The organism is Butyricicoccus faecihominis (assembly GCF_024462775.1).
GTDB classification, from domain to species: Bacteria; Bacillota; Clostridia; order Oscillospirales; family Butyricicoccaceae; genus Agathobaculum; species Agathobaculum faecihominis_A.
Window position 1 is genome coordinate 1 of the sequence record NZ_JANGCE010000029.1, and the last position, 47562, is coordinate 47562.

At 57.2% G+C, this 47562-nt stretch carries 35 protein-coding genes, 1 tRNA gene and 1 riboswitch; of the genes, 19 read left to right on the forward strand and 17 right to left on the reverse strand.

Annotated elements, in window-relative coordinates; genetic code table 11:
• The first annotated feature begins 259 nt into the window (after nucleotides 1-259).
• The 6 genes from NE562_RS13610 to NE562_RS13635 all read left to right on the forward strand — a co-directional run bounded on the left by NE562_RS13610 (nucleotide 260) and on the right by NE562_RS13635 (nucleotide 9649).
• Complete coding sequence (locus tag NE562_RS13610) at nucleotides 260-1015, forward strand: SDR family NAD(P)-dependent oxidoreductase (protein WP_280962982.1); 756 nt, start codon at nucleotides 260-262, stop codon at nucleotides 1013-1015.
• Nucleotides 1012-1812: a tRNA lysidine(34) synthetase gene (locus tag NE562_RS13615; RefSeq protein WP_280962983.1), complete on the forward strand. Its 801-nt coding sequence runs from the start codon at nucleotides 1012-1014 to the stop codon at nucleotides 1810-1812. The genes NE562_RS13610 and NE562_RS13615 overlap by 4 nt, the downstream gene beginning before the upstream one ends.
• Nucleotides 1813-1837: 25 nt before the next feature.
• Nucleotides 1838-2458, forward strand: coding sequence for a hypothetical protein (locus NE562_RS13620; RefSeq protein ID WP_280962984.1), 621 nt, complete (start codon nucleotides 1838-1840; stop codon nucleotides 2456-2458).
• 173 nt (nucleotides 2459-2631) lie between these two features.
• The gene (locus tag NE562_RS13625) at nucleotides 2632-4386 is read left to right on the forward strand and encodes an ABC transporter ATP-binding protein (RefSeq protein WP_280962985.1); all 1755 of its coding nucleotides are present in this window, start codon (nucleotides 2632-2634) and stop codon (nucleotides 4384-4386) included.
• Nucleotides 4387-4773: 387 nt separating this feature from the next.
• Entirely contained in the window at nucleotides 4774-7215 is a 2442-nt protein-coding gene (locus NE562_RS13630; RefSeq protein ID WP_280962986.1) for a heavy metal translocating P-type ATPase, read from the forward strand.
• 190 nt (nucleotides 7216-7405) lie between these two features.
• Nucleotides 7406-9649 (forward strand): EAL domain-containing protein, encoded by a 2244-nt coding sequence (locus NE562_RS13635; RefSeq protein ID WP_280962987.1) that lies wholly within the window; start codon nucleotides 7406-7408, stop codon nucleotides 9647-9649.
• 42 nt (nucleotides 9650-9691) lie between these two features.
• Here NE562_RS13635 and pflA read toward each other — a convergent pair whose 3' ends face one another.
• Together pflA and pflB are read right to left on the reverse strand one after the other, a co-directional pair.
• A complete protein-coding gene (pflA, locus tag NE562_RS13640) occupies nucleotides 9692-10390 on the reverse strand; it encodes a pyruvate formate-lyase-activating protein (RefSeq protein ID WP_280962988.1) in 699 nt (232 codons plus the stop codon).
• Between the two features lie 157 nt (nucleotides 10391-10547).
• Entirely contained in the window at nucleotides 10548-12779 is a 2232-nt protein-coding gene (pflB, locus tag NE562_RS13645; protein ID WP_419196012.1) for a formate C-acetyltransferase, read from the reverse strand.
• A gap of 77 nt (nucleotides 12780-12856) precedes the next feature.
• Nucleotides 12857-12948, reverse strand: a riboswitch (ZMP/ZTP riboswitch).
• A 3-nt stretch (nucleotides 12949-12951) separates the two neighbouring features.
• On the opposite strand from pflB, the gene NE562_RS13650 reads away from it, so the two are divergent.
• Together NE562_RS13650 and NE562_RS13655 are read left to right on the forward strand one after the other, a co-directional pair.
• Nucleotides 12952-13113, forward strand: coding sequence for a hypothetical protein (locus tag NE562_RS13650; RefSeq protein ID WP_280962990.1), 162 nt, complete (start codon nucleotides 12952-12954; stop codon nucleotides 13111-13113).
• 42 nt (nucleotides 13114-13155) lie between these two features.
• Nucleotides 13156-14229, forward strand: coding sequence for a 6-phosphofructokinase (locus NE562_RS13655; protein WP_280962991.1), 1074 nt, complete (start codon nucleotides 13156-13158; stop codon nucleotides 14227-14229).
• 237 nt (nucleotides 14230-14466) lie between these two features.
• Here NE562_RS13655 and NE562_RS13660 read toward each other — a convergent pair whose 3' ends face one another.
• Nucleotides 14467-15351, reverse strand: a complete 885-nt coding sequence (locus tag NE562_RS13660; RefSeq protein ID WP_280962992.1) for a helix-turn-helix domain-containing protein — start codon at nucleotides 15349-15351, stop codon at nucleotides 14467-14469.
• A gap of 52 nt (nucleotides 15352-15403) precedes the next feature.
• Here NE562_RS13660 and NE562_RS13665 point away from each other — a divergent pair, with 52 nt between their 5' ends.
• Nucleotides 15404-16585, forward strand: coding sequence for an MFS transporter (locus tag NE562_RS13665; RefSeq protein ID WP_280962993.1), 1182 nt, complete (start codon nucleotides 15404-15406; stop codon nucleotides 16583-16585).
• 182 nt (nucleotides 16586-16767) lie between these two features.
• Nucleotides 16768-17757 carry a sugar ABC transporter substrate-binding protein gene (locus NE562_RS13670; protein WP_280962994.1) on the forward strand — a complete coding sequence of 330 codons (990 nt, stop codon included), beginning with the start codon at nucleotides 16768-16770 and terminating at the stop codon, nucleotides 17755-17757.
• Between the two features lie 141 nt (nucleotides 17758-17898).
• On the opposite strand, the gene NE562_RS13675 is transcribed toward NE562_RS13670, so the two are convergent.
• The 4 genes from NE562_RS13675 to NE562_RS13690 are packed head-to-tail and all read right to left on the reverse strand — an operon-like array spanning nucleotide 17899 to nucleotide 21287.
• The gene (locus tag NE562_RS13675) at nucleotides 17899-18396 is read right to left on the reverse strand and encodes a cupin domain-containing protein (protein WP_280962995.1); all 498 of its coding nucleotides are present in this window, start codon (nucleotides 18394-18396) and stop codon (nucleotides 17899-17901) included.
• Nucleotides 18397-18440: 44 nt separating this feature from the next.
• Complete coding sequence (locus NE562_RS13680; RefSeq protein ID WP_280962996.1) at nucleotides 18441-19721, reverse strand: TRAP transporter large permease; 1281 nt, start codon at nucleotides 19719-19721, stop codon at nucleotides 18441-18443.
• Nucleotides 19718-20209, reverse strand: coding sequence for a TRAP transporter small permease (locus NE562_RS13685; protein ID WP_280962997.1), 492 nt, complete (start codon nucleotides 20207-20209; stop codon nucleotides 19718-19720). Before NE562_RS13685 ends, NE562_RS13680 begins: the two co-directional genes overlap by 4 nt.
• Nucleotides 20210-20267: 58 nt before the next feature.
• Nucleotides 20268-21287, reverse strand: coding sequence for a TRAP transporter substrate-binding protein (locus tag NE562_RS13690; RefSeq protein ID WP_280962998.1), 1020 nt, complete (start codon nucleotides 21285-21287; stop codon nucleotides 20268-20270).
• A 374-nt stretch (nucleotides 21288-21661) separates the two neighbouring features.
• Between NE562_RS13690 and NE562_RS13695 the strand changes: the two genes are divergently transcribed.
• The 8 genes from NE562_RS13695 (at nucleotide 21662) to NE562_RS13730 (ending at nucleotide 35776) form a co-directional block, all read left to right on the forward strand.
• Entirely contained in the window at nucleotides 21662-22372 is a 711-nt protein-coding gene (locus NE562_RS13695; protein ID WP_280962999.1) for a GntR family transcriptional regulator, read from the forward strand.
• A gap of 272 nt (nucleotides 22373-22644) precedes the next feature.
• Nucleotides 22645-23373 (forward strand): class B sortase, encoded by a 729-nt coding sequence (locus NE562_RS13700; protein WP_280963000.1) that lies wholly within the window; start codon nucleotides 22645-22647, stop codon nucleotides 23371-23373.
• A gap of 21 nt (nucleotides 23374-23394) precedes the next feature.
• Complete coding sequence (locus NE562_RS13705) at nucleotides 23395-29277, forward strand: MSCRAMM family protein (protein WP_280963001.1); 5883 nt, start codon at nucleotides 23395-23397, stop codon at nucleotides 29275-29277.
• A gap of 203 nt (nucleotides 29278-29480) precedes the next feature.
• On the forward strand, nucleotides 29481-30359 hold the full coding sequence (locus tag NE562_RS13710; protein WP_280963002.1) for a sugar phosphate isomerase/epimerase family protein: 879 nt from the start codon (nucleotides 29481-29483) through the stop codon (nucleotides 30357-30359).
• Nucleotides 30360-30386: 27 nt separating this feature from the next.
• A complete protein-coding gene (locus NE562_RS13715; RefSeq protein ID WP_280963003.1) occupies nucleotides 30387-31691 on the forward strand; it encodes an MFS transporter in 1305 nt (434 codons plus the stop codon).
• 79 nt (nucleotides 31692-31770) lie between these two features.
• Nucleotides 31771-33420, forward strand: coding sequence for a sensor histidine kinase (locus NE562_RS13720; RefSeq protein WP_280963004.1), 1650 nt, complete (start codon nucleotides 31771-31773; stop codon nucleotides 33418-33420).
• Complete coding sequence (locus tag NE562_RS13725; RefSeq protein WP_280963005.1) at nucleotides 33413-34954, forward strand: response regulator; 1542 nt, start codon at nucleotides 33413-33415, stop codon at nucleotides 34952-34954. The genes NE562_RS13720 and NE562_RS13725 overlap by 8 nt, the downstream gene beginning before the upstream one ends.
• A gap of 165 nt (nucleotides 34955-35119) precedes the next feature.
• Nucleotides 35120-35776, forward strand: coding sequence for a YitT family protein (locus NE562_RS13730; protein WP_280963006.1), 657 nt, complete (start codon nucleotides 35120-35122; stop codon nucleotides 35774-35776).
• Nucleotides 35777-35837: 61 nt separating this feature from the next.
• On the opposite strand, the gene NE562_RS13735 is transcribed toward NE562_RS13730, so the two are convergent.
• The 9 genes from NE562_RS13735 to pfkB all read right to left on the reverse strand — a co-directional run bounded on the left by NE562_RS13735 (nucleotide 35838) and on the right by pfkB (nucleotide 44512).
• Nucleotides 35838-38288 (reverse strand): M28 family peptidase, encoded by a 2451-nt coding sequence (locus NE562_RS13735; RefSeq protein ID WP_280963007.1) that lies wholly within the window; start codon nucleotides 38286-38288, stop codon nucleotides 35838-35840.
• Nucleotides 38289-38455: 167 nt separating this feature from the next.
• On the reverse strand, nucleotides 38456-38896 hold the full coding sequence (locus NE562_RS13740; protein ID WP_280963008.1) for a DUF1893 domain-containing protein: 441 nt from the start codon (nucleotides 38894-38896) through the stop codon (nucleotides 38456-38458).
• Complete coding sequence (locus NE562_RS13745) at nucleotides 38883-39452, reverse strand: ECF transporter S component (protein ID WP_280963009.1); 570 nt, start codon at nucleotides 39450-39452, stop codon at nucleotides 38883-38885. Before NE562_RS13745 ends, NE562_RS13740 begins: the two co-directional genes overlap by 14 nt.
• Nucleotides 39449-40561, reverse strand: a complete 1113-nt coding sequence (locus tag NE562_RS13750) for an aldo/keto reductase (RefSeq protein WP_280963010.1) — start codon at nucleotides 40559-40561, stop codon at nucleotides 39449-39451. Before NE562_RS13750 ends, NE562_RS13745 begins: the two co-directional genes overlap by 4 nt.
• Nucleotides 40562-40578: 17 nt before the next feature.
• Nucleotides 40579-41121, reverse strand: a complete 543-nt coding sequence (locus NE562_RS13755; RefSeq protein WP_280963011.1) for a flavodoxin family protein — start codon at nucleotides 41119-41121, stop codon at nucleotides 40579-40581.
• A gap of 135 nt (nucleotides 41122-41256) precedes the next feature.
• A tRNA-Leu gene (locus NE562_RS13760) sits at nucleotides 41257-41343 on the reverse strand.
• A 72-nt stretch (nucleotides 41344-41415) separates the two neighbouring features.
• Nucleotides 41416-42687 (reverse strand): dicarboxylate/amino acid:cation symporter, encoded by a 1272-nt coding sequence (locus NE562_RS13765; RefSeq protein ID WP_280963012.1) that lies wholly within the window; start codon nucleotides 42685-42687, stop codon nucleotides 41416-41418.
• Nucleotides 42684-43544, reverse strand: a complete 861-nt coding sequence (gene rfbD / locus NE562_RS13770) for a dTDP-4-dehydrorhamnose reductase (protein ID WP_280963013.1) — start codon at nucleotides 43542-43544, stop codon at nucleotides 42684-42686. The genes NE562_RS13765 and rfbD overlap by 4 nt, the downstream gene beginning before the upstream one ends.
• 41 nt (nucleotides 43545-43585) lie before the next feature.
• Nucleotides 43586-44512 carry a 1-phosphofructokinase gene (pfkB, locus tag NE562_RS13775; RefSeq protein WP_280963014.1) on the reverse strand — a complete coding sequence of 309 codons (927 nt, stop codon included), beginning with the start codon at nucleotides 44510-44512 and terminating at the stop codon, nucleotides 43586-43588.
• A gap of 127 nt (nucleotides 44513-44639) precedes the next feature.
• Between pfkB and NE562_RS13780 the strand changes: the two genes are divergently transcribed.
• Nucleotides 44640-45398, forward strand: coding sequence for a MerR family transcriptional regulator (locus NE562_RS13780; RefSeq protein WP_280963015.1), 759 nt, complete (start codon nucleotides 44640-44642; stop codon nucleotides 45396-45398).
• A gap of 205 nt (nucleotides 45399-45603) precedes the next feature.
• On the opposite strand, the gene recQ is transcribed toward NE562_RS13780, so the two are convergent.
• Nucleotides 45604-47460: a DNA helicase RecQ gene (gene recQ, locus NE562_RS13785; protein ID WP_280963016.1), complete on the reverse strand. Its 1857-nt coding sequence runs from the start codon at nucleotides 47458-47460 to the stop codon at nucleotides 45604-45606.
• Between the last annotated feature and the right edge of the window lie 102 nt (nucleotides 47461-47562).

A 47562-nucleotide genomic window follows, 5' to 3' on the forward strand; every position in this document is an offset into this window, starting at 1 on the left:
CACACTTGAAGTCGGTTTGTATAAAAACCGAGATACATGCTCCCGGTTTTTATGGCTTTTGCCACTTGTGGCAAAAGCCTATTTTATGCACGCTGCTGCGTGAGGACTTTTTCGACAGACTAAAAAGCCGCCCTTCGGGGCGGCTTTTGCCGAAGTGGGGCGAACGGTTCCACGAGTGCGCGGGTTGCGGTTTCAGCCGGTTTGTGGTATACTAAAAATGGAAAGTTATTCGATTTTGCGGAAAAGGAAGGTGTAGAAAATGCGGGCATTGATTACCGGCGCTTCGTCCGGCATTGGGCGCGAGATCGCGAAGCTGCTGGCGGAAAGGGGCTATGAGCTGACGCTTGCCGCCCGCCGTGAGGATAAGCTGCGCGTCCTCGCGGCCGAGCTGCCTACCGTTTGCCACGTCATCGCGGCCGACGTATCGGATGAACACGAGTGCCGCCTGCTGTATCAGGCCGCTGCGGGGGATGATCTGGAGATCGTCGTCAACAACGCGGGATTCGGCCTGTTCGGCGCGTTTCAGGATACCGACCTTGAGGAAGAGCTGCGCATGATCGATACCAACATCCGCGCCGTGCATATCCTGACCAAGCTGGCGCTTAAGGATTTTACCGCGCGAAACCGGGGGTATATCCTGAATGTCGCCTCCTCGGCCGGTTTCTTGCCCGGCCCGCTGATGGCGACTTATTACGCGAGCAAAAACTATGTGCTGCGGCTGACGCAGGCCATCCGAGAGGAGCTGCGGCGCGAGCGCAGCGCGGTGCATATCACGGCGCTTTGCCCCGGCCCGGTCGCCACGGAGTTCAACAAGGTCGCGGGCGTATCGTTCGCGCTGGGCGGGCTGACCGCCGCGCGCGTCGCCCGCGAAGCGGTGGAAGGCATGTTTGCGGGCAAGGCCGCCGTCGTGCCGGGCGCCGCTATGAAGGCCATGACCGCCGCGCGCCATTTCGCGTCCGATTCCATGCTCGCCCGCATCACCTATCATTTCCAACGGAAAAAGGGGACTAAATGACAAAAGAAGAAATTTCCCGCGCACTACAAACCGATTTTGCCCGTACGCTGCGCAAGCCGTTCGTTTACGCGATGCGGAAATACCGGCTGGTACAGCCGGGCGACCGCGTCGCCGTGTGTATCTCGGGCGGCAAGGATTCCATGCTGCTCGCCCTGCTGCTGCGAGAAGCGCAGCGCACGGTCGATTTCGAGCTTTGCTACCTCGCCATGGACCCCGGATACAGCCCGGACGGCCGTGGCAAGCTGGAAGCGAATGCCGCGCAGCTCGGCATCCCGCTACATATTTTTGAAACCAATGTGCTGCGCGTGGCGCAGAACCACGCGGCCGAGCATCCGTGCTTTTTATGCGCCAAAATGCGGCGCGGCTATCTATATGCGGAGGCGCAGCGCCTTGGCTGCAATAAAATCGCGCTCGGCCACCACTTTGACGACGCGATCGAATCCGTCCTCATGGGTATTTTATACGGCGGGCAGGTGCAGGCCATGCTGCCGCGCGTGCGCTCCAAGCACTTTGAGGGGATGGAGCTGATTCGCCCGCTGTACTTTGTGCGCGAGCGGGAGGTCACCATCTTTGCAAAGGCCTGCGATATGACCTTTTTAACCTGCGATTGTCCGGCAAAAACACGCTTAAGCGATACCAAGCGCGCCGAGATCAAGGCCATGATCGCCTCGCTCGCGCGGGACAATCCGCAGGTGGAGCAAAACATCCTCAACGCCGTCAAAAACGTCGACACCGCCAAGATTCTCGGCTGGCGCGATGAAAACGGCCGCCACAGCTTTTTGGATCAGTTCGACTGAGCAGATGAACTCTGGGAGGCGTGCTATGAAAAATACAGTGGTAAGATTGCTGGCAGCACTGATGATGATATGCCTGACCGCCTGTTCCAGCACGCCGCGGCCCACGCAGGAGTCGCGGCAGGGCAGCCTTGTGCCTTATGAGCTGACAGAACGGGAGTCAGCGCTGCTTGAGGTGCTGGGCGTGAAAGACCGCGCGCAGATCATCGAGTTTCAAGCGCAGGAAGGGGTAAAATCGGTCGCCGTGCAGGTGCACCGGCTGAGGCAGGATGGCGCATGGGATACAGAGACCGCGTTTGCGTTCGGTTTTGAGACTTCGGAAACCAATACGATAAGCGACGGCTTTTTTGCTATGATACTTGGCGAAAATAATTCGATTGAGTTCCATGTCAGCCATAACGGCAGCCACATGTCCTCTAAAACAGACGAAATAATTTTAGAGGCCGAGGCCATTGCCTCTACCACCAGCTTTTTGGGAAACGCGGTCGATCTTGTGCTGGATCAGGAGATTCCTGTCGCCTTTTTAGTTTATGACAGCGACGGACATATGCCGGGCGCTTCGGTCGAGGACTATTTTGAGCCGTCTGCGTTCCATGGCATGGACCTTGTGCAGGCCGTCACGCTGACCTTTTCTGATGAACCGCTGTAATAAATGAATACCATGTTGCAAAATAGGTCGCCACATCCGAAGCAGGGGTGCGGCGGCCTTATCATGCCTTACACAACCTATGGAGGGAATCCTTCTAAAAGGACTTGTTCATAGCGCTTAAACACGATACAATAAATAAGTTCGGTATCTATATAATAATGATGGTGATAAAGATGAAACACAAAACCGGCGTCCTGATGGGGCGCTTTGCCCCTTATTTTAAGCCGTACGGCGGCGTGCTGGCGCTCGACCTTTTTTGCGCGGCGCTGACCACGCTGTGCGAGATCGTGCTGCCGATGATGGTGCGCTATCTGGCGCAGCGCGGAATGGAGGATATGGCGCTTTTATCGGTCGGCCTTGTGATGCGCGTTGCCGCACTGTATCTGGTGCTGCGGCTGATCGATGTGGCGGCCTCGTATTTTATGGCCAATGTCGGCCATGTGATGGGCGCGAAGATCGAGACCGATATGCGCTCGGCGTTGTTCCGGCACTTACAAAAGCTGTCCTTCAGCTATTATGCGAATACCAAGGTCGGCCAGCTGATGGCGCGCATTACCTCCGACCTGTTCGATGTGACCGAGTTCGCACACCACTGCCCGGAGGAGTTTTTCATCGCGGGCCTGAAGATCGTGGTATCGTTTATCATTCTGTGCACCGTGAACGTGCCGCTGACGCTGATCGTTTTTGCGGTGGTACCGCTGATGATCGTTATTTCAAGCAAGTTCAACCATAAAATGCGCATCACCTTCGGCAAGAACCGCCAGCAGGTGGGCGAAGTAAACGCACAGGTAGAGGATAGCTTGCTCGGCGTGCGCGTGGTCAAATCCTTTACCGGCGAAGAGCGCGAAATAGAAAAGTTTGAGCAAGGCAACCTCGCGTGGCTCGGTATCAAGCGGGAGAATTACCACTGGATGGGCGCGTTTACCGCCGCCACGCGCGCGTTTGACGGCCTGATGTACCTGACCGTGATCATCGCGGGCGGCCTGTTCATGGTCTATGGGCACATCGATCCGGCGGATTTTATGGCCTATCTGCTCTATGTCACCACGCTGCTGGCCACTATACGCCGCATCGTGGAATTTACCGAGCAGTTCCAGCGCGGCATGACCGGCATCGAACGCTTTTTCGAGGTCATGGACGTGGCGCCCGAAATCAAAACGCCGGAGGGAGCGGAAAAGCTGCCGCGGCTGCGCGGCGATATCCGCTTTGAGGACGTGTGCTTTGCTTATGCGGACGACCCGGACACCACCGTGCTCGACCATTTGACGCTTGATATCAACGCCGGACAGTCGGTCGCGCTGGTCGGCCCGTCGGGCGGCGGTAAAACGACGATTTGCAATCTGATCCCGCGCTTTTACGATGTGACACAGGGCCGCGTGACCGTGGACGGCCATGACGTGCGCACAGCCGATCTGGATTCGCTGCGCGGGCAAATCGGTGTGGTGCAGCAGGATGTGTACCTGTTTTCCGGCACGATCTTTGATAATATCTCCTATGGCAAGCCGGACGCGACGAGGGAGCAGGTAATCGAGGCCGCAAAACAGGCGGGCGCGCATGATTTCATCATGGCTACGCCGAACGGTTACGATACCTATGTTGGCGAGCGGGGCGTCCGCCTTTCCGGCGGGCAAAAGCAGCGCATCTCGATCGCGCGCGTATTTTTGAAAAACCCGCCCATTTTGATATTGGACGAGGCGACCTCGGCGCTCGATAACGAATCCGAGCGGCTGGTGCAGCAGAGTCTGGAACGCTTGGCAAAGGGCCGCACCGTGCTCACCATCGCGCACCGCCTGTCCACCATCCGCTCGGCGGATAAGATCGTTGTTTTGACCGAGGACGGCGTGGCCGAACAAGGCACGCACGAAGAACTGCTGAGTAAAAACGGCGTGTACGCCACTCTGTACCGGCTTGCGGCGGATCAGACATAAAAAGTCGAAAAACCCAAAAGTGGATGTAAAATAGGTTCCCACAAATGAATAGAAAACTGTTGCAAAGCGAAGAATGCAACCAATTTTGTCATTCTGAGGAGCGAAGCGACGAGACCGTAGTCTGCTATCCTTAATCTGCCGCTTAGCGGCATTTTAATGAGCGCGAATCTCGCGCGAATGCGCGGAATTTACGCTGGGAACGCGCGTTCGCGCGAGATTCTTCACTTCGTTCAGAATGACATTTAGGTACTCTTCTAATTTGCAACAGTTTTTTTACGGCCTTTTTTTCAATTTTTTATGGAATGCTATTGACAAACAGCGCCTTCGGATATAATATGAATACATGAACATATGAGCAATCATTCATATATTAGGAGGCGAGCTGACATGGCGGAAGCAATGCGAAAAGAAGCGCATGAACACGGCGCGGCATGCACGTGCGGCCACGAGCATCACCATGAACATGCGCATTCCCACGAAGAGGGATGCGGCCACGAGCACGAGCATACCCACGAAAGCGCTTGTGACTGCGGCCACGAACATCATCACCCCCACGAGGAGCCTTGTGCTTGCGGTCACGAGCATCACCATCCCCACGAGGAGCATTGTGCTTGCGGTAACGAGCACCATCATCCCCACGAAGAGCCTTGCGCTTGCGGACATGACCACGCGCACGAGCACCACCATGAGCATGACGAGCCCTGCGCCTGCGGCCACGAACACGGTCATGAGCAGTTGGCGGCGCCAAGCAAAACGGGCCGCGGCAAGGGGAAGCAGCGCGTTTACACCATGCAGAATCTAGGCTGCGCGCACTGCGCGGCGCAGATGCAGCAGCGCATCGGCGCGCTCGACGGCGTAAACGATTGCGTGCTGGTGTACGAAACAAAGCAGCTGCGCGTGACCGGCGCGGACCCCGACCGTCTGCTGCCGCAAATGCGCGAAATTTGCAGCTCGATCGAAAGCGGAGCCAAGGTGCTCGCGCCCGAGGAAGAGCACGAGGAAGGCTCCTCGCCCCTCGGCGAGTTGGTCGGCGGCGCGGCGCTGTTCGCCGCGGGGCTGCTGGTACCGCAGGGCGCGGCGAAGTTTACGCTGCTGATCGCGGCGTATCTGGTGCTCGGCTGGCGCGTATTGTGGACGGCGCTGCGCAACTTGACCAGAGGCCGCGTGTTTGATGAAAACTTCCTGATGTCCATTGCAACGATCGGCGCGGTCGCCATCGGTGATTACGCGGAGGCGGTCGGCGTGATGCTGTTTTACCGCATTGGGGAATTCTGCGAGGACCGCGCGGTTGAACGCAGCCGCCGCCAGATCATGGACGCGGTCGACCTGCGGCCCGAGGTCGTGCAATTAGCGGTGGGCGGCGAAACGCGTACCATTCCGGCAGGCGACGCGAAGGAGGGCGATATCGTCCTCGTCCGGCCCGGCGACCGCGTGCCGCTGGACGGCGTGGTCGTGGAGGGCGAAAGCAGACTGGATACCTCGGCGGTCACCGGCGAACCCGTGCCCGTGCGCGTGACGCCCGGCGACAGCGCGCTGTCCGGCTGCGTCAACACGGACGGCCTGATCAAAATGCGGGTCACGCACGTGCTGGCGGAAAGCATGGTTACGCGCATTTTGAACAGCGTGGAAAACGCGGCGGCCAATAAACCCAAGCTGGACCGCTTCATTACGCGCTTTTCCCGCCTATACACCCCGGCGGTCGTCGTCGTGGCGCTGCTGACCGCGCTGATCCCCGGCTTTGTCACCGGCGATTGGAGCAAGTGGGTCTATACGGCGCTCACCTTCCTTGTAATCTCATGCCCGTGCGCGCTGGTGCTTTCCGTGCCGCTTACCTATTTTGCCGGGATCGGCGCGGGCAGCAAACGCGGTATCCTATTCAAGGGCGGCGTTTCGATCGAAGCGCTGCAAGATATTAAAACGGTCGTTATGGATAAGACCGGCACGATCACCGAGGGCAACTTTGTGGTGCAGCGCGCGGCCCCCGCCGAAGGGCAGGACGCGGATGAGCTGCTCGCCCTAGCGGCGGCCTGCGAGGCCGCGTCCACGCACCCGATCGCGCGGTCTATTCTGGCCGCCGCCGGAGAAAAGGGCGTTTCGCCCCTAACGGTGGAAGCGGTGAAGGAACAGGCTGGCGAGGGCGTGACGGCGCGGTGGAACGGCAAGCCCGTGCTTTGCGGCAATCAAAAGCTGCTGACGCGGTACGGTATCGACCTTTCGGCCTACCGCGGCGCGAAAGGCAGCACCGAGGTGCTGCTTGCCTGCGAAGGCCGTTTCATCGGCCATTTGGAGATTGCGGATACGGTGAAATCGGACGCGGCCGGCGCCGTTTCCCGCATGAAAAAGCAGGGCCTGAAAACCGCAATGCTGACCGGCGACGGACAGGACAGCGCGGAGGCCGTTGCGCAGACCGTCGGGATTGACGAGGTTCGCGCCCGCCTGCTGCCGGGCGATAAGCTGGACGCGCTGGGCGAGATCCGCGCGAAAAACGGCGCGGTGCTGTTCGTGGGCGACGGTATCAACGACGCGCCTGTGCTGGCGGGCGCCGATGTGGGCGCGGCTATGGGCTCGGGCGCGGACGCCGCGATCGAAGCGGCGGATGTGGTGTTCATGCACGCCGAGCTTTCCGCCGTGCCGGACGCGGTATCCATCGCGCGCCAGACCGGGCGCATCGCGAAGCAGAACATCGCGTTCGCCCTGCTGATCAAGGCGTTGGTGCTGGTGCTTGGTCTCGCGGGAATCGCTTCGATGTGGCTCGCCGTGTTCGCGGATTCGGGCGTAGCGCTTTTGTGCGTGCTCAACTCCGTGCGGCTGCTGTACCGCAAAGCATAACGATGATAAAGGACGTGTTGCAGACCTTTCGATCTGCGGCGCGTCCTTTTGCTTTGATACAGGCATATTTGCTAAACCGCGCCCCTATTTGTTTGTCAGGTTATAAGTTGCAATTCTTAAAATAATCATGTACTATGGAAATATCGGTAACCTGTGAAAAAAGGGGGGACGAGCGGTGGAAGAGGAGAACGTGAAGAGACAAATTACCATATCCAGCGTGCTGGTCGCTGTGATCAGCGTGGTCTTGGTGCTCATAAGCGGGGTGATCTATTCCAGTATCAAGGGCGCGCAGGAAAAGGACGCGCAAAAGTATATGAATGAGATCGTTTCGCAGTATAAAACTATCATCACCACGCAGATCGACGGGGATCTGCAAACGCTGGAAGCGCTCGCCACCTTTTTGGGGCAGGATGAGACCATGGATCTCGGCGCGATCCTTGTCCGGCTGGAATTGGAAAGCGGCAGCAACGCGTTTAACCGGATGGGCTTTGTTTCGCCGGATAAGAAAGGATATTTTATCGATACGGACGGGGAAAAGAACTACGGGATCGATATTAGCGACGAAGCCTTTCTGCAAAAGACCCTGAATGGGGCGTCCGTCGTGTCGGATATTATGGAGGATAAGCTTACCGGACAGCCGATTGTTTGCTACGGCGTACCGGTCGTGCATAACGGAACGATCACCGGAGCGATCACCGCCACCCGTCTGACTTCCAATTTCTCTAAGATCATCAGTCAGGAAATATTCGACGGCGCCGCGTTCGTCCATATCGTTGACCAAGAAGGCAATTTCATCATTCGCTCTGACCACGCGGTGATCCCAAAACCGCTGAACAATATCTTTGACGACGGAGACATTTCGAGCGAAATACGCACGTCCATCCTTGCCGATATGGAGAAAGGCGGAAATGCCTTCGCCACTTTCCGGTATCAGGGCAACGCCTACTGGGTGACCTTTATCCCGATCGGCATCAATGATTGGCAAATCTTCTGTTTGGTGCCGCAAAGCTTTTTAAACCACAACTTCAACACGCTGCTGTTCGTGTTTGTGGGCGTCATGATTTGCATTTTCGTGCTATTCAGCATTCTTTTCCTGTACATTTACAGTATTTTAAGAAAAGAGCAGAGAACGCTGCAAAGATTCGCCTACAAGGATATCCTGACCGGCGCGGATAACCGCAACCGTTTCGTGACCGACCTGCCCGCCCTATTGCAGGAACCTTGGGATCATGCCATGATCCTGATGAATATCAGCGGTTTTAAATTTGTGAACGAGTTTTTCGGCTTTCAAAAGGGCAACCTTTTGCTGCGGCACATATCCGCCGTACTGGCGGCGAATATGGATCAGGGCGAACGCTATTACCGGGACAATGCCGATCATTTCGGCCTGCTGCTGCATTATACGGATAAGGACACGCTCATGGCCCGGATCCGTAAAATATATCAAGAGATAAACGACTATACCGTGAGCCCCAATCAGGATTATCGCATCAACTGCAATTTCGGTATCAGTATTATCCAATCGAACAGCCCGAAGGAAAAGGCGGTGCTCGCGCCCGACGCGGTGCTCAACGGCGCGCTGCTGGCGCTGAACAGCGTGAGTGGTAATACCTCGTACCCGATCGCCTTTTACGATGAGGCCATCCATGAAAAGGCGCGCAAAAAGACCGAGATAGAAAGCCTGATGCACGCGGCGCTGGCAAATGGGGAATTCCACATGTACCTGCAGCCCAAGTACTATCTAAAGGGCCAGACGCTGCACAGCGCCGAAGCGCTGGTGCGCTGGGTATCGGAGGACGGAACGATCCATTATCCGGATGAATTCATCCCCGTGTTTGAAGAAAACGGATTTATCACAGAGCTCGATATGTTTATGCTGGAGCAGGCCTGCAAGCGGGTATCCTACTGGATCGAGCAGGGGTATCCGGCCGTGCCGATCTCGGTCAACCAGTCCAGAGTCTTTTTCTATGATGAGAATTATCTGGAAAAGTTCCGTCAAACAGTGGACCGGTATCATATTGATCCCTCGCTCATCATACTGGAAGTGACGGAAAGTGTGGCGATGAGCGACCTGACACAGGTGAAAATGGTGATCAATAAGCTGCATCATATGGGATTCACCATTTCGATGGACGACTTCGGAAGCGGGTATTCCTCGCTCAATACTCTAAAGGATCTGGATATTGCCGAGCTAAAGCTGGATAAAGAGTTTTTATCCGAGCAGTCCACCTCGCCGCGCGGCAAAATGGTGATAGAAAGCATGATCCACCTTGCCCGAGCGCTCTCCATTACAACGGTGGCCGAGGGGATCGAAAACGAGGGACAGCTTGCGTTTCTGGAATCGATTCACTGCGATATCGGGCAGGGGTACTATTTCGCAAAGCCGATACCGGTTGATCAATTTGAAAACATCATATTGAAAAAAGAAACCTAACAATAACGAAGGTCCTGTTGCGGCAGCAACAGGACCTTCGTTTTATAATTTTTCGATCAGTTCCTTGAGCCATGCGTCGTTCATGGCGGGGGTATCGCGTAAGGGGAAGGGAATGCCTAAACGATCGTACTTTTCGATGCACAGCTTGTGGAAGGGCAGAAATTCCAGCTTCTCAAAGTTGGGCAGGCTTTCCGCCTTGTCGCGTATCAGGCGCAAGTGGTCGACGCCGTCGGTCAGACCGGGCACGACCACGTGGCGAATCCAAAGCGGCACCTGTTTCATGGCGGTCAGGTGCAAAAAACGCTCGACCTGTGCCAGATCCCCGCGGCAGTATTTCATATAATCGGCCTTGGTCAGGAATTTCAGGTCGCATAGCACCAGATCGGTGTGATCCAAAACGCGCGCAGCTTCGGCCAGATTGCCGACGCCCGAGGTATCCAGCGCGGTGTGTACGCCGTGCTCATGCAGCCCCGCGAATAGTTCTTCGACAAAGGGGGCCTGATACAGCGGTTCGCCGCCCGAAATGGTAACGCCGCCGCCGTTTTTCCAATAGGGGCGAAAGCGCAGCGCCTTTTGCACCAGCGCGTCGGCTTCGATCTCCTCGCCGCCGTCCGCTGGCCATGTGTCCGGGTTGTGGCAGTAGGCGCAGCGCAGCGGGCAGCCCTGCAAAAAGACCACATACCGCAGCCCCGGCCCATCCACCGCGCCAAGAGATTGAATGGAATTCAAACGACCCAGCATCAAAACACCCCCCCTTTTTTAGTTAGGAGTTAGGAATTAGGAGAGAGGAGTTACCGCCAAAGGCGGTTTTTTAAGTTATCGCGCGCTGCGCGACACCTAAATTACTAACTACTAATTCCCCATAACTCCTACCTGAGATGATTTAAATCCGTTGGATTTAAATCGCTTCGTGGAACGTGCGCGAGATGACCTCACGCTGCTGCTCGCGGGAAAGCTTGTAGAAATTCACCGCGTAGCCGGATACGCGAATGGTCAGGTTCGGATACTCCTCGGGGTGCTCATAGGCGGCCATCAGTGTTTCGCGGTTTAAAACGTTCACATTCAAATGGTGCGCGTTTTGGCCGAAATAGCCGGTCAGGATGGACACCAGATTGTCTACGCGGGTATCCTCGGTCTTGCCGAGCGCGCCCGGCGTGATCGAGAAGGTGTTGGAAATGCCGTCGCGGCAGTATTCATAGGAAAGCTTGGCGACCGAATTGAGCGAAGCCAGCGCGCCCGAGGTATCGCGGCCCGACATGGGGTTAGCGCCCGGCGCGAGCGGTTCGCCCTTCCGGCGGCCATCCGGCGTGTTGCCGGTCTTTTTGCCGTACATCACGTTCGAGGTAATGGTCAAAATGGACAGGGTGTGCACGGCGTCGCGGTAAAGCGGGTACTGTTTCAGCGCTTCGTAGAACTTTTCCACCTGCTCGCATGCGATCTGGTCGACGCGGTCGTCGTCGTTGCCGAATTTGGGGAAATCGCCCTCGGTCTCAAAATCGACGATCACGCCGGTCTCTGGATCGCGGATGCACTTGACCTTGGCATATTTGATCGCGGAGAGTGAATCGGCCATGCAGCTCATGCCCGCGATACCGAAGGCCATCAGGCGGCGCACCGTGGTATCGTGCAGGGCCATCTGGCTCTTTTCGTAGGCGTACTTGTCGTGCATATAGTGGATGGTGTTCATCGCGGAAACATAGGTCTTGGCAAGCCACGGACGGTAGAAGTCGATGCGCTCGCAGACCTTGTCGTAATCAAGGTATTCGTCCTCGTAAACCGGCATTTCAGGGCCGACCTGAACAAACTTGATGCCGTCGCGGCCGCCGTTCAGGCTCATCATCAAAAGCTTTGCCAAATTGGTGCGCGCGCCGAAGAACTGCATATCCTTGCCCACGCGCATGGCGGAAACGCAGCAGGCAATGGCGTAGTCGTCGCCATAGTAGGGGCGCATCACATCGTCGTTCTCGTACTGCAAAGCGTCGGTGTCGATCGATACCTTGGCGACAAAGCGCTTCCAGTTTTCGGGCAGGTTTTCGCTCCACAGCACGGTCAGGTTGGGTTCGGCGGCGGGGTTCAGGTTGTACAGCGTTTGCAGCATGCGGAAGCAGTTCTTGGTAACGAGCGGGCGGCCATCCTCGCCCACGCCGCCGACAGCCTCGGTGATCCACATCGGATCGCCGCCAAACAGCTCATTGTATTCGGGCGTGCGCAGGTGACGCGCCATGCGCAGGTGCAGCACGAAATCGTCCATGATCTCCTGCGCCTGCGTTTCGGTCAGCACGCCGGCCGTGATATCGCGTTCAAAGTAGATGTCTAGGAAGGTGGAAACGCGGCCCAGACTCATCGCCGCGCCGTTCTGCTCCTTGATTCCGGCAAGGTAGGCGAAATAGGTCCACTGCACGGCTTCCTTGGCGTTTTCCGCCGGGCGGGAGATATCAAAGCCGTAGGAGGCCGCCATCTGGATCATATCGCGCAGCGCCTTGATCTGGTCGGTCAGCTCTTCGGCGCAGCGGATCTCTTCTGCGGTGGTCGGTACGTCGCCCAGCCGCTCCTTATCCTGCTGCTTTTCCGCGATCAGGCGGTCGACGCCGTACAGCGCCACGCGGCGGTAATCGCCGATGATGCGGCCGCGGCCGTAAGCGTCGGGCAGGCCGGTCAGCAGGCCGACGTGGCGGGCGTTCCGCACATCCTTGGTGTAGGCGGAAAACACGCCGTCGTTATGGGTCTTGTGGTATTTAAAGTTTTCTTCGATCGAGGGCGACACCTCGTAGCCGTATTCCTTGCAGGCGTCGCGCACCATGCGCATGCCGCCGAAGGGGTTGCACGCGCGCTTCAAGGGCTCGTCCGTTTGCAGGCCGAAAATGATCTCGTTCTCCTGATCGAGGTAGCCGGGGCCGAAGGCCGTGATCGTGATCACAGTGTCGGTATCGACGTTGCGCACGCCGTTCTTTTCGCGCTCCTCGGCGAGCAGCCCCTCGAATTTCTCGCGCATCGCGTTCGTGCGCGCGGTCGGCCCGGCAAGGAACGCGCCGTCGCCCTCATAGGGAACATAGTTTTTCTGGATAAAATCGCGGACGTTTATCTCGTTCTGCCAATCGCCGCTGTGAAAGGTCAACCATGCGTTCATCAAAGAAATCTCCTTTTCTCCGGTGGCGCCGTCCTTTTACGCTTTATTAGAACAAAAAAGGGCAGCGCCGCAAATCCATGCGACACTGCCCAGACGGTCGGCATTCTTCGTAGCGCCCCTGTTCCCCGGTGGTTTAACGTTCCACCTCGTTCCGTCAGTAGCAGGGGGCCTGTCTATGAATAAAGCATACCATGTTCGTCGCCGCTCCGCAATAGCCGGAACGCACAAAAAAACGCGCCTGAAACCGTCAATCCTCATGCCAAATGGAAAGGCCCGCGCGCAAAAACAAAAAGTTTCCCATATTTTATCTTCACAAGCGGGGCAAAACGGGGTATGATTAAGATACCGAAAGGGAAAACATTTGGAGGAGGGAATTTACATGAAAATCGGTATGCTCACCAGCGGCGGCGATTGCCAAGGCCTCAACGCGGCGCTGCGCGGCGTTGCCAAAACGCTGTACAACCAACTGGGAGACGGGGTGACGCTCTACGGCATTCAGGACGGCTACCGCGGCCTGATCGAGGGCAATTACCATGAGATGCAGCCGCGCGAATTTTCGGATATCCTCACGCTCGGCGGCACGATTCTCGGCACCTCGCGCGAATCGTTTAAAACCATGCTCCAAGCGGACGACAGCGAGGAGACCAAGCTACAGCGCATGCTGGAAACGATCAAGTACGCCAAGCTGGACGCGCTGGTCATTCTGGGCGGCAACGGCACGCATAAAACGGCAAACCTGCTCTCGGAAAACGGCGTGAACGTCGTCACCCTGCCCAAGACGATTGATAACGATCTCTGGGGCACCGAGGTCACGTTCGGCTTCCAGTCGGCCGTTAACATTGCGACCGAGGTGATCGATTCCATCCACTCCACCGCGTTTTCACACTCCCGCGTGTTCATTGTCGAAACGATGGGCCACAAGGCGGGCTGGCTGACGCTGTACGCGGGCATTTCGTCCGGCGCGGATATTATCATCATCCCGGAGATTCCGTACCACATCAAGCATATCGCGGAAGCGATTGAAAAACGCTCCAAGAGCGGCAAGCGCTTTTCCATCCTCGCCGTGGCCGAGGGCGCGATCAGCAAGGAAGAAGCCAAGATGAGCAAGAAGGAATTCAAGGCTTCGCGTGAAAAAATGACCCACCCGTCCATCTCCTACCGCATCGCGGAAGAGTTGCAGGCGTTGACCGGACAGGAGATCCGCGTCACCATCCCGGGCCACTACCAGCGCGGCGGCGCGCCTTGCCCGTACGACCGGCTGCTCACCACCCGACTTGGCGTGGCCGCGGCGGAGCTGATCCGCGAGAATAAGTTCGGCTATATGGTCGGCGTGCAAAACAACAAGATCGTGCCCGTCAAGCTGTCCGACGTGGCCGGCAAGCTCAAGACCGTTCCGCCCGATTCCGATATCGTACAGGCCGCGCGAGACCTCGGCCTTTCCATGGGCGACTAAACCGAATATCCAAGCGCGGAGGCGCGCCGCAGGCGGTTACAACCGCCCGCGGCGCGTTTTTTTGATAAAACTGCAAAAAGAATAAGGTCGTCTCCAAAAATATTTTTGGAGACGGCCTTATTGCTGGACTTTGTGAGAATGCATACGATCGGCAAGGGCAAATAAACGAATGCGGATAAGACGGTACGGCGGTATACTCATGGTGTCGGAAGGGAAGCGGCGGACGGCGCCGACCGGTCACCGCCGTCTGGCTGCGACCTTGGATTTGACGCTTCTTTTCCGAAATTCCTTGGGCGAAACACCGATCATTTCCGTGAAGCGCTGCGTGAAGTGATTGGGGTTGTCATAACCCACCGCGCCCGCGATATAGGTAATCGAATAATCGGTATCGGTAAGCAGGGATTGCGCCTCGCCGATGCGGCGCTGTAAGCGGTAGCCGGTGGGCGAACTGCCGGTTTGCTGGCGGAACAGCCGCGATGCGTAATACCGGCTCACGCCGGCCGCTTCGGCCAGCTCGTCCAGCGTAAAATTCTCAGTATAATGCCGGTCGATAAAGCGGAGCATCTTATGCACAAGGGCGGATTTGCTGTCCACGCCGCCGTCCTCACCGGCGGGCGCGTTCACGGCGATCGACCGCACCAACACGGCAAACGCGGCGGTCAAATGGCGCGCCAGCTCGCCGCAATACGCTTCGTTGCCATGCAGCGTGCGTTCCATCAGTTCCAGCATTTCGCGCAGCGCGTCAAAATGCGCGCCGCTTTGCAGGTGAATCTGCCATTCGTTTTCCGCGAGCCAGCCCGCGGGAAGCCCCAAAAGCCGAAGGCCCGTCATGCCAAGGCATAGGTATTCCACGCCCTCCTCCGTCTGCGCAAAGTCATTGTGCAGCGTGCCGACGTTGTTGATGATCAGGTCTCCCGGACGGCTGTGATAAACGTGGTCGTCCACCTGATGCAGGCCCGTGCCGTGGTAGATCAGCAGCACCTCGGTGATATCCACATGGCTGTGGATGGCGCGCGTCCGTTCCCCCTCGTGATAGCGGGTGTGCGAAACATAGACCGGACGCGGCAGGGCTTCGCCCTCGAAAATAGAGGGGGCGGCGGGGATTCCGTATAGCTGGAACATGGCACACACCTCTTTCCTCTTTTTATGTCATCTTAGACAGGAGACACAACCTATGGTTCAAAAAACAATTTTTGCATGCAAGCTGACCGCCTTTTTGCTGTCCTTTTGCACCAATTTGCTCGCGCCGCTGCTGCTGCCCATCCGCGCCGACCTCGGCGTGGGCCTCGGCCAAAGCGGATTTCTGCTATCCGCCTTTTTCGCCGGCAATTTTGCCGCCTGTTTGTTTGCCGGGCGGATCATGGAGCGGTTCGGCAAGGCGCGCGTGCTTTGCCGCGCGCTCACCTTGATGGCGGCGTTTTCCGCCTGTATAGCCTGCGCGCCGCGTTTTGTACTGCTTTGCGCGTTGCTGTTTGGCACCGGCGCGTGCAGCCTCGGCTTGCAGATCGCGACCAACGCCATCCCGGCTGATCTGGACGGGACGCGCGCGGCTTCCGCGATCGCCGGCGTGATGGCGCTGAACGGGCTGGGCGCGTGCGGCGGGCTGTTGCTCGGCGGCGCGCTGGCAACGCTCGGCCTGCCGTGGCGCATCGCCTACCTTGTGTTTGCCGTGGGCGCCGCTGCCGCCGCCGCTTTTTGCTGGCGCGTCGCGTTTCCGCAAGCGGTATGCACGGCGGGTGAAAGCGGGCTGCGCGGCTTTCTCCGCAAACGTCGTTATTGGCCGGTCTTGCTTTGCTGTACCCTATATTCCGGCGCGGAAAGCGCGGTATGCAGCTGGCTTTCCACCTTTTTGGTGCAGGAGCAGCGTTTTTCCGCGCTGGCGGGCGCGGGAGTCACGGCGGTGATCTGGCTGTGCATTTTTCTGGGCCGCGCGGGCTGTGAGCGGGCGGCGCGCCGGGTCTCCGCCGCCCGGCTGCTGTTTGCGCTCATCCCCGCCTGCATTTTCATGGCGCTGCTATTGCCCCTGCTGCATGGCGCGGCGTTCTGGCCCGCGGCGGCTGTGCTCGGACTTGGCCTGTCCGGTATTTGGCCGCTGCTCGTCGGACGGGTCATGGAGCACGGCGCGGCGGACAGTATGACCGTGCTATCCGCCGCTTTTCTATTCAGCTTTCTCGGCAATTCGATCGTGCCGTTCGCGGTGGGGCTTGCGGCGGAACGCGTCGGCATGGCGGCCGCTCTCGCCCTGTGCGCCGTTCCGTTTTTCGCGGTATTCGCGCTGTTTCTTTTGTGGCTGCACGGAGAAAAGCGCGCCGCGCCGCTGCCTGCGCTCACCGTGGAACGGCAAAACATCGCATAGGCCGGGAAGAAAAATCCGTATTTGTCGCGCGGCTTATTTCAAGATCGCACGACGGGGAGGCGGTACCATCGATATGGAAACATTTTTACGCACGTACCTCCAGATACTTCCGATTATAAACGAAATAAAACTTTTTGACAACAGATGATCGCATAACCAGATTTGGGAAAGGAGCATTGATTATGAAAAAGGTATTATCGCTCACATTGGGGCTTTGCATGCTGCTCGGGTTTACGGGGTGCGGCGGACAGACAGGAACGCTCGATGCGGCGGGGAATGCGGATATCGCGCTGCTGATGGCGGAGCGCGATGAGTTTTTGAGCGTGTTGGAGCAAAATATCGAAAGCGAAGCGGCCAAGGCCGGGTACGAGCTGCAAAGCTATGACGCGGGCGCCGACCCGGCAAAGCAAATGGACTGCATCACCGCGGCGAAAAACAGCGGCGCGAAGGTGCTGATCGTCAACCTGACCGAGAGCGAGCTTGCCGCCAACCTGCTCGAGGAGACCGAAGGCATGAAGGTCGTTTTCGTCAATCGCTGCCCGGCGGACCGCTCGCTTTTGAATGAAAACACGGTCTATATCGGCGCGGATGAAACGACAAGCGGACGGCTGCAGGGGGAGGCGCTTGCCGCATATTTTGAAGCGGCGGGCAAAAAGCAGATTTCCTATCTGCTGCTCAGCGGCAGAGACCGTTTGGAGCACACCGTACTGCGCACACAGGGCGCGTTGGTCGCGCTGGAACAAGCCGGTATTCAGGCGACGCCCGCGGTAGAGCCGCTCGTTTGCGATTACGACCGCGCCAAGGCGCAGACCGCGGTAGAAAACCTACCCGCTGGAACAACGTATGATTGCGTCATTTCCAATAACGATGCGATGGCGCTGGGCGCGCTGGCCGCCCTTGAGCCGCAGGGCGACGGCGCGGAAGCGCTGCCGGTGGTCGGCGTCGATCTGCTGGACGACGCAAAGGTAGCCCTTGCCGAAGGGAAAATGCTGATGACTGCCCGTCAGGACGCCGCAGGGGAAGCGCGGTGCGCGGTGCGCGCCGCCATCAACCTGCTGGAAGGCAAGCCCTTTGACGAGGGCATGGACGGCGTAACGCCCGCGGCGGACAGCGAATACGCGGTCTACCTGCCGTTTGAAGCGGTCACAGCCCAAAACGTTTCCAATTTCTAAATGTCGAAACCAAGTTCGGCCGCTGTTTTTCTACCTCTTCTTCGGCGGCATAAAACGGCGCGTTGCAACTCATTTTGCAACGCGCCGTTTCGTATGGAATATATTGCGGGATGTATAAAGAAGAGAAAGAGAAGCTGTGGTTCAAGCGTTCGCGCCTTGTGCGCTTTCTACCTTCGCGCCGATCTCCTCAAAGCCTTCGCTTTCCAGCGAGTAACCGGCGGTAGCCAAACTGGGGCGGGTGTATACGAACAGATGGGTCTGGGGTTCGTCGAAGGGGTTATAGAACCAGTGCTTGGCGCCGCGCGGCATGAACAGAACGTCGCCTTCCTGCTGAATGCTTTCCTCTCCGTCGCCCACACCGCCGACGATCTTGCCGGAAATGACGTACATGAACTCTTCGCATTCCTTATGCGCGTGCGGCTCGTGGTAATCGCCGGGCTGGAACACGGCGTAGCCGATGGTCAGATCCTCCGCGCCCATGTTGTCCTGATCGACCAGAATCTTGCGCACCGCGCCGACAAGTTTCGGGATCGGGTAGTTCTTGCCGCACTCGACCGGGACAAGATAGGGGCACTTCGCGCGGTTCTCCATCAGTTCCTTCTGCTGTGCGGCGGTGATCGTCAAATTGTGAATATCCATTGTTTCATCGGTCCTTTCTAACAATAAAAATGTAATTTATTGGGTCAACCGGCCATTTTGCCGGGGAGCCACAGGGAAATCTGCGGGAAATACGTGATCAGCAGCAGATTGATGATACAAATGAAGATCAAAATGATCAAATGCCGGTTGATCACGGTCTCTATCTTTTCGTTTTTCAATCCGGCCGCCACGTACAGATTCACGCCGAGCGGCGGGGTGATCAGGCCGACGCAGAGGTTCAGCACCATAATGATGCCGAAATGCACCGGACTGATGCCGAAAGCCATAACCGCCGGATACAGGATGGGCGCGATGATCAGGATTGCGGCGGTCGCTTCCAGAAAACAGCCGACGATCAGCAGCAGAATATTCACCAGCAGCAGAAAAACGATCTTGCTGGAGGAAATGCTCAAAATGGCTTGCGCGGCGTGCATCGGAATTTGCTCGTGCGTCATCACAAGGCCGAACACACCGGCGGATGCGACGATAAACATCAGCATGCCCGAGGTCGACGCGGCGTTTGAGATGATGCGGAACAGGTCGCGCAGCTTGATCTCGCGGTAAAAGACGATGCCGACCAGCAGGCCGTAGGCACACGCGACCGCCGCGGATTCTGTCGGCGTGAATACGCCGCTATAGATACCGCCCAGAATGATTACCGGCATGAGCAGCGCGCCGATCGCGTGATAGGTGGTCTTGGCAAGCTTTCGCAGGGAAAAGCCGACGCGCGGGATTTTTTCCTTCACCCCGTAATACACGCAGTACAGGATCATCATGCCGCCCAGAATCACACCGGGAAATACGCCGGACATAAACAGATCGCCGACAGACGCGCCCGTGGCGGAGGAATAGGTGATCATCATCGTCGAAGGCGGAATGATCGTGCCCAGCATACCCGCGGAAGCCAATATGGCGAGCGAGAACTTGCGGCTGTATCCGGCCTCCTCCAGTGCGGGCGCCATCAGCGAACCAATGGCCGCGACGGTCGCGGTGGGCGAGCCGCACAGACAACCGAACAGCATACAGGTGAACACCGCGACAATGGCCAGACCGCCGGGCAGCCAACCCAAAAGCGAATTGGCGAAATCGGTCAGCCGCCGCGAGATACCGCCGCTGCTCATCAGCGCGCCGGCCAACAGGAAAAAGGGGATGGCGGCAAGCGTAAAACTATCGACCGAGCCGAACAGCTTTTGCGCCGCGACCTGCAAGGGCACGCTGCCGTTGACCAGAAGCGCGGCAAGACTGCCGCCGAGCAGCGCGGTCGCGACCGGCATGCCCAAAATGAGGATGACGGCAAAGCCCGCGAACAGGACAAAGGTGGTCATGCGGCGTCAGCCTCCTTTCCGGCGCGAATGGATTGGACAAGGCCGGTCAGCCCATGCAGTACGCTCAGGAACATTCCGGCGGGCACGCAGCAATAGATCAGGGTCATGGGCAGTTTGGTGATGGTGGTAAGCTGGCGGGTCTGTCCGTATTGCAGCAGCATTTTTACCGAAAGCGCAAGCATTATGGCAAACAGCACGCAGGTCAGCGCGTCGCCCAGCAGCCTTGCGGCTTTCAGCGCCCGTGGCGGCAGCAGGTTGATGAATACCTCAACGCCGACGTGTGCCTTTTCTTTAACGGCAACGCTGGTGCCGAAAAAGATGCTGTAGATCGCAAGATAGCGCGTCAACTCCTCTCCCGCGAGAAAAGGGATCATCAGCACGCGGCGGCAAAGCACGCTCCACAAAACAACGGCCACCATGGCTAAAAAGGTAATAACACAGATCGTGCGTTCGATCTTTACAAAGAAATTATCCAATCTATCAAGCATGGTCTTGCGCGGTCTGCCGGGTACAGACCCTTCCTCCTTTCGGACAGCGCCGGTTCGTTCATTGGTTACCCGCCTTGCGCAGGGTTTCGACTGTGGCTGCGTCGATGCCCGAGGTGCCGACATACCGATCATAGATCGGCTGCACGGCTGCGGCAAAGGCAGCGGTATCCACATCGATAAATTCCGCGCCAGCCTCGGTCATTTTCTCCTTAGCGGTGGTAAAGGAATCGTCCATGGCGCGGAATTCGTACTGCTGCGCTTCGGTCGCGGCCTGCTGCACGATCTGCCGGATATTTTCGGGCAGAGAATCCCATAGCGTTTGGCTCATCAGCAGGGGGGCGGGCGAATAGGCATGATCGGTGAGGGTGATGTAAGGCGCGACCTCTTCAAAGTTGGAGTTGTGCATGTTCACAACCGTGGTCGAGCTGATCGCGTCGATCACGCCCTGCTGGATCGCGGTGTAAATATCGCCCCAAGCAAGTACGACCGCGTTCGCGCCCATCGCGGTGTAGGTATCGGCTTGCAGCGCGCTGTCGATCGCGCGAATGCGCAGGTTCTTCATGTCGTCCAGCGAACGGATGGGCTTGGTCGAGCCAATGGCGTAAATGCCGTTTTCCCAATAGGACAGCCCCTTTATGCCGGCCTCGGACAGCGCGGCAAGCAGCGGCTCGGACGCGTCGCTCAAAAGCGCCGTGCGCGCGCTTTCCAAATCCTGAAACAGATAGGGCAGATCCCATACGTTGTTGGAATCGGTAAAGCTGGAAAGCGAAGCCGTGGAACAGATCGCAAAATCGATGGTGCCCATTTGCACACCCTCGATGCTTTCCTTTTCACTGGCAAGCTGTGCGCCGGAATACACGGTCAGCTGGATGGCGCCGTCGCTCTTTTCACTCAGCAGGCGGGAAAATTCGATCAGCGCGTCGTCCCAAGGGCCACCGGCGGGCTGCGCGTTGGCGGCGGTCCACTGGTAGGAAGGGCCGCCCCCGGCCGAAGCGTCGCCGGCGGATGCGCCGCCGCACGCGGTCAGGGATACGCCGAGGATGAGGGACAGACCCAATGCGGTTACTTGCTTTTTCATTTCTGTATCCTCCCTGTTTAAAATTTAAGTGGTATACCAGTTGAATTCCAAAATCATTATCTCAAGCGCAAGTTTTTTTGTCAACGCCATATATAACTAGAAAATAAAAGTTTTTTTGTGCAGTATGCATATGGAATGCTACACGGTTTTCAGTATAATAGTAGTTGAAAATGGAAAGAAAAGGCCGATTTATCGGCAAATAAACGAAATTCTTGCAAATTCGCCGGTGGCATTTTGAATGACACGATTGGCGTGCAGGTGGAATGCCGGGGCGCTGAAAGAAGAAAAATTGAATCTGCTGACATACCGGCGGTATGCACACCTGTTATCAAGCGGAGGCCCGTTTTGAGGCCGCCTGACGGAGGGAACACGATATGAGCCAGAACAAAAAGGAACCCAAGAAAGCGGCGGCTGCGCCGCCGCTGGAAAAAGCGCCGAGCAAGGCGCAGACTGCGTACGACACGATCTTGCATAAAATTTTGACCAATGCGTATATTCCCGGCACGACGTTGTCCGAGCGGGATCTGAGCGAGCAGCTGCATATCAGCCGTACGCCGGTCAAGGACGCCCTCAATCGCCTGTCGTTCGAGGGGTATGTCGATTTGGTGCCGGAACGCGGCGCAGTGGTATCTAAGGTCGGGCTGACCGATGTGCTGGAACTGTACGAGATCCGCGAAGCGCTCGAAAGTCATTCCGCGCGGCTGACGGCTACGCGCCGGAGCGAGCAGGAACTTGAGGAGATGCGCTCCTGCATCGCCAACCAGCGCCGCCTGTTTGAATCCGGCGTATTCGACAACACTGAGTACGAGGATAACTTTCATATGTGCATTGCCCGGGCCAGTTTTAATCACCGGCTGATTTCCTATATGGAAATGATCATTCGGCAATGCCGCCGTGCGTCGATTTTCCAAAACCAGCGCAACAACCAGCGAATCGCCCGTTCGATCGATCAGCACGAAGTCATTTTCGCGGCGATCGAAAACGGCGACGCGGAGGCGGCCGGTCAGGCAATGGCCGTGCATTTGCAGGATGTGATCACAACGACCAAGGCGTTGATGTGCGATTACTACTTCATGTATAAATAGAGGCATTTCATGCAATAAAACAGCAGGTTCCCTATCCGGTTACGGATGGGGAACCTGCTCTATTTTGCGGATAAATGTGTTACTTCACGTAAAAATAGAGGGTTGGGGGAATTAATTGTGTGAAGCGGCGTCAGACCGTGTGAAATGGAAGCGTTTGTACTTGAAAGAGAAAGATAGAAAGCTTAAAATAACGTATAAGATTGGGTAAAACTGCAGGAAGCACGGGAAAGCGAGGAATTTGCGCAATGCGTATGACGCACAGGCGTTTTTTTATGCTGCTTGGCGCGTGCCTAATTGCCGCCGCGGTCTGCCTGACCGGCCTTTTGCACGAGTTGGCCACCTATCGGTCCGCGCGGCAAAGCTACGCGGCGCTGCGCCAAACCATATCGATACCAATGCCTGACGATTCGCCGCCTTTACAGGAACAAACGGTCGATCTGGATTGGGTTGCAGCGGCAAAGGAAACCCTCCCCGGTATGACCGCATGGCTGCGGTGCGAGGGGACGCAGCTGGACTACCCGGTTATGCAGGCGGTGGATAACAAGTTTTACCTGTCCCATCTGGCGGATGGCAGCCCTAATAAGCTCGGCGCGCTGTTTTTGGATTGCGCGGCGGAAAGCGATTGGTCCTCGCCCGTATCCGTCATCTATGGGCACGATATGCGGGATGGGCAGTTGTTCGGCAGCTTATCCGGCTATAAGGAGCAAAGCTACTACGACGCGCATCCGTCGATCTCGCTCTATACCCCGCAGAAGGCGTATCAGATCGAGCTGCTCGCCGCGTATCTGGTGGATGGCACAAGCGGCAGCTATCCCATTGGCTTTGCGGACGAAGCCGGGATGGCGGATTATCTAAACGAAGTGCGCGCGCAGTCGTTTTTTGAAACGCAGGCGCGCGCGGTGTGGGGCGACCGTCTGGTCATCCTGTCCACCTGTACCTATGAATTTGAGAATGCCCGGCTTGCGCTGGTCGGGCGGCTCCGTGCGGCACCGGCGCAATAAGAAATGGGGAAGTAACAGATTATGAAGCATTCTTACAGAAGAAACAGACGGCGCGGCACAGCCTATCTGCTGGCGGCCATGATCCTGCTGCCCCTATTGGGCGCGCCGCTCCAGATGGCGCTGGCTACGGATACAACATCTAGCGGCACGCTGAAACGGAACGATACCACATTGCAGAGTGGCGATATTGTTCTGCAAAGCGATACGCTTGCGTGGGAGCAGGCGGTTAACTTCGATCAGGCTGGTGATGCAATCTCCATTGATCTGCCGAAAGGCCTAACAGCAATAACCGGCGAGAAAGCGACCTTGATTTCAACGGATGATGTGACGAAGACCTATCAAATTGAGATGGATGTAACCGGGCAAACCATCAAGATAAAGAAGCCCTCGGACCCCGCCCCCACGGTGTATTCTGTACCGACAGTGAACAACACGCTGCCGCCGGAGATCACTCAGCCGGAGCCGGAAACACCCGCGCCCGAACCCAGCGAGCCTGAAGTGCCGGAAGTATCCGAACCGGAGCAGAGCGAGCCTCAACAACCGGAGTTGGTACCGCAGCCGGAAGAGCCCGAAGAGACTGCGCCCCAGACCTCACCGCAAATCGACCCGGAGATACAGGAGGAGCCTACTGCGCCCAGCGAGCCAGAGCCCGCCCCCGAGCCGGAGCAGCCCGAAACGCCCGGGGAGCCCGCTGCCGGTATTGATCCCGAAGCGTTGTTCAGCGCCGCGTTTTTCTCTCTGGTGCCCCATGCCGCCGCAGCGGGGGACAGCTATACCCTTTCGGTGCCGTGTAAAATCACCCCAGACGCGGTGAAGGATGGTAAAATCACGATTGGCGACCCCACATTATTGCAGCTAACAGTTCCGGCGGCGCCAGAAAAAGAGCCGAAGGTAGAATTGTTCAAAGATAAAAAAGGAACACAGCCCCTTAAAGAGGAAGGGGAAGAACTTACCTTAAATACGCCATTGTATCTAAGACTGTATTGGGCAACGCTAGACTGGATCATAACCGGCACGGAATACTCTATTCGGCTGCCTTCGCCGCTGACCAGCTCGGCTTTAGCGCAACAGGGCGAAATTCTTTTGAGCGGCGCTTTGGATGAAGATGGGAAAATGATGAAACCACAGCCGAGTATTGCTAGCTGGAGCGTTGCTGAGGGCAGTGATATACTGCATATCACTTTTAACCCAAAAGAATTTTACTTGAAAGACAAGGCTGACAAGCTTATTAAACTGACCACTAAGGATGCTTCGGATGTTTATTTTACTTTTGAAAGCAATCTGGATGAAGCTCAGCTGGTTAAGGGCGAGGACGCCGAAACAATTTTTACTCTTCCGGGTGACAAGACTTATCATGTAACGATAAATGACTGGAAACCGAAGGAGCCTAAGCTTGAAAAGAAAGCCGGGGCGTTTAACGATAAAGGCGTGGTGACATGGACGGTAAAGTACACCACGGCATCGTCTACCTACGATACTGCTGGTGTGCCAGTAAGGCTTGTGGACACCCTGCCCAAAGGCGTGGAATATGTAACGAATACGTTTAACGGTCCGGACAGTTTGTCGATCGATGCTTCTAAGGAAGGCGTACTAACGTTTACTCCGATCGCAGATAAAATAACGCCAAACACGGAATATGAGTTTACCTATCAAACCCAATTAACTGACGAAATACTGCTCAATCAGTGGGTGCCAGAGAATCTCCAAAGCCTTACGTTTAAAAATGAAATAACGGGCCGGAAAGACGATGGTACAGAAATTGAGGGACTACGCGCATCGGGCTCCGCGACACTATCTAGTGACTGGTCAGGTTGGAAGCTGATAGACAAGATCGGCGAGCTTAAATGGGAAGATGACCAGCCTTATGTGAACTGGACGGTCACGGTCAACACGGTTAGTCGCCAATTTGTCGCTTTAACGGTAAAGGATACGTTAGGAAAGGGACTTACGTTAAACGGCGGTATAACAATTAATAGTAAAAAAGCAGAGTACCAAATAGCCCCTGATACTGATGGTAAAACGCTTGTAACCATACCACTGATTGAGAGGAAGGCGGACAGCGCAGCGCAAACCGCTTTAAGTCAATATATAATCACTTATCGTACGAATGTTGATAAGTCTTACTTCTCTCAAACAGGCGATGTCATTCTAGATGATGAAGCTGTTTCAAACAATGCGACCTTGGAATGGGAATGGCCTTCGGGTAAGGGACCGGGAGATAACTATATTATCCCAACAGTAGAGAAGAAACCAGGAGATGTTGCTGATTTTAACAAAAATATGGTAAAAAAGTCGGCAGGAAACTATGACGCGGCGGAGCGTGCGCTTAACTGGACGGTTACCGTCAACCCAAACCATGTTGATTTAAAGGAAATCACACTGGAAGAAGTGCTGGGGCAATCACCCGATCATACCTTTGACCGGACAAAAGTCGGCAGCTCAAATGCTATTTCGCTTGAGACGACTGTCACCGCAATACAAGAGGCAATAGAAGCGAATCTGCCGACCGGTGCGACGGTCAGCGTAACGGCGGATACGAGTACTACGCCTACGAAGCTAACTATCAAAATTGAGGGCCTTGGTACATCGGTTTGCAGATTCACTTTTCAATCCTATGTAACAGACCCTACAATTTGGGCGAACAACATACAAAATACTGTGTTCAAAAATACAGTTACTGTTACATCGGCTACAACGACGAGCAATCAGGCTGTTAAGACTGAAGGTCTAACGGCCACCGCTAGCAAAGCCGTTGATCTGGAAGTGCTGAAAAAAGAGGTTGCAGAGTATGACGCAGCAAAGCAAGAAATCGTTTGGCGGGTAACGGTTAACAACAGCAAAACACCGCTGAGCACGATTTCAATCACCGAAACCTTGCCTGACGGCCTTACCTATGTAGAGGGTTCCGCAAAAATCGGTGCGCCCTCCATGGAGGAAGAAAACATGCCGAAGCTGGAGAACGTTTCTTCAAGCGGCGAAAAAGTAATATTTACTGTGCCAAATCAAGATACTCCCGCCGCGCGCTGGCTGCTGTTCAGAACCAAGGTGGATGTAAACGCAAAGACATACGAAAATGCAGAGACAGTTACCTACTCAAACTATATATCCATGACAAACGGAGAGGGCTCCACACCGCAAGCGGATTGCAAATTTGAACTAATTAATAATCCGCTGATGAAAACAAGTGTATATGAAGGAAATGTAATAGATTACACAGTATCATTGAATCCATTGGGTGCAGATTTACTTGAGAAAATGGCCGGCGCAACACTCTACATGAAGGATCAGTTGGGCGACTGCCTATATTTAGATGTCGACTCTGTAAAAATTGCTGAGGCGCAACAAACCGCAACTCTGGTAAACGGAAAATATCAAGTAACACTTAAACCGTCTGGCACGTGTCGGCCTGTTACAGATGTAGCGTATAATACCGCTGAAAATTTCTTTCAGATCGAAATTCCAGATGCTGCAAAGCCGTATGTCATTACCTATACTGCTTATGCAACCAGAGGGGGGGACCTGACAAACACGGTTTCCTTGGTGGGAAGTAAGCTGCCGACAGACGGAGACTTAAAGTCCAATAAAAATAATTTTACACTGGATGCCACTTCCGGTGCGCGGCTGCGGCTTCCGGCTGGCAAATTCCTTTCATTCAGTGTCAAAAAGACCGATGAAAATGACAATCTGCTGAAGAGCGGTACAACGGAATTTGGCGTGTACACCGATGCCGCCACCCAAAACCTTATCACAACAGGCAAGGTAAACGATAAAAGCGGATACTGTGAATTAGGCCTGCCGGCAAGTGCGGTTGAAGGTATTGATACTTTATACCTAAAAGAGCTTACTGCGCCTAAGGATTATGTAATCAGCCCCGCAGCCATTAAGATTTCAGTTGCGGCTATACAAGCGGAAACGTCACCCGAGGGCTATGTAGAAACGGTGAAGAATGTGAAACGGGGAGGAGAGACCGGTGGTTCGTTTACGCTAACCAAAACAGATAACGACGGAGACACGCTGCAGGGTGTTACCTTTGGCTTGTATCAGGATGCGGATGCTAAAACACCTGTCTTGAAGGATGGCGAAGCAGTCACCGGTGTTACAGGTGCTGATGGAAAGATTACTTTCAGTGGTCTCTATCCCGGCGCTACCTACTACGTCAAGGAACTGGGCACGCTGGAAACACATGTGCTAGATAGCACTCCTTATCAAGCTAAGGCTGGTGGGGAAATTCAAATCACAAACGATAGGGCCGAAGCCGAGATTCGGGTTATCAAGCTGCGCGAGGGCAAGGGCCATGAAACTGAAACGCTTGCAGGCGCGAAGTTTGCGCTGTTTACCGACGAGAAGGGCGAAAAACAGAAGGGCGACGTTCAGACAACGGATGAAGACGGCGCTGCAACCTTCTCCGGCTTGCAGCCGCACACCGAATATTGGCTCAAGGAAACCGAAGCGCCCGCGGGCTATGAGGATAATGACGCGTTGCTCGGTCAGCTCATAAAGATTAAGACCGGCGAAAACGACGCCAATAACCCGAAGGTCATTACCGTTACCAACAAAAAAATCCTTGTCAGCATCAAGGCCGTCAAGGTGCGGCAGGGCAAGAAGGAGATCAAGCTCTCCGGCGCGGGATTCGAGCTGTACAGAGGCGATGAGAACGACAAAAAGCTGGTGCGCACCGAGCTGAGAACGGATGAAAACGGCGAAATCCTCTATGAAAATCTGGAGCCTGATACCTATTGGCTCAAGGAGACCATACCCCCCACGGGCTACAAGACCCCGCAAAACGTGTGGACTGAGGTAAAGATCAACCCCGATACGGACGCCACCCCCAAGGAGGTAACGGTCGCCAACGAAAAAATTCTGGTATCCCTTCACGTGACGAAGGAGGGCGACGGGGCGGCGGGGCCCCGTCTGCCGGGCGCAAAGCTCGCGCTGTACGAGGCAGACAAAACCACTCTAGTGCACGCGGCGCAAACCACCGATGCGAACGGCGAAACCACCTTCACAAATCTGGAACCCGAAACCACGTATTACATCCGGGAAACCGAAGCGCCAAAGGGCTACCGCATCAAAAACGAGTGGACGGAAGTCAAAACCGGTGCGTTTGACGCGGCCCAACCCGCTGCCACCACGGTAGTGAACGAAAAGATCCTCGTCGGCATTCGGGTGATCAAGGTACGCGAGGGCGACCCGGAAACCAAGCTGGAGGGCGCGAAATTTGAGCTGTACAGCGACGCGGAGGGAAAAAGCCTGCTTCGCGCCGCGCAAGCGACCGACGCAAACGGCGTGACCGAGTTCCTGAACCTGCAGCCCGAAACCGTCTATTATCTCAAAGAGACCGAAGCGCCGAGCGGCTACCGTATTCTGACGGACGGCCTGATCGAGATCAAGACGGGCGAGGGCGCCGAGGGCGCGCAGCCGGTCGAACAGGTCGTGGAGAACGCGCGGCGGCGCTCGTCGTCCTCCTCGCGTCCGAAACCGCCCGCAGAGGAACCGGAAACGCCCGTGGTCCCGGTCGGGCCGACCGACCCGGTCAATCCGGCTGATCCCACGGGCCCGGATCAGCCGGCGAAGCCGGACGATCCGACAAACCCGGATAATCCCCAAGATGCAGGCGACCCATCGAAGCCGGGCGGTTCCGATGACCCCGCAAACCCCGATAAGCCCGGCGATCCCAGCAAGGGGGACGGTACGGTAACCGTACCGTCCGAAAGCACCCCCGGGGGTGCTTTCGGAACGGCCTCTTCTGGCAACCGTGTTTCGTCAATTCCTGAAACCGGCGTGCGGGATCGCATTCCGCTGTGGGCCCTTGGCCTTGCCTGTTCCCTCGGTCTGGCCGCCGTGCTGTGCCTGTCGCAGCTGATCTTCCGGCCAAAGGGCAAGCACATGAAAAAAAGAGGCTGACCGCAGACAAAAAGGCAAACAACCTAGCAAAAACAAAACGTGCGTCCGCATAAGCGGGCGCACGTTTTGTTTTTTGCGGCAAGCAGGGCCGCTAAAAAAATTCCACCTCAAGACAAATCTTTTTCCATTTACGCCTATCCGCAAATCGCATAAGATAGGGATACCGAAACGGACAGTAAGGTTCAGGGGAAAGGATGAAAGCAATGCTTGCATTTAATTCGGATTGGAATGGAGAAAGCAAAAACATTCAGGAACTGGAGGCGACGCTGCGCGAATTAGCGGAAGCAGGAATGACCCATATTCATTGGTGCCATCAGTGGAGCGGCGATTACCTGTATTCAACCTACGAGATGATTCAGATCCGCCGGTGGCTCGATCGCTACGGTCTGAAAGCCAAGGGCGTCCATGCGACGGAGGGCCATTGGATGGACGAGGAGTTGGACACGGTGGACCCCAACTGCAAGGATTTCACCTCGCCCAATGAACTGAACCGTTTGGCGGGTGTGGAGCTGCTGAAAAACCGTGTCGATCTGGCGGTTGCGCTGGGCACCGATCTGATCGTTTTACATCTGCACCCGCCCTTTCACATGTTCAACGAGCAGCCGGGTTCGCGGAAAAGGTTTTACCAAGCGATTTTTAAGACCTTTGATGAAATGGAGGCGTACTGTAAAGTGCGCGGCGTAAGGGTGTGCCTAGAAAACCTGCAGGGCATTCCAAATGAACATCAAATCGCCCAATTCGACCTGATGTTCAACAGATACGATAAAAGCTATATGGGGTTCTGCTTCGATACGGGACATGCGCTGATCAGCAAAGCCTCCGCGCCGCTCGAACTGCCCGAACGGTATTGGGAACGGATGTACTTTATCCACCTGTCGGGCAATCGGGGGGATTATGACCAGCACGCGCTGCCGTTTGAAGGCACGTTCGATTGGACAGGCCTTGCAAAATGGATCGCTAAATCGCCGTATGAACTGCCGGTGACGCTGGAGGTTTCCCGGAATGACGAGAACGAGCCGTTTTTGAAAAAAGCGCTGGCAAGCGGGGCGCGGCTCGAAGAACTGGTGCGGTCCTATCGCTGATATGAAATTTGCAGGGGGATGAACAAAATGATCAACAAGCTGCTGGGAAAACTCGGTTTCAGCAAAAAAATGTTTTTTGCGTTCTTACTGGTCGTGGTAAACAGCAATTTGATTTATTCGATAAGCGGCGTGCGCGGCGTACTTTATAATCCGTATCTGGATGTGCTGGGCGTAAGCAACGCGCAGCTGGGCATTTTGATCGGTTTGACCGGCGCGCTTTCCACTTTCGGCAACGTGCCGCTCGGCTGGATACAGGACTTGCTGTCTCCGCGAAAGGTTTTGGCGATCGATACGATGATCGTGGGCGCGACCTCGCTTTACATTTGCTTCGCGCCCAACCTGACTTATACGAAGCTTCTGGTTTGCTTTGCTATTTACGGCCTGTTCAGCGAACCGCTGTACTGGGCGAGCTACTTAAAGAGCATCCGTTCGCTGGCCAGAGATGACAAGCAGGCCACGGCGTTCGGCTTTGCGGAATCCGGCCGCAGCATGACGGGACTGATTTATCAGATGCTTTCGCTGATGGTGTTTACCGTTCTGGGCAGTTCGGTTTTCGGCATGCGTACCGCGATGATGATCAACGCGTGCCTGACGATCGGCTCCGGCGTGCTGATCTGGTTCTTTATGCCGGAGGTGGGCGTTGTTCGTGCGCAGGCTGGCGAAAGCCAGACCAAGCTGGCGCTTTCCGGCGTGCTGAAAGCGCTGAAAATGCCGGAGGTTTGGCTGACCGGTATCGCGGCCTCCTGCGTTTACGCGATCTATTGCTGCACCAGCACGTATTTTATCCCCTATTTGCAGGATGTGTTTTTATTGCCCGCCGCGTTGGTCGGCGTGTTTGGGCTGGTTAATTCGCAGGTGGTTTCGATCTGCTCCACACCGGTTTCGGGAATACTGGCCGATCAAAAATTCAAATCCAGCGCGCATTGGATGCGGATCTGCTATGTCGGGCTGGCCATCATGCTGACCAGCGCGCTCATCCTGCCCAAAACAAAGGTCATGGTCATACCCTGCATGGTCATCCTGATGGCTTCCGCGCTGTGCGTCTATCTGGTGCGCGGAATCTATTATGCGCCGATCGGGGAAGCCGGCGTGCCGCGTGAAATGAGCGCGACCGCCATGTCCGTGGCGAGCGCGATCGGTTATTCCCCCATGATGTGGGCCTATCCGGTTTACGGTAAGATCATCGATAGCTTTGATGCGCAAAAGGCGTATCAAATCATTTTCACCGTGGTGATCGGCATGGCGATCGCCGGCGTCGCTACGACCACCGTGCTGGGCCGCCGGATCATGAGCCGCCGGCAGACGGTTTGCATACCCGATCAGGCGGCGTAAACAAGGCTGTCATAAAAGCCGCCCGGCATGGCTGGGCGGCTTTTATAATACGGCAGGCCGCGAAAAGGGAGTGGGCTGTATGAGAATCCGGTCCGTTAGGGACTATATCGTATCGGAACAGATGAAGATTGTTTTTGTTCTGCTCCTGCTGATTTTTTTATTCTCCACGCTTGCGATCTATACGGCTGTTTACTATCAAAACGTGCAGCGCGCGGAAGAGAATATTCTTTTTGTCGAACGGGCGGTCGAACGGTTTTTAAAGCCGTATGAAACGCAGGCAGAGCGATACCGGCAGGACCCGCAGATACAGCGCTATTGCCGCGACGCTTCCGGGGACAAGGCCGCCGCGCAAACCTTGGATTTGGAGCAAGGCCTCGCCTTGTTCGATCTGGAACGGCAGATCTATCCGCGAACGGAAGACCTAAGGCCGGTCGCCGGTGGCGTAACGGACGCCGCCGCCCTTTTGCGCGAGACCTCGTCGTCGCTTCGGTGCTATATTCCGCTTAAAGAGGCAACGGGGACCGAGCCAATCGGATATTTGACATGGGTTCTACCGGAAAGCGCGCTTGCCGAGTTTTTAGAGCAAACGATACCCGCCTCCGTCTCTTTCGCGCTGTACGACCAAGCGGGAGGTATCCTTTATGATACCTCCGTGGCCTACCGCTACGAGGAAAAGGCCGCCGCGCGTTTGAAGGGCGGCGTGACCGGCGTTGCGATCGTCAACGCCGAGGTCGGGTATCGCTCCGTATTGGCGTATCTGGCCTGCCTGATGCCGATCGGGCTGTTCGTTTTTGTGATCAATTACTGGCTTGCCAAGCAGCTTTCCGAAAAGCTGGTGCGCCCGATCACCACCCTGATCGCCTCCATTCGGCAAAATAGGCAGGGTCATTTAAACTATATCGATATCGATGGCTCGGAACTGGAAGAGATCGAAACGCTGTCGCAGTCCTATCGGGACATGATGTTGCAGCTAAACGAGTTGATGGAGAAAAACCAGAAAGAAAACCTGCTGCGCATTGAAAGCCAGTTAGGGGTGCTGCAGGAGAAGATCAACCCGCATTTTCTGTTCAACACGCTGGAATTCATCAACAGTCAGGCGATTTTGGAGGATGCCGGGCAAACCGCGTACCTGATACAAAAGCTGGGCGTTTTGTTCCGGTATAGTCTGCGTGCGCCCGATGTTCTTCCGCTCCGGCAGGAGGCGGCGTACGCCAAAGACTATCTATCGCTTCAGAACGCCCTGCGCAATGGGCTGCTCACCTGTCAGTACGATATAGACGCGGCGGCGCTGGAAGCCGAATTGCCCAAGCTGATCCTACAGCCCTTGCTGGAAAACTGCTTTCAGCATGGATTTCGGGAACGGTCGGACGAGGTGTGCCGCCTTCGTCTGACGATCGGCTTTGAGAATACGGCGCTTTGCATCGTGGTGGAGGACGACGGGGAAGGGATGTCGCAGGAACGGCAGCGGGCGCTGGAGCAAGCGCTGCAAAGCGACAGCGAGAGCTTTGCCTGTTTCATCCGCCGCAGCAAGCACATCGGGCTGCGCAATGTCAACGCCCGCCTGTGCCTGCACTGCCGGGTCGCAAAGGCGGTGTGGGTTGATCGCAGCCCGTTGGGCGGGACCAGAGTGACGCTTCGCCTGCCGCGCGGCGGCAGAATGGCGGCGCGCGCGCCGCGGCTGACACGGGAAGGGGGGAGCCAAGCTGCTCAAGGTTTTGATTGTGGATGATAATGCGATGATCCGCAAAAGCCTCATCAAGCGTATCCAATGGGAGGCGCTCGGCATGTGCTGCGCCGGAGAGGCGGAAAACGGACGGCAGGCATGCGAGCAGATCGACCGGTTGCGTCCCGATATTGTTATTACGGATATCAAAATGCCGCGCGCGGACGGTTTTTTTGCGATACGGAAGGCGCGTAAATCCCATCCCGGCTTACAGTTTATCGTCATTTCCGGTCATGACGACTTTTTGTATCTCAAGCAGTCGGTTCAGCTACAGGTGCTGAACTATATCTTAAAGCCCATTGGCACGGAGGAGCTGCACGAAACGCTGCGGCACGCGGCGGAAAAGATCGCGCAATACAGAGAAGCTTCGTCCGTACAGGACACGGCGCACCATTACAAGGCGCTGTACCATAGGGAAAAGCTTGAAAACGTCTTTGCCCAGCTTCTTTTTTCCCGCATGGATCATGCCGCCTTCAAGCGCCTCTTGCAGGAGCTTTCCTATCCCTTGGATATGCCGCGCTGCCAAGTGCTGCTGCTGAACCTGCCTTCGGATCAGACCGGGGACGCGCCGCTTTCCGTGGAACTGCGGCGCGAGGCGGAGCATGCTGTGGAGCGGCTCTGTTACCCCGCCAAATGCCTGCTGCTCCCGGTCAGCCGCCATGTCTGCGCCGCGGTGCTCAATGAACCGGCGGAGGCGGAGCTTTCGCCTTTTCTGCTTTCGGGCGTTTACGACGCGGTGTGCCGGCTGGCGCCGGAGCTGCGCGGGCGGCTGTACCTCTCCTGCGGCGGCTCCATGCCGGTAAAAAGCCTTTTCGGCGCGTATTACGATGCGCTGCTTCAAATGCTGCGCAGATTCTTACAGGATACCGGAGAAACGCGGATATTTGCGCCAAGCGAACAGACAGCGGCGGAGCAGGCGACCGGTTCGTTTCAAAGCGAATTCACCGTCGCGTTCCACTTGCAGATGTATGAGGAATGTAAGCATATCCTCCATCGCGCCATGGAAAAAGCCGTTCGCCAGCCGGAAACATTCGTATCCGCGTTGCAGCGCGTAATGGGTACGGTCAATACCTGCGTTACGCAGCAAACGGGCCAGCCGCTTTTCCTGCGTAACGCGCAGGAGCTGTATCTGCTTCAGTTCGCATCCAGAAAGCACTTTTTACAGGCGGTCTGCGGCTTGCTCGATAGCTGCAAGCGCTCCGACGCGACGCCGGATATCGGGGAGCAGATCGTTTCGTATTTGTATGAACACTATACGCAGCCGCTTACCGTTCAGTCGCTCAGCGAGCTTTTTCACGTCAATCAGATCTATCTGGGGCAGCTGATCAAAAAGAAGACCGGCCGCCCCTTTAACGCCCTGATCAACTCTCTGCGCGTGGATTTGGCGGCGCAAAGCATGCGCGAGCATCCGGATATTCCCTTGAAAGAGCTTGCCTTTTCGCTAGGGTTTGTGGACGCGCACTATTTTACCAAGGTATTCAAGCAGCATCTTGGCGTTACCCCAAGCGAATATCGTGAAAAAGCGAAAGACCGTCAATAAATCGGGCCCTCCTGTGTTGCAGGAGGGCCTTTTGCAGAAAATTGCCCTCAAGTCCTTTGTTTTTTCTATATACCTAAGTCGGACGGCGTGGTAGTATCGGTTACGAAAAGTAAAACGCTTATGGAACCGATAAGTTGGAGATGGGGATGAATGATGGAAAAGGTAATGAGAATACGAAAGTGCCTGAAAAACAGGCGGAGCCTATGCTTTCCATGGAAGTGGCGCGGGGGCGAACTGACGAGATACCGTAAGATCGCGCTGGGCAACCTGCTGATCACATGCGCCTACGCGTTTATCACGGTGCCGCATGGCATCATCAACGGAGGCACCACCAGCTTTGCGATGATCCTGTCACAGTGCACGGGATGGGCCATTCCGGTGATCGTGAACAGCGTGACCGTTCTGCTCCTGCTGCTGTGCCGCATTTTCTTGGGAAAGGTTTATTTGATTGGCGCGCTGTTTTCGGGCGTTTGCTACATGGCGATGTTTTCGGCGCTGGAGTCGCTGCACTGGTCGCTGCCCCTGCCGCTACCGCTCTGCGTGCCGCTGGCGGCGCTGCTTGTCGGCGCGGGATACGCCCTGTGCATCAGCGCGCAGTCCACCGCGCTGGGGTTTGATACGATCGCGCTGATCCTGCATAAGCGATACAAGCGCCTGAATGTATCGTGGCTGATGTTCGGCATCAATATGATTATTTTGCTGCTGGGCTTTGCCATTTACGGAGGGCTGTCCATCGCCTTCGGCATTGTTTTTACCTTCCTGCAAACGAGAATACTCAACACGATCATGGCTAAAACAGCAAAGGAACCGCAAGACGGGTAAGAAAGGCCGCGCCGCGCTCAGTCACAGACTAAACGCAGCGCGGCCTTTGGCGCTATCGCCGTTAATCCGCCGGGAACGCAAAGTTGGTGCGGATATAACTGCGTACGGATTGCAATTCCGGGTAGCCGTAGAAAAACGCGACCTTTTGGTCGGCCATGGTGGAGCCGGTGGGTTTGCCGCCGGTCACAAACACCATGAAGGTTTCCGCGATGTCCTCAAACGGGCTGGAAGAAGCGTATTCATCCACATAGTTTTCCGGGCGGTCAATGTAGGATGCCGCGCCGCCCGCATAAAACTGATCGTAAAAAGCTTTGAGATAAGAGCCGTCGCGGTAGGCGGCGGGGTCGTTAAAGCCGGAGGAATCGTCACGCTTCGATGGGTCGATCTGGCTTGCATTCAGGGTAAGCGCGTGGCCGTACTCATGAACCATGGTCGCCAACGTTTTGTCTATGTTGGAAAGGGCGCCGTCTTCGTTAAAACAATCGAACCGGTCGATACGGATATCAAAAGCGGTCAGGGTGCTGGCGTCTTGCGGCTGGCACATACCGAGGATCGCGCTGTAACCGTCCGTCCAGGAAATAATGCGTTTCACATATTTGTCCTCCGGCGGAATGATTTTATGCATCGTCTCAAGCAGCGTTTTTTCCTCAGCGTCGCATTCGGCCGCATAGGAGGCGGGCGACCGGCTAAAGTCAAACGCTTTCAAATCTACTCCCACCAGCGTGTGGATGACCGGCACCATGGTCAGTACTTGCGCGCCGTCCTGCGCGCTGATCTGCCAGCGCAGCATAGACGGATTTTGATCCATGGAGTTTAAGCCCCAGTATTGGCTGCCGCTATTTTCGGTTTGAGGCTGTCCAAGCGCTGCGGTCAGCCGCGCGGCCAGCTGTTCGTCGGTTAGGCCAAGGCTTGCAGTACGAATGTATAGCTTCTCTAGCCAAAGCGAGTCGTCAATCCGGCGATAGACAAAGTCGGTCGGCAGGGCTTCGCTCCAGCCAAACCATTTGGCATTCATCACATAATGGTCCAGCTGCCAACCCAGCTCGTCGTCGTACTCGGTTTTCTCAAAGGCGCCCGCCGCGCCGATGCGCACCTCCAACTCGTTTTTTTGCATGCCAGTAAAGACCGGCATACGGTCGGTGATGGTAACGGCGCTATCGGCTTTCAGCATGCTATGCGATTGCTGCGCGAGCGGGCCGGTCTCCGCCGAAGCGATCTCTCGTACAACCTCGGCTACCGCCTGACCGGCGGGCAGGGCCTTGGCGGGGTCGATCACGGCGGGGCGGTCGCTCCATTTATGGTTTTCCGTACCCAATCGATCCTGTTCGACCAATACGCCGGGAATGCCCTCGCGCTGAAACGCCATGTGGTCGCTCGCGCCCTCTATCCCGGCCGGCCATGTGTTGCCGGTCACTTTTTTAGAAGCGGCCAGCAGCATATTGCCCAAAAGCGAGGGCGCGCCGTCCGTTGTCTTGACCGTTGTGGTATCGCTCATATAGTGGCCGATCATGTCAATCTGGATATCGCCGACGATGTGGGTCTTTTCCGCGTCGGAAAGCAGCGCGGTATAGTAGGTAGAGCCTTTGAGCCCCTGTTCTTCAGCGGAGAAGGAGATAAAGCGCAATTCGGTATCGGTTTCGATATCCTTTAAGGCGCGGGCCAGTTCAAGCAGCATAGCGGTACCCGAAGCGTTGTCGTCCGCGCCCACGGTGGAAGGCATCGAATCGTGATGCGCGCTGATCACCAGAATGTCGCCGTTCGGGTCACGGTTCGCTTTTTTTACCGCGATCACATTGGTCGCTTGCTTGCTGATTTGCTTGCCCTGCGGCGCGTCCGTAAAATCGAAGGGCTGTTCGGTCACCTCGTAGCCCCAGCCACGCATGGCGGCCGCAATCTCCTTTGCCGCGGCCTGTTCGCCCGGCGTGCCCGACCAGCGGCTTTCGTCCGCCACGGAATCCAGTGTGTTTTCGTAGGATAGGCGGGTCAGCGCGGCGGGTCTTGCCAGCCGTTGCAGGCGCGTCAGCAGCGTTTTGCCCTGCCGGTCGGTCAGCTTGTCCGCCGGAGAAAATTTTCCTTCGCCGGTGCCCAGCATCAGGCCCAGATCGCGCAGCGCATATACGCTCCCGCTAGCCCAGTCTGAAATGGCCGCGTCGTCCCGGTACGGCTCGCCCGAGGCCTTCGCCGGGGTTACCTGAAGCAGCGCTCGCAACCGGTCAAGGATAACGGCGGCTTCCTCGCGCGTCAGGCTGTCGGCGGGGGAAAAGGCCTTGTCGCTCGTGCCTTTGAGAATGCCCCAATGGTATAGGGCGGATACCGAAGCAGCGTCGGTATCCGTAAACGGACGGTCCGCCGTCTGCGCATCTTCCGCCGCGCCCGCGTCAAGCAGCATTTCGTAAGCCGCGTCCGCGTATTGCAGCCGGGTCATCGTTACGCCGTTGTCCGTATACGCCGCGCCGGCGGAGCATACGAGCTGCAAGGCGAGCAATCCGGCACAAAGTCTTTTTTTCCTCATATAAAACACCCCTTCTTCGTATATTATACGCTCCTTTCAGGGGCGGAACAAGCCGGCCGCTTTGCATTCTGCGTGATACGGAAGCACTTTGTGCCAACAAAATACGAAAAAGCCGCCGCCCGTGAAAACGGCGGCGGCTCATTCGTTACATGATGTTTGAATTGGTTCTATGCATGAGGGGGCTGGGCCGCGAGCAGCTGAACCTTGCGGCGTATCGCCTCCAACGCCTGCCCCGGGTCGTCCAGCGCGCTTACGGCTTCATCCATGGGGCACCGGCCGGTGCCCGCGCGGTTTTGAATAATCGGGACGATCCGGTCATAAGAAGCTTCGATACCGTACCGCGTCAAAGTCTGAATCGCGGCTTCGGTCATGACCGGCGCATAGACCGCGCGCACGCGCGCGAGCGCGAACAGCATGGCGGGTGCTTTACCCACCACCTTGTCGGCGGCGGAAAAACCGGTCAGATCGGTGCTGGCGGAGATCAATTCCAGCATGGGCGCGATGCCGCGCGCCGTGCTGGTATAGGTAACGCCTCCGCGGCAAAGCGCGCAGGTATGGCCGCCCGCGCGCAGCAAAGCCTTGGCCTGCTCTATATCATGCATCGCCATGCTCCCGGTGCTCTAGCCAGAACAGCATGAGGGGCAGCAAACTCCACTGGAGCACCAGACCGGGTAGACCCGCGGCGACCGACGTCCAGATCGAAGCGACGGCAACGGTCTGCGCGCCAAGACCGTAAACGGCGGCCAAAACCGCGATGGCGCGCACCAGACGGCCCGCAAGCTGGGCGAGCAGTACCTTAGCGAAAGCGGGCAGCTTGGTCCCGGCCAGCAGTCCGGCGGCAAGCCCGTAGCCCGCGAGCTCCAAGATCATAAAGGGCAGCATGGCCGCGCCGGGCATTCCGGAAAGCGCGAAGCTGGCAATGGGCCCCAGCGCCCCCGCGACCAGACCGGCCGCGGGCCCGGCCAGTAGGCCGACCAGCAAAATGGGCAGATGCATCGGCAGCAGCGTTTGTCCCAACGCGGCGCCCATGCCGGAAGCCGCGCCGAGCATATGGAAGAACTGGGGAACGGCCACCGCAGCGATCACGGCCGCCAGCGTGGCGGCGGTGCGGGCTTTCGCGGTTTGAATGACTGTGGTCCTAGTCAGGGTAAGGGTGTTGTTCATGTGTTTGCGCCTCCTTCAAAAGTATCCGTCACGGTTTTCAGCAGTTCGGCAATGGGCAGGTGCTGCGGGCAGGCGCGTTCGCACTGCTTGCATCCGATACAATCCGAAGCTTTGCCGTGTCCGGCGGTGCTGACGTCGTAATAAAAATCGCTGTTCCAGTCCGCGTACTGTTTTTTGGCGTTCAGGCAGGCAAAAAGGTCGGGGATCCGTATGCGCTTGGGGCAGCCCGCAACGCAGTACTGGCAGGCGGTGCAGGGAACCGTGTCCTGCCGTTTCAGAATGTCCCGCACGCGCTCGATGGCGGCAAATTCATTTTCATCCAGCGGCCGGAAATCCTTCATAAAGCTCAGATTGTCCTCAAGCTGCTCGTAGGTGCTCATGCCGCTGAGCACCATGAAAATACCTTCAAAGGAGGCAGCATAGCGGATGGCGTAGCTGGCCGGGCTGCCGCCGCGCAGGCCGGCCAGAATGGCGCGGGCGTCGTCCGGCAGGTTGACCAGCCCGCCGCCCTTGACCGGCTCCATGACGATCACCGGCTTGCCGAATTGACGGCATACCTCGTACACGGCGCGGCTTTCAATGCTGGGGTTGTCGTAATCGGCATAGTTGAACTGGATTTGCACCACTTCGATCTCCGGGTGCTCGGTCAAGATCTGGGTCAACAGGGCGGGCTTGTCGTGAAAGGAGATGCCAAGGTGGCGAATTTTGCCTTCCGCCTTGAGCTGACCGGCGACTGCAAACGCGCCCGCGGCAGTGAATTTCTGATAATGCTCCACGGTCAGCGCGTGCATCAGATAATAATCGAAATACGAAACGCCGGTGGCTTCCAGCTGCTGCTGGAAAAACGGCCGGATATCCGCTTCGGACCGGAAGTAGTTTTCGGTCAGCTTATCGGTTAACAGATAAGCGTCGCGCGGATAGCGCTTTACCAGCCCTTCGCGGATGGCGGTCTCGCTCTTTCCGTTCAGATAACCGTGGGCGGTATCAAAATAAGTAAAGCCTTCGGCCAGAAACCGGTCGATCATGCGGTTGAAGTGCGCCTGATCAACCCGCCCTTCCAGCCCGCCGATCATCGGCAGGCGCATGCAGCCGAATCCAAAGTTTTTCATAGGGTTTTCCTCCCGTGTCATACACGCCTTCCCATTTCATAGGCTTGCGCCATGGCGGGCGTATGGACGATCTCGCCCCTGTTCCACGCGCCCACACCGTAAACGATACCCTTTTCCACCGCGCCGTCCAGACAGAGCGTAAATCCACGGAAGCCTTCGATCGTGCGCTCCATGGCGGAAATATCCTGATCCGCGGCGGTGACGATAAAATAGAATTCCTTATTTTCCATGCCGGTATAGTAGGCGCAGCAGCGGTCGATCAAAGTCTTCATCTGGGCGTCCATGGTGTAAAAATACACCGGCGTCGCCATGACGATCACATCGGCCGCGAGCATCTTTTGCGCGATGTCCGCCATATCGTCCTGCTGCGAGCAGGTTCCCTTACGGCCGACACATAGGCCGCAGCCCGTACAGTATTGCACCTTGTGATCGCGCAGGAAAATTTTTTCCGCTGCGTGTCCGGCCTCTTCCGCGCCCTTTCGGAACTGGTCGCACAGGGTGTCCGAATTGCCGCCCTGCCGGGGACTGGCGGAAAGGATCAATACCTTTTTCTGCTTCATGTTGCATTCCTCCAAATTTATTTCTGATCCTATCGTACTCCTTGGAGTTCACTCCATGTCAAGCTTATTTGCAATAAATTTTTTAAAAGAATGCATGAAAACGCCCCGCATTCGTTAAAATGCAGGGCGTTTTTATGGTGCCGCCAGCCGGAATCGAACCGGCACGCTGTTGCCAGCGAGGGATTTTAAGTCCCTTGCGTCTACCAGTTCCGCCATGGCGGCGCGCTTTATTTATTATAGCAGACCAAAGGGCTCGCTGTCAAATGTCAACCGCCCTAAAATGGAAATAAAACGCTATTTTGCGCGGAACACCTCGCGGTCGCACGAGCCGTCCTGACAGGCGACGATCGTGGTGCATACCGCGTCGCCCGTGATGTTGACCGCGGTGCGCGCCATATCGAGCAGCCGGTCGATGCCCATGATCAGGCCGATGCCCGCCACCGGCAGGCCGACCGAATCGAACACCATGGCCAGCGTGACCAGACCGACGCTGGGCACGCCCGCCGTGCCGATCGAGGCGAGCGTCGCCGTGGCGATGACGGTCAGGTAGTCCGCCGGAGATAGCGCAATGCCGAACGCCTGCGCCACAAAAACGACCGCCACGCCCTGCATGATCGAGGTGCCGTCCATGTTGATGGTCGCGCCGAGCGGGATGGTAAAGGACGAAATGCGGCGCGATACGCCCATTTTGTTTTCCAGCGTTTCGATGTTGAGCGGGATGGTGGCGTTCGAGGTCGCGGTGGAAAACGCAAAGCCCATCACAGGCAGGAATTTGCGGACAAAGTGCAAGGGGTTCAGGCCGGTGAACAGCTTCAGCAGGATCTGATAAACGCCGAAGCACTGCACCGCCAGCGCGAGCAGCACGGCGACCATGTACCAGATCATCGGCTTCATGGCCGAAAGGCCAAGCTCGGAAAAGGTTTTGGCGATCAGGCAGAACACGCCGACCGGCGCAAGGCTCATGACCATCATGGTCATTTCCATCATGATATCGTTGGCCTGCTGAAAAAAGTTCGTCACCTGCTGTACCTTATCCTGCAGCTTTGCCAAAATGATGCCGATCAGCAGGGCGAACACGATGATCTGCAGCATGTTGCCCTCTGCCAGCGATTTGACCGGATTTTCAGGAATGATATCCAGCAGCGTATCGGCAAAGGCGGTTTTGGTGGCTAACGCGGGCTGCACGGTCTCAACGCTCGACATATCGAGCCCCATGCCGGGATTGATAATACCCGCCACCGCCAGCGCCACGCCGACAGCGAGCGCGGTCGTCAGCAGGTAAAAGCATATGGTTTTGACGCCCACGCGTCCCAGCGTTTTGGTATCGCCGATGGCCGCCGCGCCGCAGATGAGCGAACAGAACACCAGCGGCACGACCAGCATTTTCATCAGCCGCAGAAAACCGTTTCCGACCACGTTAAACACGCCGTCCACCACGATGCGCTGCACCGCGGGGCTGCCCTGCGCGGCATAGTGCAGCGCCACGCCCAGCGCCGCGCCGAGCAGCAGCGCCACGAAGATGCGGGTGGTCAGGCCGGTTTTTTTGCGCTTTTTAGGTTCGCTCATGCGCGGCCTCCCGTCTTTTTATCCGTCAGATAACGGGCAAGCGAGTCTTGCCAGCCGGGCATTTGATAAATTCCGGTCATGCGCATCATCATATTGTCAAGCAGCGTGAACTTGGGCCGCAGGCTTTCTCCGGCGACCGTGGTCTCCACCGGCACGTTTTCCAGTCCCGTTAGGCGCAGAATCTCGCGCGCGAAATCCGCGCGCGAGCACGCGCCCTCGCAGGAGGCGTGATAAAGGCCGTATTCGCGCGCGTCCACCAAATAGCTGATAAAGCCCGCGAGCGCGTCCGCCGAGGTGGGCGAGGAGATCTCGTCGCCGGGCAGCGAAAGGGGGCCGCCGGTTTGGGCGCCGTCCAGCACCTCGTCCACAAAGTCGTACGTGCCCGCGCCGTACAGCCAGGAGGAGCGCACGATCACGTGCTTATCCGTCAATTCGCGCACCAGCTTTTCGCCCGCGTACTTGCTTTTGCCGTACATGGTCACCGGGTGCGGCTCGTCGAATTCGCACAAAGCGCCTGAAGCCGTGCCGTCAAACACGTCGTCGGTCGAGATCTGGATCAGCTTGGCGTCCAGCCGTCTGGCGGCGACGGCAAGGTTGCGCGCGCCGAGCGCGTTTACCTTGTAGGCGTGCTCGGGATCTAACTCGCATTCGCGCACATCGGTCAGTCCGGCGCAGTTGATAATCACATCGGGCCGGTTCATGTCCGCGAAGCGGTCGACCGCGCGGTTGTCGCCGACGGGTACGTCGTGGTCGCTGGTCAGCAGCTTATACGCGGCCGTACCGCCGAACAGGCGGCTGAGCGCCGAGCCAAGGCGGCCGCTCGCGCCGGTGATCCACACACGGGTGGCAATACTCATAGGGAAATACCTCTTTTTCTATGCGTTCTGTGGTAAGATGGTCATAAGCGGATAGGGCGCGGCCGGGCGGTGCGCGCGCACACCGCGTCGATCACGTGGCGATCGGGCAGCCAATCGCAAAAGGCGGCGGCGCTGCCCGCCGCGACGGCAAGGCGAAACGCTTCGCGACCGTTTTGGCCGCAGGCAAGGCCGCTGAGATATCCCGCGACCATGGAATCGCCCGCGCCGACCGTGTTGAGCACCGTGCCCGTGGGCGCGGGCAGGCGCAGCGCTTCGTCCGCGCCGTCCAGCAGCACCGCGCCCTTGCCGCCCAGAGAGACCATAACGGTCTGCGCGCCCGCGCTTTGCAGGGCGGCGGCGCTCGCGGCAACATCCAAAAGGGTCTGCGCGGCGCTGCGGGTCAGCTCGGTCAGTTCGGCCAAATTGGGCTTGATCAGGTCGGGCTGCGCCGGAAGGGCGCTGGTCAGCGGCGCGCCCGCCGTGTCGACCGCCACGCGCGCGCCGCGGCTTTTGGCCAGCGCGGCGAAACGCGCGTACAGATCGGTCGGCGCGCCCGCCGGAAGCGCGCCGGAAAGGACGAGCCAATCGCCCGCCTCCAGCCGCCAAAGCTCGCGTTCCAGCGCCCCCAGCGCTTCGGCGGAAAGCCGGGGGCCGGTGCCGTTGAGCTCGCTTTCCTTTTCGCCCTTGATCTTCACGTTGATGCGGGTCATGCCGTCCGTTAAACGGAAGAAGCGGCAGGGCAGTCCGGTGGGGGCGAGCAGCCGCTCGAACATGGCGCCGGTCTCGCCCGCGGTCAGGCAGAGCGCGCGCACGGGAAGGCCGAGCCGTGAAAGCACCAGCGCCACATTGATCCCCTTGCCGCCCGGATAGACCGCTTCGCCGTTTGTACGGGTGAGCGCGCCGGGATTCAGCCGGTCGACATGGGCAATATAATCAATCGAAGGGTTAAGCGTGACCGTATAGATCATAGTGTGGGCCTCCCGTGGCGCCGTCATACCAAAAAGCTGGAAACGGCGCGAAAAAAAGATTTTCAAAAAGCGTTGACTTTGACGCTGCGTCAACCATTATACTGACCTCATGAGGAGGCGAGAGCAAATGGAATACTCGATCGGAGAATTGGCGAAGCTCGCGGGCATCACCACCCGCACGCTGCGCTATTATGACAGGATCGGTCTGCTAAAGCCCGGCGCCGTACGCGAGACCGGCTACCGGAGGTACGGCGAAAGCGAGGTCGATCTGCTGCAGCAGATTTTATTTTACCGTTCGCTGGGCGTGGAGCTTGCCGAAATCGCCCGCATGATCAACGCGGATAATTTTGACCGGCTGCACGCGCTCCGGGGGCATTTGTCCGCTCTGCACGCGCGGCAGGCGGAGACCGCGCTCCTCATCGAAACCGTAAAGAAAACCATTGCAAGCATCGAAGGAGGAACAAAAATGGCCGATCAAGAAAAGTTTGAAGCGTTCAAAGCGCGCGTGGTGCGTGAAAACGAACAAGCTTACGGCGCGGAGGCGCGCCAAAAATACGGCGACGCGGACATGGACGCGTCGAACGCCAAACTGCTCGCCATGACGGAAGCGGATTACGAGCGCTTCCAAACGCTTGGCGCGGAAATTCTGCGCCGGCTGGAGCAGGCGGTGCAAAGCCACGAGCCGCCCGAGGGCGACGCGGGGCAGCGGATCACCGCCATGCACAAAAGCTGGCTTGGCATGACGTGGCGCGCTTACAGCGCCGAGGCGCACCGCGGTTTGGCCGAGGGCTATGTGGCGGATGAGCGCTTCACCGCTTATTATGACCAAAACGTAAAGGGCTGCGCGGCGTTTTTGCGCGACGCCGTTGCATATTGGGCGAAATAACGACTGATCGAGGGGAACTGAACGGTTTCCCCAATGTCATTAAGATAAGCTTTATCCGATTGTCATTCTGAGGAACAGAGTGACGAAGAATCTCGCGCGAACGCGCGATTTCGGTAAATGCCGCGCATTCGCGCGAGATCCTTCGCTTCGCTCAGGATGACAAACTTATAAAAATTCCTTAACTAAATGACATTGACGGTTTTCCTCAATCTTTTTCGCGCAAATAGGCTTTGATGGTTTCCAGAAAGGGTACGCCGTAGCGATCGGCCTTGGCTTCGCCCACGCCGCGCACTTCAAGGAATTCCTCGGCGGTAATGGGCTTGCGGGCGGCCATGTCGCTTAAGGCGGCGTTGGAAAAGATAATATAGGGCGGCACGTGCGCTTGCCGCGCCAGACGGGCGCGGCAGTCGCGCAGCAGGTCGAACAGCGTGGGGTCGGCCGCGTCCACGGCGGCCCCGGCCTTTTCCGCGGCCTTGAGCACGGGCGGCTTTTCGCGCGGCAGCTTGATTACAAAGGTGTCGCGCCCGCGCATGAGCGCGTTGCCCGCGGGCGTCAGGTACAGCGTGTTGTGGCGTTCGGCGTCGCTTTGCAGGCAGCCCCGGTCGATCAAGGTATCGATCAGCTGCCGCACGCGCTTTGCCGTCTGCTCTTCCATAATGCCATAGGTGGAAAGCGATTGCAGGCCGAACTTTTCTATTTTTTCGCTTTGGCTGCCGCACAGCACGGCGCTGACGACGATCTTGCCGAAATGCAGCCCGCGTTCGGCCAGCCGGTATACGCAGGATAGAATCTTCTGAGCGTCCAAGGTGGCGTCCACCTCTTCAAACGTGGTGTCGCAGTTGCCGCAGTGCCCGCACGATACCGGCGCGGCTTCGCCGAAATAGCCTAGGATGAACCGGCGCAGGCAATCGGTCGTGGTGGCGTAAAAGGTCATTTGGCGCAGGCGTTCATATTCCCGATCCAGCAGGGCGGCGCGCGTTTGCTCGTCCAGTCCCTCCTCGGGCGCGGCCTCGCGGCTGCGTTCGATCAGGAAGCGGGCGGTGTGCACATCCTGCCCGCTGTATAAAAGGATACAGTCCGCCGGTTCGCCGTCGCGCCCCGCGCGTCCGGCTTCCTGATAGTAGCTTTCCATGTTTTTCGGCATGTTGTAATGAATCACGAAGGAAACGTTCGATTTGTCGATGCCCATGCCGAAAGCGTTGGTCGCCACCATGACCGGCTTCAGATCATACAAAAAATCATCCTGATTTTGCTGCCGTTCCTCCGCGGGCAGGCCCGCGTGGTAGCGGGTCGCGGCAAGGCCCTTGGCGCAGAGCATGTCGCACACATCCTCCACGGTTTTTCGCGTCGCGCAGTAGATCACGCCGCTTTTGTCCCGCCGTCCGGCGAGCAGGCGCAGCAGCGCCTGCGGCTTGCTGGATGGGTGCTCGACCGCGAAATAGAGATTGGGCCGGTCGAAGCCGGTCGTCAGCGTGAACGGCTCGCGCAGGGCGAGCGCGCGCACGACGTCCTCGCGCACCGTGGCTGTCGCGGTCGCGGTGAAGGCGGAAACGAGCGGGCGGCGCGGCAGAAGCGAAAGAAAGTCGAGTATTTTTAAGTAGCTGGGGCGAAAATCCTGTCCCCACTGGGAAATACAGTGCGCTTCGTCCACTGTGACCATGGAGATCTCGGCTTCGCGGGCAAAGGCGAGAAAATCCGGCGCAGTCAGGCGCTCGGGCGCGACATAAAGCAGCTTGTAGCCGCCCTGCCGCGCTTCGTACAGCGTATCGCCCATTTCGGCGGCGGAAAGCGCGCTGTTTAAATAAGCGGCTGGCACGCCGGACTGCCGCAGCGCGCCGACTTGATCCTGCATCAGCGAGATCAGCGGCGAGATAACGAGCGTCACCCCGGGCAGCAGCAGCGCGGGCACCTGATAGCAAAGCGATTTGCCCGCGCCCGTCGGCATCACGCCGAGCACGTCGCGCCCCTCCAGAATGGCCTCGATCAGCCGATCCTGCCCGGGCCGAAACGAATCATAGCCGAAATATTGCTTTAAAACCTGCTTTGCCGCCGCGCTTTCCATATACTTCTCCTCTTTGTATGCGTTTTCCCTTTCCTATCATACCATCTGGTGGGAAAAAGGGCAATGAAAAAGCAAAGGTCCCGGGGGGGGGGGGGGGGGGGG

Excerpts from the sequence above, each read along its gene's own strand:
- NE562_RS13630 (WP_280962986.1), top strand. The coding sequence starts at position 4,774 with ATGGCGGAAGCAATGCGAAAAGAAGCGCATGAACACGGCGCGGCATGC.
- pflA (WP_280962988.1), bottom strand. The coding sequence starts at position 10,390 with ATGCTGGGTCGTTTGAATTCCATTCAATCTCTTGGCGCGGTGGATGGG.
- NE562_RS13670 (WP_280962994.1), top strand. The coding sequence starts at position 16,768 with ATGAAAAAGGTATTATCGCTCACATTGGGGCTTTGCATGCTGCTCGGG.
- NE562_RS13750 (WP_280963010.1), bottom strand. The coding sequence starts at position 40,561 with ATGAAAAACTTTGGATTCGGCTGCATGCGCCTGCCGATGATCGGCGGG.
- NE562_RS13755 (WP_280963011.1), bottom strand. The coding sequence starts at position 41,121 with ATGAAGCAGAAAAAGGTATTGATCCTTTCCGCCAGTCCCCGGCAGGGC.
- NE562_RS13740 (WP_280963008.1), bottom strand. The coding sequence starts at position 38,896 with ATGGCGATGCATGATATAGAGCAGGCCAAGGCTTTGCTGCGCGCGGGC.
- recQ (WP_280963016.1), bottom strand. The coding sequence starts at position 47,460 with ATGGAAAGCGCGGCGGCAAAGCAGGTTTTAAAGCAATATTTCGGCTAT.
- NE562_RS13615 (WP_280962983.1), top strand. The coding sequence starts at position 1,012 with ATGACAAAAGAAGAAATTTCCCGCGCACTACAAACCGATTTTGCCCGT.
- NE562_RS13705 (WP_280963001.1), top strand. The coding sequence starts at position 23,395 with ATGAAGCATTCTTACAGAAGAAACAGACGGCGCGGCACAGCCTATCTG.
- NE562_RS13625 (WP_280962985.1), top strand. The coding sequence starts at position 2,632 with ATGAAACACAAAACCGGCGTCCTGATGGGGCGCTTTGCCCCTTATTTT.
- NE562_RS13735 (WP_280963007.1), bottom strand. The coding sequence starts at position 38,288 with ATGAGGAAAAAAAGACTTTGTGCCGGATTGCTCGCCTTGCAGCTCGTA.
- NE562_RS13720 (WP_280963004.1), top strand. The coding sequence starts at position 31,771 with ATGAGAATCCGGTCCGTTAGGGACTATATCGTATCGGAACAGATGAAG.
- NE562_RS13780 (WP_280963015.1), top strand. The coding sequence starts at position 44,640 with ATGGAATACTCGATCGGAGAATTGGCGAAGCTCGCGGGCATCACCACC.
- NE562_RS13650 (WP_280962990.1), top strand. The coding sequence starts at position 12,952 with ATGAATAAAGCATACCATGTTCGTCGCCGCTCCGCAATAGCCGGAACG.
- rfbD (WP_280963013.1), bottom strand. The coding sequence starts at position 43,544 with ATGAGTATTGCCACCCGTGTGTGGATCACCGGCGCGAGCGGCCGCCTT.
- NE562_RS13660 (WP_280962992.1), bottom strand. The coding sequence starts at position 15,351 with ATGTTCCAGCTATACGGAATCCCCGCCGCCCCCTCTATTTTCGAGGGC.
- NE562_RS13655 (WP_280962991.1), top strand. The coding sequence starts at position 13,156 with ATGAAAATCGGTATGCTCACCAGCGGCGGCGATTGCCAAGGCCTCAAC.
- pfkB (WP_280963014.1), bottom strand. The coding sequence starts at position 44,512 with ATGATCTATACGGTCACGCTTAACCCTTCGATTGATTATATTGCCCAT.
- NE562_RS13620 (WP_280962984.1), top strand. The coding sequence starts at position 1,838 with ATGAAAAATACAGTGGTAAGATTGCTGGCAGCACTGATGATGATATGC.
- NE562_RS13690 (WP_280962998.1), bottom strand. The coding sequence starts at position 21,287 with ATGAAAAAGCAAGTAACCGCATTGGGTCTGTCCCTCATCCTCGGCGTA.
- NE562_RS13710 (WP_280963002.1), top strand. The coding sequence starts at position 29,481 with ATGCTTGCATTTAATTCGGATTGGAATGGAGAAAGCAAAAACATTCAG.
- NE562_RS13700 (WP_280963000.1), top strand. The coding sequence starts at position 22,645 with ATGCTGCTTGGCGCGTGCCTAATTGCCGCCGCGGTCTGCCTGACCGGC.
- NE562_RS13765 (WP_280963012.1), bottom strand. The coding sequence starts at position 42,687 with ATGAGCGAACCTAAAAAGCGCAAAAAAACCGGCCTGACCACCCGCATC.
- NE562_RS13730 (WP_280963006.1), top strand. The coding sequence starts at position 35,120 with ATGAGAATACGAAAGTGCCTGAAAAACAGGCGGAGCCTATGCTTTCCA.
- NE562_RS13675 (WP_280962995.1), bottom strand. The coding sequence starts at position 18,396 with ATGGATATTCACAATTTGACGATCACCGCCGCACAGCAGAAGGAACTG.
- NE562_RS13685 (WP_280962997.1), bottom strand. The coding sequence starts at position 20,209 with ATGCTTGATAGATTGGATAATTTCTTTGTAAAGATCGAACGCACGATC.
- NE562_RS13680 (WP_280962996.1), bottom strand. The coding sequence starts at position 19,721 with ATGACCACCTTTGTCCTGTTCGCGGGCTTTGCCGTCATCCTCATTTTG.
- NE562_RS13610 (WP_280962982.1), top strand. The coding sequence starts at position 260 with ATGCGGGCATTGATTACCGGCGCTTCGTCCGGCATTGGGCGCGAGATC.
- NE562_RS13745 (WP_280963009.1), bottom strand. The coding sequence starts at position 39,452 with ATGAACAACACCCTTACCCTGACTAGGACCACAGTCATTCAAACCGCG.
- NE562_RS13715 (WP_280963003.1), top strand. The coding sequence starts at position 30,387 with ATGATCAACAAGCTGCTGGGAAAACTCGGTTTCAGCAAAAAAATGTTT.
- NE562_RS13695 (WP_280962999.1), top strand. The coding sequence starts at position 21,662 with ATGAGCCAGAACAAAAAGGAACCCAAGAAAGCGGCGGCTGCGCCGCCG.
- NE562_RS13665 (WP_280962993.1), top strand. The coding sequence starts at position 15,404 with ATGGTTCAAAAAACAATTTTTGCATGCAAGCTGACCGCCTTTTTGCTG.